This is a genomic window from Paracoccus sp. (in: a-proteobacteria) (assembly GCF_030538495.1).
In the GTDB taxonomy this organism is placed as follows: Bacteria; Pseudomonadota; Alphaproteobacteria; order Rhodobacterales; family Rhodobacteraceae; genus Paracoccus.
The window spans coordinates 1-47,296 of record NZ_JAUNTW010000014.1 but is presented as its reverse complement, the minus strand read 5'-3'; the positions used below and the strand labels follow the sequence as shown (position 1 = coordinate 47,296).

The window sequence follows — 47,296 nt, the reverse complement described above, 5'->3', positions numbered from 1 at the left end:
CATCGGCCAAGATCAGCGGCAGGGCGCTGACCAATGCGGCCAGTGTGGTGATGACCCCCTGAATCGAACTGGACGCGATCCGCGACCCCTTGGCGGCCAGATCGGTGATGCTGGCCGTCGCGCGATCCGGGCTGACCGCGCGCACCGCGCCTACGGCGACCGCCGCCGCCAGATGCGCCCAAGTCACGGCCCCGGCAATGCCGTCGATGGTCAGGCTGTGGTCGCGCTGAAACGCGCGCACGGCGTCATCGGTGCGCGGGCCGAACGCCCCATCCACCTCGCCCGTGAAATAATGCACCGCGTTCAGCGCGGTTTGCAGGGCGCGGACACCGTCACCGCGCGCGCGCAGGCGCAGGGTCATCTGGTCCAGCGTGGTGCCGAACATTTCCCGCGCGGCGGCGCGCGTCAGGGCCTTGCGGTGATCCAGCCCGTTCAGCCCGCCATTGATGCGCCGGGTGACGATTTCGACGTCATTGGTATCGGCCAGCGGCGACATCGTGCGGCTGTTCCAGTAATAAATCGCGCTGCGCACGGCCAGTTCGGGATCCAGCAGACGGGCCGGATTGGCGATCAGATCGACGTTCAGCGCCTCGCCGGTCTCATGGTAATTATGCCGCCCCGTGGTCTGGAAAATCCCGCGCCCCTTGAAGCGGCGACCATCGCCCGGCTGACTGTTGCCCAGATTGGCGCGGCCTTCATAGGCTTCGCCGCTGGCATATTCTTCCAGCGTGGTGAAATTGTCGGTTTCATGGGCGGCTTGGGCCAGAAAATGCACCAGACGGAACGGGCCGACGATGCTCGCCATGGGCAACAGGCGCGACAGATGGGGGGCGATGGCGTCGGTGATGCGGCGCTGACGCGCGGCCTTGGCGGATGTTGCAGGCACCGGCGCGATGCGGCGCAGCAATTCGGGGGTGATCGTCATGGGGGCCTCGGGCAAAGTTGTTCCCGAATGGTGTCCCCGATCATGGCCCGTGGGTGACGGGCGGAACGTTCCGGCAACAGATCAGCCGAACAAATCCCCCTGATCGTCTTCGCCCGCGCGCCGGATTACCTCGCGCACCCAGCGTTGGGTCTGGCTCATTTTTCGCGCAATCGCGGCGGTTGACAATCCCTGTTCGTGCAGCGCCAGAATGCGCGCGCGGCGTTTCGCCGGGCTGCGATTGGGAATGGTGACGGTTTCGCCGGCCATATAATGACAGACCGCCGGGCCGTCTTCGGGGCCGAGCGCCTGCAAGATCGGGTGATCGGGCCGGGGATTGTGCGGGAAATAGAGGTCGATCCCCTCGAAATGCGCAAGCAGCGCCAGCGCGGCGCGGGTGCCGCAGGCTTCGGCCACATCCTCAAGCGATGATGGAATATCGGTCATGATGCCTCTGAAAACAGGTCGGTTTGATTGCCCCAGACGTCGCGACCGGGCCACGGCTCACGGGCAAATAATTCGCAGCCCCAGACATCGGGGAACAGATCGTCGATCATGGCGCGCATTTCCGGTGGCTTGCGGCTGTGTTCGCGCCGCACCCCTTCGATCAGGTCCGGGATCGGGGCGTTGATCAGGCCCCGCACGGACCGGGACCGGGCGCGGGGCGCACCGATCTTGCCCAGCAAAAACGGCTCCGTCGCGGATCGCAGCACATAGCCGGTCCCCATTGCGACATTCCAAGCCTTGGTGCGCTTGGTCCATGATCCGCCGGTGACATAGGTGAACCCCCATGCGGTCATCAGCGCCATCGCCTGCGGCAGATGCGGCCATGTGGACCACAGAAACAACATGCAGTCCGGCCCGGCCAGATGCCCGACCGGCAAAGCGCACAGATCATCGTGCGACATGGTGGCATAATGCGCTTCGGGGGATTTGTCGTGACCGTTTACGCTGCGCATCTGATACGACCATGGCGGGTCGGCCAGAATGACGCCGTATTTCATCGGGGTCAGATGGGCAAAGGGCCAGCCGCTCATGACCGGCCCCCTGCGATGGTGGCGCTAGAGGTCGGCGCGGACGCGGGACAATTCGCGGATGATGCTGTCCAGCAGGCTGTAAAAATCATCCGGGTTGGGGTCGATGTCGCGCGGGGTTGCGACCAGATCGCGGACGGCGCGCAGACATGCAGTGGCGTTTTCCAGCCGGTCGATGGGGCGATCACACATGGGCGAACATCTCCACCTGACGGGTGTCGCGGCGCGGGCCGTGGCCGGTCAGCGCCTGCGGCGTGATCAGGCCCAGATTGCGCATGGCGCGAATATCGCGGGTCAGCGTGGCCGAACTGATGCGCAGCGCGCCCGCGATTTCCGCGCGGGTCAGGCCCAGCCCGATGATCTGCCGCAGCCGGTCCCAACGCCGGTTCTGGCGCAGCAATTCCGCGCGCAGGGCGTTGATTTCCGCCTGCGCGGCCAGCAATTCGGCGGCGGGGCTGACGGGACGGCTGGCCCCTTCGATCAGATCCAGCACCCATGCCCGGAACTCGGCTGCGCGGGCCGTGCGGGCATGCATCGCGAGCAGGCGCGCGCCCCGCAGGCTGAAGATGCGGGTTTCCTGCATCCCGCCCGCTGTCGGCAGGTTGACCAGCGCGGTCATTTCCGGGGTGAACTCGGCGCGGTGCCGGTTGTAAAGGTCGCGGATGCGAACCTCTGGGCTGGCGTAACCCAAGGCCGTCGCAATTTGCGACCCCCTTAACCAAGCCTGCCCATACAGGTCGGTAATCGCCAGCGTTGTGTCGTGAAATTGCAGTTCGGTCATTGCTACAGTCCTTCAATGTGAAGCCCTGACACCAGCTGTCAATCTGGTGGCCGGGCAGACGCAGGTTGACAGACCGCGCTGTAGCCGACGCGGCAGACCTTTCGGTCTCCCACGCTGCCCGACCATAGGAAAAGGCGCTGGCAAAATGCCATGCGCCCTTCGTCAGGGCTACATCGAACAGGCTGTCAAACCCGATCCGGCCTTGTCTGCCGGACAGGTTTAAAATGCCCATTTGCCGCCCCGATGTCAAATCCCCTTGTCGAATCGCCCAATGCGCGCGACGGTTGCAGCTCAACCAACAGGGGAAAATGATATGTTTAGAATGACCTGCGCCGTTCTGGCGCTGATCTCCGCGCCGCTCGTCGCCGCAGGCTACGTCCCCTTCACCCCCCAGTCCGAAATGCTCGAAGATTACCAGCGTATGATGGGCAACATTCTTGAAGGCAGAGAAACTTGGGAACGGCGTCCGTCCACAACAGCACCAGCTAGTGTCGCAGGGGCGACCGGCGATGACTACGAATACTGGAAATTGGCGTTCTCTTCCCGTCGGCACGGCGAAACAGCGGCACGGATTATTCAGAACGGGCTGCCCTGCCGTGATATCATGACGCAAGTGCGCGCGACTGAAATGGGCTGGTCGTCTCCGGTTATCCAAACGGAACTGGCCAGCGGCGCGCTGTATCTTGCCGGGGCGATCAGCACTGCGAAACTGGACAACCCCGACTTTGACGAGCTGATGCCCGCCTTCATCGCGTTTTGCGATGTGGACGACAGCCGCAGCCTTCACGACTTCATGGACAGTCTGACCGACGCCGCCCATTAACTGCGCCCTGCCTTTGCTTTTCCGCGCGCTTCCATTTTTTTCAGCGCCTCGATGACGGGCTGGGCTTGGGCATAGGTCATCAGGTCGGGATCGGTGGCGATATTGGCCTGTCCCGGCTGGGTCATATTCCGGCAAAACGCACGCAGGGCGGCGCGCGATCCGTCCTGGACGATGTCCAGCTGGTAACACGACCGCCACAGCGCGTGGATTTTGCGGGCATATGCTTTGGTGGATGCAGGCAGGGTTTTGCCCTTGGCCTGCACCCGGAATCCCCGGCGTTTCAGTTCATCAATGACCGCGCGTTTTTCGCGGTCATTCATGGCGCGCAGGCTGTCTTTGCCCGTCACGCGCGCCAGCAGCGCGCGATAGGTGGCCTCATCCAGTCCCATCTGCGATTTTGCGATGTTGATGATGGCGTTGGCGTTCATGGCTTATCCTTTCGCACAGCGCGCGCAGGTGTCGGGATTGGACAAAGACGGGGTGAATTCGCGGTCGCACAGGGTGCAGTTGACCGTGCCGGATGCCGCGACGTCTTTCTGACGGCGCTGGCATTCACGCGACCATGACGCGCGCAGCGACCGCCAGTTCCAGCCCTTTTCAGCGGCGATGTCTTGGATTTTGTCCCCCGATTCGATGCGAGCAAAGGCCCATTGCAATTCGTCGTCGCTGGCTTGCACCGTGGTTTCGGGGGGCTGGCGGGGGCGGTCATCCTCCATTTCATCCCGTCTGGCCTGCCGATTGGGGGGGGTATCGGGTTTGTTCTGGGCCGCGTCCGGCGCGGGGGCCGGAATCGGCGCATGGGCCGTATCCGGGCGACCTCCTGCGTGGTCAAAAAAACGGGCATCGGGCTGGTAATCCGCTGTCAGCGCCGCGCAGAACAGGGCGGCATGGGCCGGATCGGTAAAGGTGGCGATCACCGTTTCGGTGATCTGGCGCACCTCAACGCCGCCATCCGGGCGGCTGTGGGTGGTGATGCGCGGGATCATGACCGCCCCCACAGCAAAGTAAGCAGCAGCAGCGCCCCAATCGCCGCGCTGGGCAGCAGATACCAGCCCGACGGCAGCGGGTCGCCGTCGCTGGCAATGGCACCACAGGCCACGCCGCCCATAAAGGACAGGATCAGCCCCGCGATTATCAATGGCAATAACATCATTCATCTCCTTTGGCTGCATCATCAGGACCGGGCCACCACGCCCGGCCGACCGGCCCCGCAGGGCCGGTTTCGCGTCAGGCTTTGCGCTGCGTGCTGGGCTTGAATTTCAGGACATCCTTGGCCGCGATCTGGACCGGCTCGCCGGTGGACGGATTGCGGCCCATGCGTTCGGGGCGGTGTTGCAGGCTGAATGCCCCCAGCCCGGTCAGGTTGACCTTGGCCCCGGCCTGCACATGGCCCAGAATGGCGTCGATCAGGGCATCGACACTGGCGCGGACATTGTCCTGCGTCTGGCCGTGGGCCTGTGCGATCTGGCGGATGATGTCGGACTTACTGACGGTGTTCATGGTTTTTTCCTTTCGGGTTCAGGTTTTGGTGTGGTTGGGCAGGGCCAGTTGGCCGATGCTGGCCAGATCATTGGCCTCGTTCAGCCACAGCTGGCGCGCGAAACGCCAATCATGGCCGGTGTCCAGATCGCGGATCAGAGTGATGGCGCGGTCCAGATCGTCGTGGTCTTCGGGTCGGATGGCGACATCACCCCCGAAAAATACAAACATTTCAGCGGCGCAGGTGATGCGGTCGATGCGCTTGACCTCGTTCATGACCGGCGCGAGGGTGTCAGGCTGCCAATGTCGCGTGATCTGGATGTCCAGGTGGCCCTTGGCGTCGCGCAGATTCCCGATGTCACCGAACGCCTCCAGATAGTCTTGCGCCGGGGTGGTCAGATCGCCCAGAAACACCTCATGCGCATCATGCAACAGCCCCCACGCGGCAGCGCGCGGATTGACCAGCCGTGACACGATCACCGAATGGACGGCGACCGACCACGGCTGCGGGGTGCGCCCGTTGAACCGGTTGATTTTGGACAGGCTGTCGGCAATCACCGGCGCTTCGACATCGCGCGCGGTCAGGCGGGTAAGGTCAATCAGGCCATAGGTGGTCATACATTCGATCATGGATATTTCACCGCATCTGTGGCGGTCAGGCCGCGTTCTTTGGCACGATCCAGCTGGTCGGCGCGACGGCGCAGCAGCGTGATCATTTCATCAAGGCTGGCCCCACCGCGCGCGGCAGAGCGCAGTGATTTGTTCAGCTCATGCCATGCCATGCTGATGGCGTTTGACAGTTCCGCCATCACGCCGCCCCCTTCAGGTCGATTTCATAAGGCTCGACAATAAAATCCTCGCCGTCCGATCCGATGGTGACGCCCGCAATGCCGCTGGCCTGCGCGACATTGGCTTTTTCCAGCATCGCGTCTTTGTTGATTTCCTCCTTCACACGCAGGAATTTCTTGGCCAGACCGGCGGCTTTGATGGCGGCGATCACCTCATCCACCTTGCGCAGGCTGACTTTGGCGGGGCGGTGCCGCCACGAAATCTTGCCGGTAACAAACTCGGCGAACTTCACCTTGCCGTCGCGGGTCAGCCGCACGCGATTGACATCGGCATACATTTGCAGCCCGTCCGTCAGCGCCTCGACACGCGCGCGCAGGGGGGCGACTTTTTCGCCATATTCTTCCTGCACGGCGGCGATCTGATCGTTCATTTCGGCTTGCAGCCGGATGATGTCGCGGTTGGCATCGCCGATGGCGCGGATCGTTTCGCGCGCCTCACTGTCATCGGCAGGAATGGGCAGATTTGCCGCCGCTTTTTTCACTTTTTTTGCCATCAGGCGGTCCTTTCGGTTTGGGTGGTCCCGGTGACGACCGGGCAGGTTTTGCAGGCGATCCAATGCTTCAGATCGGCGGCGGAATTGGTGGGCAGGGGGCGCGTCCGAAAATCGGCGCAGTGCGCGCGGCTGATCGGTGCGCCCAGATGCGGGCAGGTGACAGGCCGGTCAAAAACCGCCATCACCCGCGCGGCCAGACGCGCGCCGGTGCCGCCATAACGGCCATGCACGGCCAGCGACACAGATGTGCGGGCATAGCCCAGCTGGCGGGCGACCTGGGCAATCGGGCGCGCTTTGCATTCCCGGCGCAGGATCACCAGCCATTCGGGGGCAGCATCAGCCATCACAGCGCACCTCCTGACCCAGATTGTGGTCGTAAAATGCGGACGACTCGGGCCGGAAGCTGGGCGCGACGGGGCCGGTATGGCGGCGCACGCGGTAGCGGATAAAGCCATTTGACGACAGCCGCGCACCGGGCGCGCGCGTGGTCAGCCGGTCCAGATACCCCGCCTGTGCCAGCCGCGCGCAGAACCGTTGCAGATTGTCGCTGGCCCGGCGCTCGGCCCCGTTGCAGACCACGGTGACCAGATCAGGGACCGTGAATACCGGGGTCATCGCCATGACATTCCACGCCCGTTGACGCAGCGATCCGCGCCCTTTCGGGGCCTTGGCCCGCCCGATCTTGCTGCGGATCGACCGCTTGCCGTCCAGCACCTCGCGGCCCGCATCGGTCAGGGCGAAACAGCCGATCTCTTGTCGGGCGATCAGATCGCGCAGGATCAGTTTGCGGCAGGCGGTATAGACCTGCTGTGGAATGAACCCCGTGGCGGCGATGATCTGACCCGTGGTCAGGCATCCCGCGCCGATCTGGCCCAGAATGGCGGTCTGAACGGCACTCATTTCGCGGCCCCTTTGATAAGGGGGGCATGCGCTGCTTTGATCTCCTCAAGTTGTTTGAGGGTGTAGCCGATTTCATATGCGTCGCGGACCTCGACGGTCATGGTCACAACCAGCCGACCCTTTTCGAAAACAGCCTTGAAGTCGCGCAATATCGCATCACGATGCGTCGAACCGTCATCTATTTTATCGGACAGAATAAACGCATTCATGCCCGGCCCGCCTGTTCCGGGGCGATTTCAAATGACAGATTATTATCGCCCGGACACACCGCCTGACCATGAAAGAGCGTCACAGCCCGCCGGGGATTAGGCGCATTGGCGACCATCAGTCGAAATACATTGCTGAACACGATCCCGGCCAGCCCCGCGAAATCGTCATAGGATCGCCCGTCATTCTGGATTTGGATCATCTTCAAAGCCACCGGGACATAGGCCGCCAACGTCAGCTCTTTCTGATCCGTCAAAAACTGGCGCATATCATCGCTCTGTGCCGCTGCGATTTGTTGGTCGAAACTGGCGATAATCTCGGCGCGCAGCTCTTTTTCGGCGCGCGTCAGGTCAAAATGCACATGCTGGGTCATCTTATTTTCCTCCGGGAACGGTGATGGGATTGCCGGTTTTGCGGTCATTCAGAAGCAGCTGACCGGCCATGTCGCGCATGGTCAGCCCGTCATCGCCGGATGGCGGATGACGCAGCCCGAACCGCTCGATATTCTTGATCGCCTCAACGATTTCGCGGTTATAGCCGCCCGAGGCACTGGCCACGAAAGCCGCCAGACAGGGGGCCACCTTGACCTCGCATTTCGCGGCTAGAAACGCGGTCACGCCCGCGACATCTTCGGGTTCAAACCGCACATATTGGCTGACGCGGCTGGCGGTCTGCGGGAACCGCACCAGATTGTCACGGATGCGGCCCATGCCGACCAAAACGAAACAAACCCCCGACACATCGGCCAGATCGCGGACCAGATTCATCAGTTTCGGCTTGGCCGAAATATAATCCGCCTCGTCCAGCACCACGATAAACTGATTGCCGACCATTTCGGCGGTGCGCTGACGTTCGGCCAACAGTTGTAGGCAGCTGTTGAACCGCGCGGCATGGCCGTGGGGCGCGGACATCCGGCCCACCTCCAGCAGCTCTTGCATCAGCCAATAGGTGGTCCAGTCATCCTTGGCGCGCAGGTAAAAACAACTGCCCAGCGCCGCCCAGCGTTGCAGGATCGTGGTTTTCCCCAAGCCCGGCGCGCCGTCCACGACGATCAACCGGCATTCTTCGGCCCCGCGCCCCTCCAGATGGTCCAGCGCGCCACGAAAGGCCCGGTAATTTTTTGTTTCAACAAAGCTCGGTCTCATGTAAGTTCCTCTTGTTTGTTGGGTCAGGCGGCGGACCTGATCAGGTCTTCCAAATCCATCAGGTCCACGCCTGCCTCTCTCAAAATGTCCCGCCCGGTGGGGCGACGCATTTTATCCTCCAGCAGCCGCGCCCAGCCGGGCGTCAGCAGACTGGGGTCTTCCAGAACCCGCAGCGCGAAATCAGCGTCTTCATCCCAATGGCGGGCTGTCTCATGCGGCGCGCCGGGGGCTGCGGGGGAAAGGGTCGCGACCGGTTCGGCAATCGGTGTCGCGTCGATAAAGGGGGCGGGCTGTTCCACCCGACCCTCGATGTAATAGGGGGCGCGGGTTTCGGCCTCGATTTCGTCGCGCTTGGCGTCAACGCGGCGCAACCGGCCTTTGCTACGGTTTTCCTTGGCTTTTTCCGTGACCGATTGCGGGTAATACCGCTGCGCATTACCGTAAAACTCGGCCACACAGATCAGCGCCCCCGGCACGATCTTGCCTTCGTCGATTTCCAGCCGCCGCACCCAGACTTTGCTGGCGTCGTGAATATCGACGCCGACAATGACTTCCATGCGGTCAAATGCCTGCAAATCGGCGTGGAAATACTTGTTGTTGTTCCACGAAATTTCCCCGCGCGCGCAGGTCCGCTTGAAATACGGCCGGAACAGATCGTCAGCCTCATGCGCCCCCAGCGGGATCGCCTCGAATCCGGCCTGAACAAACCCGGCCCAGCATTCATTCGGGCTGGCCTTGCGCATCCGGCCCGTCGCACCGTCGCGCACACGCAGGCCGGAATGGGGCCGGTCATTATAGGCCGCCACCGCCGCCTCAACCGCCGCCACGAAGTCATCCCATGACGGCAGGGCGTTGCTGTGGCCGAATTCTTTGATCTCGCGACCGATGGCCTTGTGCTGGCGCTGAAACACCTCGCGATCCATGTCATCGCCGCAATAGGTCGGAAAGGTTTTTGCCAAGGGCGTCCAAATCGTCTGATGCGACCGTTCGATAATCCCGCGCGATTGCGACAGATAAGGCAGTGAATGCTGGGTCGTGATCGCCAGCCGCGCGCAGATGCCCAGACTGGCATCGTCCATCATTTTGTTGCGGAAACCCGGCCCCCGGTCGGTGTAGAAAATCGCCGGAATCCCGTTACTGGCGCAGGCCGTGCGCAACGCATCCGCCGTTCCCCGGCTGTTTTCGGCCAGATCGACCGACCAGCCCACGCATTTGCGTGTGGCCACATCTAGAATTGACGTGACTTCGGGCCGAAACGGGCGGCCATGAATGGGATGCGCAACATAGGCTTCGAACGTCTTACCGTCCGCCGTATAGATTTCGGTGGGTTCCACCCCGTCCAGCGTCCGGCGCACAAAGGCCAGCCGCGCTTTCAGCGCCAACGGCCCTTCGCGGCCCTTATGGGCGTCGATCCAGCGAACCGTGCCTTGCATACCCTTCAACGCGCGCCGCGCTTGGTCATAGGATGGCACGAATTCATCCGGTCGCGCCGCAGCCATGGCTTTCAACGCATCCGCCAGCGTCAGCTTTTGCGGGCGACAATAAAACCGCAGCATTTCGGCAAGCCAGACGGGATGATCTTGTTTGACCTCCTGCGCGCGCGTATCGGGCAGCAGGGCTTTGACCCCGCCATCCTGATACAACCGCCGCCATTCAAACAACCGCGACCGGCTGGGCAGCGCGCGGCGCTTTTTGTCCGTGGCCAGATCCAATTGTTTCATCATCAGATCCGACAGCACCCCGTTTTCGGCATCCGCCAGCAGGCTGGCAATCGCCTTGGATGTGGATTTCAGCGTGAATTCCCGGCGCTGAATGTCGATCACCAAAGCCGCGCGCGACTCCATGATCTGACGGCGGCGGGCCGTAATGGTTTCGGGGGCGGTTTCGACCGCGCGCGCGGCCTGCGCCTGATGATGCTGGGCCACGGCCTGCGCCTCTGCGGCGCGCTGCCGCCGCGACCAATCCGCCTGCGCCGTCTCTGGCAGGCAGGACACATGATACTCCCAGCCGCCCCCGCGCCCCTTGCGCTTGCGGGCTTTGCCGTGGCCGAGGGCATTCCAATCCTCACGAGCCGCCAATTTAAGAGCGGCTGTGCGATTTGCAGGCATCCCGGCCAAGCCAGCAGCGGCCCATTCCGCCGCGCTTTTCCACGCATCATCAGAGGACAGGGCGGCGCTCGTCATTCCGGAGTCTCGATAAGCTCAATGAAATCCGCGGGGCTGTTAAGTGAACAAATCATCCACAACAGATCGAAAAAGCCGTCGCTGTCCTTGAAAGCATCCGTGATAACAGAAATCAGGACCGCCTTCATTTCGGCGGGCTTGACCTTCAAGTCGGAATAACGCTCGCCCAGTGCGTTCAGCCCCTGCGCGCCGGGCAGGCGCGCCGCGTGGCGCAAAACATCTGCGATCAGCACCGTGACCTCGTGACGCCGCCGGGGGTCGGAAGGTGCAGCGCACTGGACGCAGCCCTGAAGGCGACGAACTTCGTTTTCAAGCATGGCAACACGCGCCGCCAGCGGGTTTTCGGGGCGATCAAACCGGGGGCTCATTTCTGCACCTCGGTGATCAGGCCCATATCAGCCAGCCCTGCGCCAAACCCGACCCACAGGCCCAGAATCAGCAAGCCCCAGATCGCAATTGCGCCCAGAATGTCGTCCAGATCAGCCGCGCGCAGGGCGCTCATGAACGATTTAACGAACAAGATGGTCATTTATCATGCCCCTTTCGCGTATTTTGTGGCTTTTACCGTCAACTTGTTGGCGATAAGTTGGGCGCGGGTGCGGGCATGACGCGGCATTCCATCGGCATCATAGCGGCTCGGCCAAATCGTATAGGCCGGAACCTTCAAGAACTTGGCCAATGCCTGTTCTCCGACATAGCAGGGGACGCGCAGGGCCTTGGAAATACAGGTGTGGTCGATGCCCGCTTCGCGGGCGATCCGGCTGAAGTTTCCGCCGCGCAAAACAACCTCAGCGCGAATGCGCGCAGGGTGCCAGCCGATTGGAATACCGTTCATCTCTGCCTCCTCCCCCGTTCCAACGGGATTTGTGTTGTTATGTGTCAACATTGGGGCGATAATGATCGAAAGTTCGATCAAGCGCAAGGTCTTTGAGCGGATAATTTCGTTCAACTTGATATGCGACAGTTTCAGTGTGGCCACGGTATGCAGTATTTTGCTATAAGGATCTGATAATATTATGCTTTGCAGCATCTGTCGCCGCTCTAACATCTGTCGCAAGGGGTGCGACAGATGAGTTCTGAAACTGTCGCAGACCGCATTCGCACTTTAATGAACCAAAGTTCGTGCGATTCAGAACGGGACTTCGCGCAGACAATCGGAGTTCCTTATAGCACCCTGAAGGGCGTTCTTGATGGATCACGGCCATCGGTCGATAAAGTTGTCCGAATTGCCGACGCGATGCGCATATCTATTGAATGGCTCGCAACCGGCAGAGAGGCAACGCCACCCGCGCAGTCACATACACCGCCACTTGCGGCACCTCCAGCACGCGACCTGATCGACGTGCCGCGCTTTGACGTATCCCTGTCCGCAGGCTATGGCAGCTTTGTGGACCGCGCGGAACGCCTTGATTCTATTCCCTTTCCCACGGATTTTTTTACCCGCAGACTGGGCCGGAAACCGGACGGAATGATCATCGTCGACGCGCAGGGTGACAGCATGTTACCCACCGTGGCCGACCGCGATCTGGTCATGATCGACACCGCAGACCAGCGCATGACCGGCGCGGTCTGGGCCTTCACTTATGAGGATGGCGTGTTCGTCAAACGCATCAACGTGCTGCCCGACGCCCTCGAAGTCCGCTCTGACAACGCCAAGGACTATCCATCTTTCATTATCGACGGTCCGCGCCTTGAACGGATGCACCTGATCGGTCGCGTCGTATGGGTGGGCCGCACCCTCTAACAAAAGACGGCGCTCATTCAGCGCCGATTTCATCCCATTCGGCCCGCCGATTTGGGTAAAATCGTCTCAAACCGTCCAGAATGCACACCCTGCAAAAAACGTCGTTTTCTTCAACGATTCCGGCGCTTTCTGGGTGCTGATCACCTATGCCGTTTCATCCCGTCTGGTTCACCCCCCTACATTTATGTATACATATATCATTATTTAGGAATGCACCTTATGAACATGCAATAACATATCATTTTTTCCGTAAGTGTTTATGGGGAAGTCCGTGTATCCAGACGCCCAAACCTTGCGACATTTGCGACATTCGACGTAAGTTATTGATGTTAAACGAAACAACTGTCGCGCGACCTCTGCAACATTTTGCGACACAGGCGCGGCGCGACAGGATAAGTTATTGTTCTTCATGGGCTTTACCGTGTCGCGGCGTGTTGCACGGCGTTTGCGACACCGCACGTCAGGGCCGCCGAATTGGCGTCAGCAGCGACGATGTTTGATGTTTATGTGTTTGCTAAAAACGCGCGGCGCGGGCGGGTTCGATGCCGTGTAAAGATGCCGCCAAATCTGGATGCATCCTTCACGCGCGGCCCTGCACCACATAGGCACAGCCGATCAGAACCCCCTCTGGTTCTTTTATGCTTTGCGAAAGTTTGCCTTCCCCACCGGTCCCATTGCAACACGGTGCTGCACTTCTGACCTGCCCCCCCTGCGGGCATGATGCTGTATGTGGTTCGCCATCCGGAATAATCATCGCTCACTTGCGACATAGCAAGTGACAGCCGCGCAGTTTCCGAGCGTCGTGGATTTCGTCACGGCGTAGGTTCAGATCGGCGGCGGTGGCGGGCATGTTGCCACCGCCAACATACCCCTGCGATCCGGGGTTGTTCTGACGCCCTGCCACCTCTCCACGTTCCTGCGCGGCGTCGTATTCCTCGGCTAACTGGGGATTTCCCCAGTGAAAGGCGTGGGCATGATGCCAACACCTTTGCGGTCCACCCCCCATTGGGGGATGAACCCGACGCCTATCTGGGGAATTCCCAAGATAGAACCAGCCCAGATTTTGGGGTGGTCAGATTTGGACAGACCCCGCACGCACGCCGGGGGAACCGCTTCACGCCCAAACCCCGAATTCTGGGTTTGGCCGCAACCCACATTGCCCGCCACTAAAAACGCACCGCCACCCAATCGGACGCTCAATTAAAACCCGGTCAATTCATTTGCGCGCCAACCACTCCGGGTGATTTGTCTTCAATTGCCCCGAATGCGCAGCAGGGCCTTCCAACGCCCAAAGTCCTCGCAAGGCCGCCAGATTCGCCACCACGGGCGGGAAGCGCCATTGACCGCCCGACTGCGCGCTGACATTCCACCGCCCTGCGCCGCTCTCTGTGCTCGTGCGGCAGCCACCTGCCTGATTCCCATTCCGGATTTTTCCTGTGAGAGAGAACGGAACACTCCACTCGCGTGGGTCCGCCCCCCACAACATACGAGCATTTGCACCCGATGCAGCGTCAGAATCCGTTATGTCATCCGACATTGGGTGGCGGCGTTCTTGATTTCCTCTTGATTAACGCGGCGTTTCAAGACGCCGACAAAAGCCATCATGCCACAGCCGCCGCGACCATATCAGGATACTGCCCGATGATCCGGATACAGGACACGACAAAATCCGGCGCTGTTGCTCGGGCCTGTTCCCAATCGCGCAGGGTGCCGACCGGCACATGAAAACGAGAGGCGCTTTCAGCCTGTGACAGGCCAAGCCGCGTCCGGGTTCGTCAGGTTCAGGCGGTGAACAATGCGGCGGGCGATGTGTTTTTACGTGTCACATATCCGGGGCTGGGGCGGCGGTTGATTTGACAAGCGACATTGGCGTTTTCCCGGCCGTTTTCAGGGAAACATATACAAGCGCGCCAAGATTTGATAAATCATTCCATTATCCACACTTATTCTCGGATAGAAGCTAAGGTCATCACATGAACATTCTCGCAGCCCCCTCTCGTGACATTAATGATGTGTGCCCTGCGGTGGGTTGCCTTTCGGTGCCGACCTCTGATGTGCTTGGCGTTTCTCCTGCTTCGCGCCCGTGCCGTCTTATCGTTGTTTCTCATCATCTTGCGGCTGATTTCTTTTTGCGGGAAGCCGCGTCAGGCGAGACCGTTGCGGTTCTGCCGCAGGATAAAGACGGTCTGACGGCGCTGGCAGATGCGGTTGAGGCTGCGGGCAAAATCCGCGCGCTTCATCTCTTTGCTCACGGCGAATCAGGTGGACTGCATCTTGGCTGCGATTTGGTTGATCTGAGCCGTCCTCTGCGACCCGTTCAAATGGCGGCGCTGGCTCGGCTCCGCCACGCCCTTGCGATGGAGGGTGAGAACCGCGCCGACCTGCACCTTTATGCGTGCAATTTTGCACAAGGAGGGGCCGGGGCGCGCGCCGCGGAAGAGCTTGCCCGGATGCTGGACGTTAATCTGGCCGCAGCGACATATCCTGTGGGGGCGGCGGCTCTGGGCGGAACATGGGATCTGGACCACCAGATTGGTCATCTGTCCACCGAAAGCCTGAGCGTTCCGCAATATCACGGCCTGCTGGGCGTTGTGGCACCCGAGGACATGACCCGCTATTATGCGACTACGGTGGCTGGCAAACCCGACCCGACAACACTGGACACCAGCGGCGTTCGTGTGATGCGCGAGGTGTTTTATAATAACCGCGGTTTCAATCAGGACATCAGCGGGTGGGACACCAGCAATGTGACGAACATGTATGGCATGTTCCGTGAGGCACGCTTGTTCAATCAGGACATTGGCGGGTGGGACACCAGCAATGTGACGAACATGCATGGCATGTTCCATGAGGCACGCTTGTTCAATCAGGACATTGGCGGGTGGGACACCAGCAATGTCGTCAGCATGAGGGACATGTTCTTCGGTGCATCTGCGTTCAATCAGGACATTGGCGCGTGGGACACCAGCAATGTAACTGACATGGTTTCCATGTTCTACAGAGCATATTCGTTCAATCAGGACATTGGCGGGTGGGACACCGGCAATGTGACGAACATGACCAGTATGTTCAACACTGCATATTCGTTCAATCAGGACATTGGCGGGTGGGACACCAGCAATGTCGTCAGCATGAGGAACATGTTCTTCGATGCATCTGCATTCGATCAGGACATTGGCGCGTGGGACACCAGCAATGTAACTGACATGGGTTCCATGTTCTACAGAGCATATTCGTTCAATCAGGACATTGGCGGGTGGGACACCAGCAATGTGACGAACATGACCAGTATGTTCAACACTGCATCTGCGTTCAATCAGGACATTGGCGGGTGGGACACCAGCAATGTGACGAACATGTATGGCATGTTCCGCGATGCATCTGCATTCGATCAGGACATTGGCGGGTGGGACACCAGCAATGTGACGTACATGGATAACATGTTCACCGGTGCATCTGCGTTCAATCAGGACATTGGCGGGTGGGACACCAGCAATGTCGTCAGCATGAGGAACATGTTCTTCGATGCATCTGCATTCGATCAGGACATTGGCGCGTGGGACACCAGCAATGTAACTGACATGGGTTCCATGTTCACCGGTGCATATTCGTTCAATCAGGACATTGGCGGGTGGGACACCAGCAATGTGACGGATATGACCTACGTGTTCGCCAATGCATATTCGTTCAATCAGGACATTGGCGGGTGGGACACCAGCAATGTGACGAACATGTATGGCATGTTCCGCAATATCCGCAATGCATCTGCATTCGATCAGGACATTGGCGGGTGGGACACCAGCAATGTAACTGACATGGGTTCCATGTTCTTCAGAGCATATTCGTTCAATCAGGACATTGGCGGGTGGGACACCAGCAATGTGACGCGCATGGGTTCCATGTTCGCCGCTGCATCTGCGTTCGATCAGGATATTGGCGGCTGGGATATTTCCAGTGTGCTAGATATGCGTGCCATGCTTGATCGTTCTGGCATGTCGGTGGACAATTACGACGCGACATTGATGGGCTGGGCCGATCAGGTCGAAACGCGAGGTGGACCAAGGGACATTACGCTGGGCGCCCAAGATTTGAAATACAGTCTCGTCGGTGAGGCCGCCCGAACCCGGCTTGAAGCGATGGGTTGGCGCTTTGACGGAGACAGTCTTTATGTTGATCCTATTGATTTTGACCCATGCTTTGCCAACGGCACATTGATCGCGACCCCGCACGGCCCGGTTCGCATCGACGATCTGGTCGTCGGTGATCTGGTCGTTACGCTGGATGCCGGGCCACAGCGGGTTTTGTGGATCGGAGAACGGGCGATTCCAACCGAAGCGCAGCGCGCAAATCCCAAAAGATGCCCGATCCGCATTCCCGCCGGAGCTTTCGGTCCCGGCCAGCCAGAACGCGACCTGATCGTCTCGCGCCAGCATCGCATTCTGATCAACACCGATCTGGTGCAGCAGCTTACGGGGGTAGAAGACATTCTGATTGCGGCGCATAAACTGGTTGGTCTGAACGGCATCGAACAGCTTGGTCCGCAAAGCGACCTGTCCTATCATCATATTCTGCTGGAACAGCACCATATCCTGATGGCCAATGGCCTGCCGGCGGAAAGCCTTCTTTTAGGAGCGCAGGCGATCAAAAGCATGCCCGAGGCCGATCTTGAGGAATTGCGCGCGATCTTCCCTGACGTGCTGCATAAAGACTTTAAATACGCCTCCGCCCGCATGACCAATCTGACGGGGCGCACACTCAAGCTTTTGTTGGAGCCGCTGAGGACCCCGTCCGCAGCAGCCTGAGGTCTCTGGCTGTGGCAGATCGCACATATGCATCATTCTTAGGTGCATGTGTGCGGCTCTGTGCGCCTGTGCGGCCGCCACCTGCCTGATTCCCTCTCCGGATTTTTCCGTGAGAGAAAACAGCCCCCGCGTGGGTCAGCCGCCCAAAAGCAGCCGACCATTGGCACCAGATGCAGCGTAACAATCCGCACCATCAGCCGGCGGTGGGTTGCCGCGTTCTTGATTTCCTCTTGATTGTTTTTCAAGGCAACCAGCCGCGCATCTGGGCTGGTTATGCCAGTATTTGCGCCAGCACATCCTTATCGCGCTTTTGGATCAGTGTTGACGCATTGAGATGCGCCAGAACGGCAGACTTGTGGTGCCGATCAATGCGACCGGCGCAGCCTTTGCGGGCGGCTTCATTAACTTCGTATTCGTCCAGCTCTAAAAGGCTGCATTCAAGATAACTGTCGTGCTTTAGAAAGGGCTGATGTTCCAGCGTGCGGCGAGTTCGATCTGGCTGCGGTGTCTGACGGCCATTCCATTTCCTTTCGCATGAGGGGGGCGGACAGTGACCGGACGAAGGCGTGACGACTTGACATAGGCAAGGCTAAAGGTCGTCGCGCATCAGCGCACCGATGGGCAGCCTTGCGCAGGGGTGTCGACATGCCGTGGAAATACCGCCTCTCAACAGCTTCAGCTTCCCGCGTAAAAAAACAGAGACAGGCGGCCCGCAGAATAGCCACTACTTTCTCGTCAACCAACCCAGTGATAGCCTTGACAGCCGAGAACCTCATGCCAACCAGATCATCCAGACATGCTGCTTGGAGTTGTTTTTCATGATCACCATGGAATATAGCTATCGAAATAGCTATCTGCCTCCGGCGGGACTTCACAATGGCACGTGCAAATGTTGACCAAGGTAAGATGTGAGTTTCGGAAATGTCTGAGAGTCTCGAAAAGCTGCGCGAGCGCTCGATTGCCAAACTGGATGATGATGCCGCGCTCGACCATATAGGTGCGTTGATCGACATTTCGCATAACGCAGGGTTTTCGCGTGGCGTGGATCGGGCAATATACCTTCTAGATGAAATCGAGAAGCGTAACTTGGAATCAAAACATAGGGCGATTGTCGAATATTACCGAGCCAATGCTTGGGGAGTGAAAGAGAAACTTATCGGCAGTCACCGCTCTTGGTCTTGGGAGAACCCCGAAAGGGAGCAGCAGATCCTTGCCCTGTCGCGCGCTGTCGCTCATTCTGGCTTCTTTGAGTTGGAGGCAGTGCGCCGCTGCCAGATCCTGACCAATCGAGCGACCCAGCTCAATGTGATGGGGCGATTCATTGATGCGATTGAAGGATGGGACATGGCTCTACGCATCATCCCCAATTTCGCAATGGCGCTAGCCAACAGAGGCCGTGGCCTCAAGTGCTATGCCGGACTTCTGGATAATAATCGTGATCGTGCAATCCTGTTGCTGCATGCCCACGATGGGTTGATTGCCGCTACTGCTGCCGATGCACTATACGACTCTATATATTCGGATTCACTTGTGCAGCAGTTCGCTGAAGAGGCCCGAGCATATGCTGCGGCGGGTGATCTGGATAGAATACGAGAATTGCAGGATTTTGACATGCCCACGCTTGGGCACAGTAAGGCAGAACGAAAGTATCGGAAGTGGTGTCTCGATCACCGATTATTCCTGAATCCGCTTAACGACCTCGGACCACACGCGAGAGCGGCATGTGACGATCTCATGCTGCCGTGCATTAGCGAAAGATTCGATGAAAGACCAAGCGTCGTGACGCCGCCCTCAGCCATCGGTTTTTTCAACCAGATGAAACAGGAATATGTCTCGGCCCGCTTCATGCTATACGAGGGTTTTTCCGACACCAAACTGCACTATTCTGATCGTGGAGTTCTGCTGTTTGATACGCTAGACTATCCGATGCATTCTCTGGCCACCGAGCGGGTGCGTACGGCCTACCGCATTACCTATTCCTTGCTCGACAAGATATCGTTCCTTGTCAACCACTATTGGAAGCTAGAAAAAGTTGCGGATCGGATTAGTTTCAAGAATGTCTGGATGGTCGAAGGAAAAACACGAATACTCGACCGTTTCAAGGATTGTCAGAACTGGCCGTTGCGCGGACTTTTTTGGCTTTCCAAAGAGTTGTTCGATGATCAATTGAAGAGCACGACCGGACCCGATGCGCGAGAACTACATGACATCCGCAATGCGCTCGAACACAAATTCCTCCAGGTCCACGAAGGCTGGGCACAGCCGTTTATGTTGTCCTCACCAAGTAGTAAAGGCTTGGGGGTTTCTATCGATAGTGACCTTCTTGAGGCCAAGGCTCTTCGGGTGATGAAGATCGCGCGTTCTGCAATGATCCAGCTGGCGTTGGCAATCGGCGTCGAAGAACGAGCACGGAAGCGATCTGACACATTTGTCGGATCTATGCCTCTTTTGGGGTTGGATGATCGCCGCAAACGGCGCAACCCGATATAGTTGGCCTTTGGGCGACATGCCGATGGTGTCATCGCCACCCTTGATGTGTGGTTCATTTTGGTTATACCGAATACGTTGCGACAGCGAGGAGCGCGCTATGTCCCGCACCATGACGGTCCGCCTAAGCGGTGCGCTCAACGATTTTGTCGCGGCCAATGTCGGTGAAAACGGCTCCTACGAGAACATCAGCGAATACGTGCGCGACCTGATCCGGCGCGACAAGGAGCGGGCCGGGCAGGGGGCTTTCGACCGGCTGAAGGCCGAACTGACCCGCGCCCGAGCACAGCTACACCACACTGACCGCGGTCGAGGTTATTGCCCGGAACAGGACCTTACCGGATGGCCGTCCGCATCCAAGAGGTGGCGTCACACCGCCTCGACGACTCTACCGCTACACGCGCGAACGCTGGGGCACGCCACGGACCGACCGCTACCTCACCGCATGTTCGAGGCGTTCGAGCGGATCGAAGGTTCATGGCGTTGCCTCGCACCGCATCCCGGCTGAGTTCGGCGTCGAAGGGTTCTTCTTCCGATACGAGAAGCATTTCGTCTATTGGAGGCGGCTGTCGAACGGCGATATCGGTATCGTCACCATCCTTCACGAGCGCATGCACCAGATCGAACGGTTCCGGGACGATTTCCAAGGTCAGCTGATCTACGGAGCCCTCATCTCCGGCGGCTGCTCTGATCGAGGGGACACTGCTGAAAGTGGAGAAGGTTTGAGGCCGGGCCCATCCCCTCCGCCACTTGCTGCCGCAAAAGCGTTCTCAGGCATCGGCAGCGGCTGGTGTTTTTCGTTGTTTCGGGTTTTTGCGGGATGCCGTGCGACGCATTTCGCGAACTTATTCTTTAAAATTCAATCTAAAAGAGGCTTGTCAGACCAATATGCCGAACCCATAGTGCGAGGCACGGATAGGACATGGACAATTATCTTGAGTTTTCGCTTTATCCACACGGCTGATCTGCATCTTGATGCGCCGCTGACCACGATTGCGCTGCGTGATCGGGAACTGGCCGATGCGGTCGGGGCGGCGTCGCGGACCGCGTTCAGCCGGATTGTGGATTTGTGCATTGATGAAGACGCGGCCTTTCTGCTGATCGCGGGGGATTTGTGGGATGGCGAACATAGCTCGACCAAGACGCCCCGGTTTCTGAAACAGGAATTGCTGCGGCTGAACGATGCCGGTATCCGCTGTTTCATCATTCGCGGCAATCACGATGCATTGGCGCGTCAGACCGGCGAACTGGACCCGCCCGAAAACACGGTGCTGTTTGGCGGCAGGCCCTCGACCATTGGGCTTGATCTTGATGGGCAGCGCGTCGCCATTCACGGGCTGAGCTTTCGCGACGCGCACGCAGCCGACAGTCTGCTGCCGCGCTATCCTGCGCCAAGCCCCGGCGCGTTTAACATCGGCATGATGCATACCAGCCTGAACGGCAGCCCCGGGCATGACCCTTACGCCCCGTGCAGCGTCAGCGATCTTGAGGCGCATGGCTATGATTATTGGGCCTTGGGCCATATTCACCGCCGCGCCGAATATCTGGGGCGCGCGACCATCGTTATGCCCGGTATCCCGCAGGGCCGCGATATTGGCGAAGCCGGTCCCTGTTCCGTCACGCTGGTGCATGTCGCGGATGACAACGCCGTCACGCTGGAACGGCGCTCGGTCGCCAGCCTTCGCTTTGAGCGGGTTGATCTGAATTGCGACGGCGTCGATGATTGGGCTGCGCTGCTGGCCGCACTGGAACGCGACATAAAGCAGGCCCGTCAAGCCATCCCCGAGGTTGAGCATCTGGTCATCCGCCCGGTCCTGCGCGGCGTCACGCCGCTGGCATGGCGTATCGCGCGCGATCAGGACCGCCTGACCGAAGAAGCACGCGCCTTCGCGGCGGCTGCAGGCATATGGATCGACAAGCTGGAATTGCGGATGTCCAGCGGCTCGGGGGCCGCAGGCGTGGCGGGCGCTCATCTGCCGGACGAACTGGTCCGCACGGTGCTGGACGACCTGCCCGGCGATCCCGGGCTGGCGGTTGCGATGACCAAAGCCGTGGATGACTTGCTACGCGATCTTCCGGCGGAACTGCGCGATATTCTGGGTCAGGACGAAACCGAACTGGCCGCGCGGTGTCAGGAATTGCTGGCGCATGGCACGCCCGGCATTCTGGCAAGGTTAACCCCGGATGAGGCCGCCTGATGCGTCTGGACCGGTTGGATTTGACGCGATATGGCCGTTTTACGGATCGCAGCCTGGCCTTTGCGCCGCCTGACGCGGGTGGCCCCGATCTGCACATTATCTTTGGCCCGAACGAAGCCGGGAAATCGACGCTGTTTTCGGCTTGGCTTGATCTGTTGTTCGGGATTCCGACGCGCAGCCGGTATGATTTCCTGCATCCCGGCCCGACCATGCAAATCGGCGCGCAGCTGAGCCATGCTGGCACGGATCTGGAACTCAAGCGGCTGAAGCGCAACAATGCCAGCCTGCTGGACCGGCACGATGCCCCGGTTCCTGAAACGATGCTGCAGTTCGTTTTGGGCGGGCTGTCGCGCGACGGTTACAGGGCGATGTTTTCGCTGGATGATGACACGCTGGAGGAAGGCGGCGACAGCATTCTGGCCAGCCGTGGCGATCTGGGCGAAATGCTGTTTTCGGCCAGTGCGGGCCTCTCGGGTTTGGCCCCGCAATTGGACCGCATTCGCGCGGATCTGGACGGGTTCCACCGGACCGGTAAACGCAGCGGCTGGCTGTATGACGCCAAAAAGCACCTGACCGAACTGGATCAGCAGCGCCGCAGGGTCGAGATTTCCGCCAATGCCCTGCAACGGCTGACGCGTGACGCGGCCGCCGCTGAAAGCGCGTGGCGCGAGGCCCGGACGCGCGAAGAAACCACGCAGGACGAATTAAACCGGCTTCAGGAACTGGCGGGCGCTTTGCCGCTGCAAATCAGGCTTGCCGGGCTGCAAGCGCGCCTTGCGCCGGTGCAGGACCTGCCCGACGCTGACTCTGAAATGCAGGCGCGTTTCGATCAAACCGAACGCGACCGAACCGGACTGAACAGCCGGATCAAGGATCGCGCCAGTCGGAGCGAAGGTTTGACGCAGCAACTGGCGGCGCTAACCCCCGACCCGGTCGCACTGGCGCAGGCCGAACGGATCGACGCCGCCGAGGCCCTGCGCCCGGAACATGACACCGCCGTGAAAGACCTGCCCCGGCGTCAGGCCGATGCGGACACCGCCACGGCACAGATGAACGCGCTGCTGGCCGAGCTGGGCCAGCATGACGCCCAACCGGCGGATCTGGTTATACCGGCGGCGCAGCTCTCGCGGATGCGGGTGTTGCTGGCGCAGCGTTCGGGGCTGCGGACGGCACGGGATACCGCCGCAGCCGAAACCCGCAGGGCCGACGCGCTGCTTGCCCGCGAACGCGACCGGCTGGGCGATCCCGGCCCCGCCGATGATGAAGCCGCGCTTGAGTCTTTGCTGACCGGCCTGCGGATGCAAGACCCGGCGGGCGTCCGGGCGCGGGCGATGCGCGATGTCGATCAGGCGCAGGGGCGGCTTGACACCGCACTGGCGGCGCTTGCCCCGTGGCGCGGCGATGCCGATATGCTGGCGGCGCTTGCGGTGCCGTCAGACGCGCACATCGCGGAATGGGAATCCGCGCAGGAATCCGCGCGGCAACAGCAGGTCGATGCCACCCGCGAAGCCGCCGATCTGCGCCAACAGGCCGATCAGATGCAAGCCGATGCGGACGGACGCCAGCACGCACAGGCCGCCACCGGGATCACCCTTGCCGATGCCGCCGCCGCGCGCAGCCAACGCGAAGCTCTGTGGGCCGCCCATCTGCGCGATCTGTCGGCTGCAAGCGCGCATGCCTTTGAACAGGCATTGCGCGAAGATGACCGGATTTCATCGCTGCTGGCCGAAGCTATGGCCGAGGCGCGGCGCGACGCCCTGCACGATGCGGCGCTTGAAACGGTTTTGGCGCGGCAGGCCGGGGCCGAGGCTCGGGCGGACGCGGCGCTGAATGCGCAAACATCCATTGCGGCGGCGGTTGCGGCGGCGTGCGAACGGCTTGGCCTGCCGAAGGGCCGTCTGGCCGAGCTGAAAGATTGGTTGGACCTGCGGCGTCAGGCTGTGACTGAACGCGACGGCCTGCGTGATGCGCAAGCCAGCCTGCAGCGCAGCGATGACGCCCTTGGCGCGGCAGCACGGGCCTTGGCTGCGGCCCTTGATCCTGCGCCGACCGATGACATGGCGCCGTTTGACCTGCTGCTTGCGCGCGCCACCGCGCGGCTTGAGGCGTCCGAACGTCGGCGCGATGCGCGCGCGCATCTGGCGGCGCTTGCTTCGGACCTGCGCGATCGCGAACAGGCCGAAAAAACCGCCCAAGACGCGCTGAGCCGCTGGCGGGATAACTGGCGCGACGCGACCCGTGACAGCTTGCTGGCGACTCTGGCGGATGATGATGCGGGGCTTGGGGCGACGCTTGATCTGCTGGACCGGCTGGGTCAGGAACACCGCGCCGCTGCCGTGCTGACCGACCGCATCGACAAAATGACGGCAAATCGTGACCGCTTTGTGGCCGCTAAAATGGGGGTGCTGCGGGCGCTTGAACTGGCCGACGCCACGCCTTGGGCCGATGTGCTGGCCCGCCTGCGCCGCGCGCAGGACAACGCCCGTGACCGCCAGACCCTGACCCAACAGATCGAAACGGAACATCAGCAGGACGCGGACGACGCCCGGATGCTTGCGGCCAAAGACCGCGACATCGCAGCCCTTTGCGCGGCGCTTGCGTGGAACGCTGATGACGGCACGCTTGCCGACCATCTGGCGCGTTGCCGCGAGGCCACCGATCTGCGGCGCGAGATTGCCTTATTGACCGATGATCTGCGCGACCGCCCCACACCGGCCGAAGGTGACGATGCCGAAACGATCCGCCAGCAGATCACAACCCTGAAAGCCGATCAGCAGCTGTTGCGCGATGAGGCCGAAGCCCGCCATTCCGCCTATCTTGAGGCAAGGCGCCAGATCGAGGCTGTGGGCGGGGATGACGCCTTGGCCCGTATCGCGGCTGACCGGGCGAACCTGCTTTTGGAAACCCGCGAACGGGCCACGGCCCATCTGGCCGCGCGGTTTGGCCTGCTGGCGGTCGAAGCGGGTCTGCGGCGTTATCGCGACCAGCATCGCAGCGCCATGCTGGCCCGCGCATCCGATGCGTTCCGTCAGCTGAGCCGGGGCGCGTATTCGGGTCTTGCCGCGCAGCCCGATGGCGCGCAAGAGGTTCTGGTCGCTCTGCCCGCAAAGGGCGGCGCGAAACGTGCCGCTGATCTGTCAAAGGGAACGCGGTTTCAGCTGTATCTGGCGCTGCGGGTCGCGGGCTATCACGAACTGGCCCAAAGCCGCCCGACCGTGCCGTTCATCGCCGATGACATCATGGAAACCTTTGACGATGGGCGATCGGCGGCGGCATTTGCGCTGTTGGGGGATATGTCCCATGTCGGGCAGGTGATTTACCTGACCCATCATCGCCATTTGTGCGACATTGCCCTGACCGCCTGCCCGGGCGCCAATATTATCGAACTGTGACCACCGACAAGGAGCCCATAATGCCGGATGATGCCCCGCTTGCAGACCCCGAGGCCACCGCTGAGGGTAAACCCGCGCTGATCCTGCATCCGACGCTGGCCGCCAAGGTGAACTTTGCGTCGGCGCAAAACGGTGTCGCGGTGATCAAGCGGTTGGCCGTCGAAAACAGCGGCGACGTCGCCGCCGAGGGGGTCCGCCTGACGCTGTCGTCACGCCCCGCGATTTTCCGTGAAAAGACCTGGGTCATTGACCGCATCGCGGCGGGCGTGACGCAGCCCTTGGGCGATGTGGACACCGTGCTGGACACCGCGCTTTTGGGTGGGCTGGATGAGGCCGAAATCGGGCAAATCCAATTCCGGCTGTCGGTCAGCGGCGCCGAGGATGTCACTTCGACCCATCCCATCGAATTGCTGGCCCGCGATGAATGGGGCGGGCTGGCGGAAATGGAAAACATCCTTGCCGCTTTTGTGTCGCCCAATCAGCCCTTTGTTGCCCGCATCCTGAAGGACGCGGCGCGCCTGCTTGAGGCGGCGGGGCAGTCGGGCGCGCTTGACGCCTATCAATCGGGCGATCCGCAGCGGGTCTGGATGCTGGCCGGCGCGATCTGGTCGGCGGCGACGGGCCTTGGCCTGACCTATGCCGTGCCGCCCGCATCCTTTGAACGGATCGGCCAGAAAATCCGTGACCCCGAACGCATCGCCGCCGAGGGGCTGGCCACCTGCCTTGACAGCACATTGCTGCTGGCCGCGGCCTATGAGGCGGCAGGGCTGAACACCGCCGTTCTGTTTTCGCATGGTCACGCATGGGTCGGCGTCTGGCTGGTCAAAAAGGACTTTGGCCGCCTGGTCGAACCCGATGTGGTCGAGGTCCGCAAAGCCCTTGTCGCGCGCGAATTCGTCGCTCTGGAAACCACTCTTTTGACGCAACGCCCCGCCATTGGCTTTGAACATGCGGTGCAGGCGGGCGGCGACCGTCTATCCGAAGCGCGCGAGGCCGAATTTATTCAGGCCGTCGATATCAACCGCGCCCGCGCGGCCCGCATCCGCCCCTTGGCCAGCCACCGCATTCAGGACGCGGCCCCCGCCTGCGACATCGCAGCCGCCCCCGCCGCACTGCCCCGCCCTCTGGATTTGGGCCTGTTGCCCGGTGAGCTGGTCGATGAAACCCCCACAACCGCCATGGGGCGCATCGAACGCTGGCAGCGGAGGCTGCTGGATTTGTCGCTGCGCAACCGGTTGCTGAACTTTCGCGAAACGCGCGGCGGGTTGGCTATGATCTGTCCCGATATTTCGGGAACCGAAGACCGGCTGGCCGATGGCGAAACCTTTCGCCTGTTGGCGCTCAAGGATGAAAACGCGGTGTCCGGGCGCGACCTGTCCGCAGACGAAGCGCGCCGGATCGAAATGGATCTGGCGCGTGACGCCCTGACGCGGGGCCAGATCGCCGTGCCTCTGACGCAACGCGAGATGACCAACCGCCTGACCGATCTTTACCGCAAAGCGCGCAGCGACATGGCCGAAGGCGGCACGAATACGCTGTTTCTGGCCGTTGGTTTTCTGCGCTGGAAACGCAGCGAAGGGGACAGCCGTTCCTATCGCGCGCCCTTGCTGCTGTTGCCGGTCAAGCTGGAACGACGCTCGGCCCAATCCGAATTCCGCCTGACCCAGCTTGAGGACGAGGTGCGCATCAACGCCACCCTGCTGGAACTGCTGAAACGCGATTTCGAACTGCGGATTCCCGAACTGGAAGGTGAATTGCCGCGTGACCATAGCGGGCTGGACATCCCCCGCATCATGGAGATCCTGCGCCTGCGCGTCCGCGATGTGGCAGGGTTCGAGATTGTCGAAGACTGCGCGCTGTCGACCTTTTCTTTTGCCAAATATCTGATGTGGAAAGATCTTGTTGATCGCACCGACAGTTTGCGCGAAAGCAATCTGGTCGCCCATCTGGTCGATAACCCGACCGAAGCGTTCGAGGGCGCGAAAACGCCCATGCCGCGCCCGTCAGACATCGACCGCAAACATGGGCCGGGCGATATTCTGGCACCGCTGCCCGCCGACAGTTCGCAACTGGCCGCCGTGCTGGCCGCCGCCGAAGGCCGCGATTTCGTGCTGATCGGCCCGCCCGGCACCGGGAAAAGCCAGACCATCACCAATATCATCGCCGACCAGCTGGGCCGTGGCCGGACCGTGCTGTTCGTGGCTGAAAAATCCGCCGCTCTGGATGTGGTGCATCGCAGGCTGGAACGGCACGGCCTTGGCGACGCGGTGCTGGAACTGCATTCCAGCAAGTCCGACCGCAAAAGCGTGCTGGCGCAGCTTGGCCGCGCATGGGAACGCGCCAGCGGCGCCGATGCGCAGGACTGGGTGCGTGTGGCCGACGATCTGCGCCTGACCCGCGATCAGCTGAACGACTATGTCGATGCGCTGCACCGTCCCGGTAGCCAAGGGTTCAGCGTGTATCAGGCCATCGGGCGCGTGGCGGGCGGGATGCCCGGTTTTGACCTGCGCTTTGACAACAAAGATTGCCACGACGCGGCCGGATACCAGCGGCTGCGCAACCTTGCCGATGAATTGGGGCAACGCCACCGGATCATTTCTGACCTTGACCCGCAAGGCCCGCTGTCGCTGCTGGATCAGGGCGAATGGTCCTTTGGCTGGCAGGACGACTATATCGCAAGCGCTCAGGCCCTGCGTCAGGCGCAGACCCGTGCCGCTGATGCGCGTCAGGAATTGGCGCGTGACCTTGGCCTGTCGCAGGAACAGGTTGACAGCCCGGATATTGCCGCCGCGCTGACATGGCTTGCCACGCAGCGGCTGGATCACCCCGCGATTGCCCCCGCCGCCTTGCGCGATCCCGACCGGGGGCAGGCGCAGCTTGACACGCTGTCGGGTGTGCTGACCGCGGCGCGGCAGGCACGGGGCGCGCTTGCCGCCAGTTACCCCGACGAGGGGCTGGCCGATATGCCGCTGGATACGCTGGAACTTCAATGGCGCGACGCGCAAGGCAAATCATGGCCCTTTGCCGGGATGGCGCAACGGAAACTGCGCCGGTTGCTGCAAACCTATACCATGTCGGGGCAGGCCGATCCGGCGCGCGATTTGCCTGCGCTGCGCCAATTGCTGCGGGCGCGGCAGGACATTGCCGCGTCGGACTTGCACGACCTGCCCGGATTCGCGGGCGAGTCGTCCGACATCACGCGCATCAGCGCCGAATTGGACGCCGCCAAGGCGTTTCTGGAACTGGAACGCCACCTGCGCGCCGCAGGTCTGCCCGCATCAAGGACCGAGGAACACCGGGCGGAACTGTCCCGGCTGTCGGGCGGCAGCTTCGCGCCGGCGCTTCGTCAGGTCGCCCAGACAAGCCACGCCGAACAGGCCGCCGCAAGCGCCTTTACGGCCCTTGGCGGTGCCTTGCCCCCGGATAGCGCCCCCCTGCTGGCCGGGCTGGAAAGCCTGCAACATCGCTTTTCCGATTGGCTGAAATGGCGCGCCAGCCGGGCCGAGGCGGTCCATGCAGGGCTGGAACCTCTGGTCGCCGCGCTTGAAGAAAAGGCCGATATCGACGACGCAGCCCGCGCGTTCGAACGCGCCTATATGGCGTGGTGGTTGCGTCTGGCAATGGATGCCGAACCCTGCCTGCGCGGCTTTGCGCATTGGCAACATGACGCGCTGATCCAGCGTTTCCGCGAATTGGACGCCGCTTTGGCCGATCTGGCCTCGACCGAGGTCATGCGCCGTCTGGGCAATGATTTGCCGATGCGGGACGCGGTGCCGCGCAACTCGGAACTGGGCGGGCTGCGTCACCAGCTGGGCTTGCAGCGCCCGACCAAGGCAATCCGCAATCTGATCGGCGATATGCCGACCAGCTTTGCCAAACTGGCGCCCTGCGTGTTGATGTCGCCCCTTTCGGTCGCGCAATATCTGCCGGCGGGGCAGGCGCAGTTTGATCTGGTGATCTTTGACGAAGCCTCGCAGATATCGACCTGGGACGCGATCGGCGCGATTGCGCGCGGGCGTCAGGCCATCATTGTGGGCGACCCCAAGCAATTGCCGCCAACCAATTTCTTTGGCCGCAGCGATGACGGCACGGATGACAGCACCGAGATCGCCGAATTTGAAAAGGATATGCCGTCGATCCTTGACGAGGTGTCGGCCGCGGGCATCCCCACGCATCGGCTGAACTGGCATTACCGCAGCCGCGATGAGGCGTTGATCGCGTTTTCGAACCATTTCTATTACGATGGCGGGCTGATCACCTTTCCGTCGCCCGATGCCTCGGGGCAGGCGGTGCGGCTGCACAAAATCAAGGGCGTATATCAGCGCGGCACCAGCAAGACGAACCCTGACGAGGCCCGCGCCATTGCCGCCTTTATCCGCAAGCGCCTGACCCAATGGCTGAAACGGCCCGAAGCTGACCGCCCCACGCTGGGCGTCATCACCTTCAACGCGCAGCAACAGGGCTTGATCCTTGATCTGCTGGATGCGGCGCGTAAGGAAAATCCGGATTTCGAATGGTTCTTTTCGGATGAACGCGAGGAACCGCTGATCGTCAAAAACCTTGAAAACATTCAGGGCGATGAACGCGATGTGATGCTGTTTTCGATCACTTTTGGCACCGATCAGGCGGGCAAGTTCACGATGAACTTTGGCGCGATGAACAAAGACGGGGGCGAAAAGCGGCTGAATGTCGCGGTCACGCGCGCCCGTGCAGAACTGCATGTGTTTGCGTCAATCACCGCCGATCAGATTGACATGACCCGCACGCGGGCGCGCGGCGTTGCAGACCTTAAGGCGTTTCTTGATTACGCTGATCGCGGCGCGGTTGCGCTTGCCGCGCAGGACAGCGGCTCGCTGGGGCCGGTGGAATCGCCCTTCGAAGAGGCGGTTCGCGATGCCTTGGCCGCGCGGGGCTGGGATGTGCGCACTCAGATCGGCGTGTCCGGTTTCCGCATCGACCTTGGCGTGCGCCATCCCGATCATGCCGGGGCCTGGCTGGCGGGCGTTGAATGCGACGGCGCGCGCTATCATTCATCCGCCACGGCACGGGATCGCGACCGGATACGTCAGGCCGTGCTGGAAGGGTTGGGCTGGTCCATCCTGCGCATCTGGTCAACGGATTGGTTCCGCGCCCCGTCGGAAACGCTGGCACGCATCGACACCGCGCTGCGTGATATCCTCGACGCCGACCGGGTCCGGCGGGCTGAAACCGCGACTGAGGTTGATCCGAGCCCGCAAGACGACACCCCCGTGCCGTCCGAACCAGAACAGGCGGCGCCCCCCGCCGCCATTCAGGACAGCCCCACGCCCGAGGTTGCCGCACCGCCGCAATTCGCGCAGGCGGCCGGTCTGCACGCCCCGCAAACGGGCATCCCGCAGGCTGACGCCGCGCCGGATCCCGACCGGTTCTTTGACGCCAGCTATACCCCGCAGCTTATGGCGCTGATGCAGCAGATCGTTGCCGCGCAGGGTCCAATGCCCGCCGCCACGCTGGCGCGCCACATATCGCAGCGCCATGGCTGGCAGCGCACCGGGGCGCGGATTCAGGCGCGTATTGCGGCCTTGGAAGACATGTTCGACGTCACGACCGAAGACGGCACCCGCTTTCTTTGGATCAAAGGCGGCGTTCGGGACCGGGTGCCATTTCGAGGCATGGACGGGCGTTCCCTGCGCGACATTTCACGCACCGAGATTGCCGAACTGATCGACCGCAACGCGATGCGTGTTGCCGAGGCCGAAGACCCAGAACTCGAAATCGCCCGCCTCGCCGGAATCGCACGGCTGAGCAAGGACGCAAGGGATTATCTGAGCATCTGCCGCAACTGGCGAGAGCGTTCCCAGACCGGCGACTAAACCGCAGCCCCTCTCGGGCGCCCGGATGTGGCACAGGACGATAACCCCGCCACGTTCGGCAGGCGTCGGTGGCGGGGTACGGCACGGCGTGAACGTGGCGACGACGGCTGTAAGGTTATCTTGATATTCGCGATAAGGTGAAAATGCGGACGATGTCCTTATCACCTGAAAGCGAATTGGGGCTAAACGAAAAGTCTTTGGGAAAGTCCGGGTTGTCGTAAGGATTTGTCCGATGGTTCACTTCGGGTTGGCGTTATTATTCGCTATCGCCTTTGTAATTTGGGGATATAGCGAAATTCAGTTTGTGCGTATAGTGGCGTTTGTTCTGATGTTTTTTAATCACCTGCCTGCGCTTATAATCGGTTAGCCGATGTCGGCGTAGCCACATGCGCAGCGTTCTGTTTCGGCACATTTCTTGCAGCTCTGTTCCCTTTGGTTTTAGCAGATTTAGAAAATTGTCTTCAATTGCAAACTGAAATCGTCGAGACCTATGGTGGTTATTTTTCATATAACGCAAGCGGCGGGTGTCAATCTGTGCGTGGGTAAGTTTTAGGCTCACCACTGATCTTCTTTTCCGGAATCTTCGCTTTTGCGTTGCGTATTATGCGCGCGTGCCAGTATGCAGTGGTGATTTCATTTATAATCGCGCTATCGGTGCTTTCAGCGTGGCGATCAGGGCGAATCGCTTTTGGCGGGCGCGGTTCTTGGTTCAGTTGGGGCGGCGTGGAGCGTGTGTTTCCGGGTTCGATGACAGTTGCCAGTGTGTTTGTCTGGCTCGAGGCGGGGCGCGTCGGGTTTGCGGTCTTTCTCGCTTTCCTTAGCCGGGAAAGGATGGCCCGAGCCATGCCCTTTAACGCATTCGTTGTGGCGAAACGCCACAGGCATTGATCTGACAGCGCGTTTTGGCCGGAACGAACCAGCAGATCGTTGCGGAGGGTAACCAACCAACCACATGACCCGAAAAGCGGCGCGAAAGCAGGACATGTGACGCCCCTGATGATGCCCAGGCGCGCGCCGGTGGGAACGATCGGCACCGCTCGTTGTAGGGGCTGCTTCCTGAAAAAGGTCGTCAAAATCGAATGGATGGGCGCAGATCAGGATTGCGGCAACCGGAATATCCGCACACATACCGCCAAAAAACCAATAGAAACCAGCGCCATATAAAAAACACGCAAAACCGATCTGGACAGATGGCGAATCACGCGGCAGGATAAATACAGTAAACCCGTCGTGATTTAGGTGATTCATATGACCCGACCGCAATTCGTGGCTTTTTCCGGCTCATTCAGCCGTCCATCCAAGACGCGCGCCCTGGTGGCCGAGGCCGCGCGGCGTGCCGTTCAGACCTATGGCGGCGCGGCCCATGTGTTTGATGTGGGCGATCTGGGCGATGATTTCGCCGCCCCGCAGGGGCCGGGTGCCGCCGCGCAGCACCATATTCAGGCGGTGCTGGCCGCTGACGCGCTGATCGTGGCCAGCCCGGTTTACAAGGGCAGCTATACCGGGCTGTTCAAACATTTCTTTGACCTGATCGACCCGCTGGCTTTGGCGGGGAAGCCGGTCTTGCTGGCCGCGACGGGGGGCGGTGATCGCCACGCGTTGATGATTGAACATCAGATGCGCCCGCTGTTTGGGTTCTTTGAATCGCGCGCCTTGGCGACGGGGGTTTACCTGTCCGCCGCCGATTTCGACGGCGAACAGATCGCGTCACCCGCCGCATCCGAACGGCTGGACCGGGCCTTAACGCAATTTGCGGCCTATCTGCCGGGCCGGGCGGCGGCCCCGCTGCGCGCCGTTATCTGAAAGGACAGCATCATGACACAAAAACGCATCATCCTGAACGCCTTTGATATGTCCTGTGCGGGGCATCAGGCGGCGGGGACATGGCGGCATCCCGCCAGTCAGGCCAGCCGGTATAACGATCTGGATTATTGGACCCACCTTGCGCGGGAATTGGAACGCGGGTGCTTTGACACGCTGTTCATCGCCGATGTGGTGGGCGTTTATGATGTTTATCGTGGCTCGGCCGAGGCCGCGCTGCGTGATGGCGCGCAGGTGCCGGTGAATGATCCCTTTGCCGCGGTGTCGGCCATGGCGGCGGTGACGCAGCATCTGGGCTTTGGGGTGACGGCGGCGGTGACGTTTGAACATCCCTATCTGCTGGCGCGGCGGTTATCGACGCTGGATCACCTGACCAAAGGCCGCGTGGCGTGGAATGTGGTGTCGTCCTATCTGGACAGCGCGGCGCGCAATATCGGCATGGACCGTCAGATGTCGCATGACGCGCGCTATGATCTGGCCGAAGAATATATGACCGTCACCTATAAGCTGTGGGAAGGCAGCTGGCAGGACGGCGCGGTGCTGCGCGACCGGGAACGCGGCGTGTTCACCGACGCGTCCAAGGTGCATCCGATTGCCCATGACGGCGACTATTTCAAAGTGCCGGGGTTTCATTTGTGCGAACCCTCACCGCAGCGCACGCCGATGATTTTTCAGGCTGGCGCGTCGTCGCGGGGCCGCGAATTCGCCGCCCGCCACGCCGAGGCGATGTTTGTTCTGGCCACAAACCCCGACACGGCTCGCAGCCTGACCGACAAAATCCGGGCCGAGATCGCCGCCGCAGGCCGTGACCCGCAATCGGTCAAGATTTTCGCGCTGTTGACGGTCATCACCGGCCCTTCGGATGCAGCCGCGCAGGCGAAATATGCGGAATATCTGGACTATGCCAGCGTGGAAGGCGCGCTTGCGCTCTATGGCGGCTGGACCGGGCTTGATTTTTCGACGCTGGACCCGGACGCGCCCCTGACGGCGGTTGAAAATGACAGCCTGCGCACGGTGCTGGAATCGCTGGCGGCGGACGGGCAGGACTGGACGATCCGCGATGTGATCCGCAAGCGGTCGATCGGCGGTTTGGGTCCGGTGCTGGTCGGAGGTCCCGACACCATCGCCACCCAGCTGGAACAATGGGTGGATCACGGCGGCATTGACGGGTTCAATCTGGCCTATGCCATCACCCCCGCATCGACGACGGATTTCATTGATTTCGTTGTGCCGGAACTGCGCCGCCGGGGCCGGGTGCAGACCGACTATATCCCCGGCACTCTGCGCGAAAAGCTGACCGGCCAGCCCCGCATCGCCGACAGCCACCCCGCGGCGGAATGGCGCAGCCATTACATCGGTCGCCCCAGTGTGGCCGACGCCACCCGCCCATCCGGTTTTGACACCACCCCCAGCATGGAGGCCGCCGAATGACCGCCCCTGATATTTTCTGGTTCCTGCCCACATCGGGCGATACGCGCTATCTGGGAACATCCGATACGGGCCGCGCGCCAACGGCGGATTACCTGCAACAGATCGGCGTTGCGGTCGATCGTCTGGGCTTTGACGGGATGCTGATTCCGACCGGAGCCAGTTGTCTGGATCCGTGGGTTGCCGCCGCGTTGTTGGCGCCGGTCACGCATCGGCTGAAATTGCTGGTCGCGCTGCGCACATCCATTCAGGGACCGACCGTATCGGCGCGTCAGGCCGCGACGCTGGATCAGGCGCTGAAGGGGCGGTTGCTGCTGAATGTGGTGCCGGGCGGCGATCCGCGCGAATTGGCCGCCGATGGCGTGTTTTTCAGCCATGATGGCCGTTACACCAATGCGGACGAATTTCTGACCGTCTGGAAACGCATTATGGCGGGCGAAACCGTTGATTTCACCGGCGATCATATTCGCGTTGAGGGCGCGCGCAATTTCCATCCCGGCCCGCAGCAGCCCTATCCGCCGCTGTATTTCGGCGGCTCCAGCCCCGCCGCGCATGAACTGGCGGGCAAACATGTTGATGCTTATCTGACATGGGGCGAACCCCCGGCGGCGGTTGCGGCGAAAATCGACGATGTGCGCGAAAAGGCCGCCCGCCATGGCCGCAGCGTCCGGTTCGGCATCCGCCTGCACGCGATTGTGCGCGAAACCACGTCCGAGGCCTGGGCCGAGGCCGACCGCCTGATTTCCCGCCTGTCCGATGATGACATCGCCCGCGCGCAGGCCAATTACGCGCAGATGGATTCGGTCGGTCAGGCGCGGATGAACGCGCTGCATGGCGGCGACCGCAACCGGCTGGAAATCGCACCCAATCTGTGGGCCGGGGTCGGTCTGGTGCGCGGCGGGGCCGGCACCGCCTTGGTGGGCGATGCCGCGACGGTGGCCGAACGCATGGCGGAATATCAGGCCTTGGGCGTCGATACCTTTGTCATGTCAGGCTATCCCCATCTGGAAGAAGCCTATCGCTTCGCCGAACTGATGTTCCCGCTCTTGGGCAAGGACGCGGTGACGTTGCAGGGATCGAACCAAACCGGCGGCGCGTTCGATGTGCGCGCCCGTGCCGCCAGCTAAGGAGCCCGCAATGCGACCCATCATCGACATGCGATGCCGCCCGGCCTTTTTGCACGATTTTTTCGGCAAAACCCCCGGCACCCCGGAATATGAGACCGTTCGCTGGCTGAACCGCCGGGTTGGCACGCGGGGGCCGGATGATCATTTCGCCCGGTCCGGCACGCCCGAAGGCTTTCTGGCCGAAATCACCGATGCCGGGCTGACCCGCGCGGTCGTGGTGGGCCGCCAGACGCCCGCGCAGCATCTGCCCAATGACGACATCGCCGCGATTGTGGCGCATGACCCCACCCGCCTGATCGGCATTGGCGCGGTTGATCCCGCGACCCATGGCGCGGCCGCATTGGATCACGCCGAACGCGCCATTCGCGATCTGAACCTGCGCGGCATCAACATCGAACCGGGTTTTGGTGCGCCCGCCCGTCATGCCGATGACCGGGTGTTTTTCCCGATCTATGACCTGCTGCAATCGCTGAATGTGCCGGTCTTTATCATGAGCGGCCCAACCACCCCCGATCCGCGTTTCAACGACCCGGCATCGGTGGCCGTGGTGGCGGCGGCGTTCCCCCGGCTGCGCATCGGGCTGTATCACGGGTTCTGGCCGAATGTTCAGGCGGTGCTGGGCGTCGCGTTCCGGCATGAAAACGTGCATCTGATCCCCGATATGTATTTGTTCCAGACCGGCGGCGATGCCTATGTCCACGCCGCGAATACATGGGCGGGGGATCAGCTGCTGTTCGGGTCATCCTATCCGTTCCGCCCCATCGGCCAAAGCATCACAGACGCCGCCGCTTTGGGTTTGCGTGACGATGTGCTGGACCGTTTTTTTCACGACAACGCCGCGCGGCTTCTGGCGTGACCCGCGCTTATTCATGATTGACCACCGGATGAAGGAAAGACAGGCTATGACCATGATCGCCCCTATTCTGCCCAATCCTGCACCTGTTGTCGCCATTATCGGCGGCGGGTTTTCGGGCGCTGTGCTGGCATGGCATCTGGCGCGCGCGGATGATGCGGTTCAGATCGTCGTGGTCGAACCGCGCGCGGCTTTGGGCGCGGGGCTGGCCTATTCGACGCGCGACCCAAGCCACCGCATCAATGTTCCGGCCAGCCGCATGACGATGGACAGCCGCGACCTGAGCCATTTCACCGACTGGATCGCCCGCACCGGCCCGGAACTGTCGCCCGGAACGCGGGCCGCCGATGGCGCGCTGTATCCGCAACGTGGAGTGTTTGGCGATTACGTCGCCGACCATCTGCGCCCGCTGCTGGCCTCGGGTCGGGTGCGCCATATCCGGGCGCGCGCGATGTCGGTAACGGGGCGCGCGCCCTTTGACATTGCGCTGTCGGATGGGGACCGGCTGCGGGCCGATCATCTGGTCATCGCGACCAGCCATCCCGAACCGGGCGTGCCAGTGGGCTTTGCCGCGCTGACCGGGGACGCGCGCGTTCTGACCGACCCGTCGGACGCCGAACGCATCCGCGCGGTTGCCGCATCGGCGCAGGACGTGCTGATCGTCGGCACCGGGTTGACCTCGGCCGATGTGATCGCCAGCCTTGACCGGCAGGGCTTTGCGGGCCGGATCACGGCGCTGTCGCGGCGGGGGCTGAGGTCGCGCGGCCATGCCAGCGGTTACGGCGATAGCCCCGCCGATTTCGCCGCTAACCCCGCGACCACGGCGGTTGGCGTGCTGCGCCGGGTGCGTGCTGCCGTGCGCGACGACGCCGCACAGGGGCTGCCGTGGCAGGCGGCCCTGGACAATGTGCGCCGCGACGGTGCCGCGATCTGGGCCGCGCTGCCGGAATCTGAACGCGCGCGTCTGGTTCGCCGTTTGCGCGTCTGGTGGGATGTCCACCGGTTTCGCATCGCGCCGCAGGTGGAAACCGTGCTGGACGATCTGATCGCCGCCGGACGGCTGACGATCCGCGCGGGCCATCTGCGATCGGCCGATGCAACGGCGGGCGGGATTGCGGTCAGTTGGACTCCGCGCAAGGGCGCCCGTCGCCGCGACCTGTTCGACGCGGTGATCCTGACCACCGGCCCCGCGCATGGCGGGATCATCGGATCGAACCCGGTCATCGCGTCGCTCGCCGATGCAGGGTTACTGCGTGGGGACGCCTTGGGGTTGGGGTTGCAGGTCACCGACCACTGCCGCGCGGTTGGTTCCGACGGCGAACCCGTCCCCGGCCTGTGGGTCACCGGCCCCCTTGCCCGCGGCCATATCGGCGAACTCATGGGCATCCCCGAAGTCACCCGCCACGCTGAGGCCACCGCCCAACGTCTGGCGCAAGTCGTGGCGGTTGCGGGGTAAGGGGGATTTTTTGGAACGGAAGGGGGGGCGACACCCTGTGACGCGAAACGCGGGACGGCTTAGGACGCCAACCGGATGATATCTGGGCTGAAATGCTGCGATTGTGGTGGTGTGATGGCCGCAACGGAAAAAGCCGTGAATGTCGCGTTGCGCATAGACCGCGCTGACAAAGAGGGGGCGTCCCAATTTGTCCGCGTGTCCGAACCGATCATTCGCGGTCAGCCGGGGGCACCCCAACCTTGCCGGTGAAAAAGCCGAACAGGGCGTCGCATGGTTTGGCTCGGCCGCGCCATACTGGGCGATTTGCGTGCGGATGGCCGTTGCGGACCTTGTCACGGACACCCCTGAATGTTGCAGCTAGCCAGAAAGCCAGACAGGATCAGGCCATGTGGAACCTGCAAGACGCCAAAAATCGCTTTAGCGCCGTGGTCGATGCGGCCCTTGCCGGTCAGCCGCAACAGGTATCGCGGCGCGGCAAACCCGCGGTCGTTGTCGTGGCGGCGGATGACTATGCCCGCATGGTGGCCGCGGCCCGCGATCGTCGTGGCTGTTTCGCCGACCATTTGCTGGGTTTTGCCGGCGCTGAACTGCCACGTGCGCAGGCCGCGCCGCGGGATGTGCAATTCTGATGTATGTGATTGATACTAATGTGATTTCGGCGGTGCGCCGGCCCGACCGCGCGCCGCAGGTCACGGCGTGGCTGCGTGCGCGTTACGACCGCGATTTTTTCCTGTCGGCCATTACGATTGGCGACATTGAGCGCGACATCTGCCAACAGCGCGGCCGCGATCCGAGCTTTGCCGCTGATCTGCAAGGCTGGCTCAGCCATCAGCTCGGCCATCCCGGCGCCGACCTGATGATCGCCGCCACGGCCCTGCATCACGGCACAACGGTAGTCACCGGCAACGTCGCCGATTTCGAGCCAACCGGCGTGACGGTCGAAAACCCGTTTTGATGGTTGTGGTCGGGATGTTTTCGGGGGTGATCGTGACCTTCACCGGCACGGGTCGCACAATCGGGCTAAGGCCGGTTAAATGTCCGAACGCTATCCTTGGGCCGGATCACGCGCCCGATGATGGGCGTCACAGCGTTTCACTCCGCCGACGCAGCCATCGCCCTGCGGCCCCGCGCAAGGCGGTTGACTTAGTGCGAATATATGCGTATTTTTTGCCATATACCTAAATAAAAATGCATATATGAACACTTACATTCCCGCCCTGACAACCGCCCATGACCTGCAAACCGTGATCCGCGACAATGCGCGGGCGCGGCGGGTTGCGTTGGGATTGCGGCAGCAGGATCTGGCCGAGCGGGCGGGGGTGTCTCTGGGCAGTGTGCGCCGCTTTGAACAGACGGGCGAGATCAGCCTGTCGGCGCTGCTGGCCCTGGCCGAGGTGCTGGACGCGCTGCCGCCCTTTCTGGACCTGTTCCCGGCGCCCGTCGCGCAGTCGCTGGATGATCTGACGCCGCCGGATGCGCCTTTGCGTCCGCGCGTGCGGCGGGGGGCGTGATGCGGCTGCGGGCGGGATTGGATTTTGACACGACGGTTGCGGTGGCCGTGCTGGGCTGGGACGCGGGCGCGCGGCAGGCGGCGGCACAATGGGACGATGGGTTTCGCGCCAACCCTCTGCCGGTCAGCCCGTTGCTGCTGCGCCCTGACGCACCGCTGACGGGGCTGTTGCGGCCACGCGGGCGGGGCTTTGGCGATCTGCCGGGGCTGTTTGGCGACAGCCTGCCCGATGGTTGGGGGCGGCTGCTGATTGACCGCGATCTGGCCGCGCGGGGGCGGGCGCGTCACGACATCACCGATCTGGACCGGCTGGCGATGATCGGACGCGACGGGATGGGCGCGCTGAGCTATGCCCCCGAAACGCCGGGCAAGGACGGAGACATCAGTCTGGACTGGTTCGACCGGCTGGTGCCGGAAATCGGCGGTGACACGGCGGCGGATGATCTGGAACGCCTGCGCCGAATGGCGGGCGGGTCACAGGGCGCGCGGCCGAAATTCGTCGCGCAACTGTCAGACGACAACGGCCATCTGCGCGGGCATCGTCTGGCGCACGCCCCCGGCTGGCGTCACGTTCTGGTCAAACGCCGGGCGCTGTCGGACCCTGTGGGCGCGATTGAAGCCGAACTGGCCTTTGCCGTCATGGCCCGCGCGGCGGGAATCGACATGCCGGATACCGCGATCCTGCGCGCCAGTTCGGCCGAGCCGTTTCTGGTCAGCACCCGGTTCGACCGCCAGGGCCCTGCGCGCCGGCATATGCAGACCGTCGCGGCCCTGCTGGATGTGGATTTCCGCAGCGCGACATTGGATTATGACCAATTGCTGCGGATCACGAAATTGCTGACGCGTGATCAGCGCGCGGTTGAACAGATGGCGCTGCGGATGGTGTTCAACGCGCGTGCGCACAACCGCGATGACCATTTGAAAAACCACGCCTTTTTGATGGAGCCGCGCGGGGAATGGCGGCTGTCTCCGGCGTATGATCTCAGCTTCAGCAGCGGGCCGGGGGGCGAACACACCCTGACCATCGCGGGCGAGGGGCGCCGACCCGGCGCGGCTGATTTCGTGCGGGCGGCGCAATCGGCGGGCATCCGCCCCGCCCGCATGCGCCAGATGACCGCAGCCGTGGATGACGCATTGGCCGACTGGCCCCGGCAGGCCGACCGCGCCGGCGTCCCCGCCCCGCTGCGCCACGAGATCGGTCAGGCGATACAGACCGCGCGGGGGTGGTAGCGGGCGTTGACCGTCCGGCCTTGGTCCGGTTCGCGCCGCCCGTCGCGCCTCAGAAATTCCTGCATCGTGGTGACGCTCATCAGGCTGTCAACGCCGTGATTGCAGGTGTTTTCGCGTTCCGCAATCGCCCGGTCACAGGTCGCCGCCGTCGCAACAAGAGGCCTCCAGAAAATATCCCCGTCCGGTTCCCGATGCGCGACATAATCGGCGCAGCGGGGCCGTGTCGGTGTTCATGGCGCATCGCCTTTTCAGCGATGACACAGGAAACGGCGGATTTTGCCTTTATCTTGCGTTGATGGCGAATCCCCCGCAACGTAAAGCGCAAGATAGCGCGACCGCTTGTTCGTCGCTGGCTGGTGTTCAAGGAGCAGGGGATAATGTGGGCACATTCGGGGCGACAGCCCGACCGGTCGGATTGGGAACCGCTGCCCGATCATCTGCACGCGACCGCCGATCTGGCGGCAGAACTGGCCGGTCCGCTGGGGCTGGCGCGCACGGCGCATCTGGCCGGGATGGTGCATGATCTGGGCAAGTTTCACCCCGATTTTGTCAAACGGCTGATGGGGTTGCCGGTGCGGATCGACCATTCGACCGCTGGCGGCGCGGTGCTGATGGCGGGCGCGACAGGCCCGGACAGGATCGCGGCCGAACTGATTGCCTATGCGGTGTTGGGTCGCTCTTGATTGGGGGCAGGAATCTCCGGCGACTCGCGCCCTGTCCTCGGCCCATTCCGGCAATCGGATCTCGGGCGAGAGGTCGTTCTGTGGTAAGCGTGGACGGAAGATGACTCGGTCATCTGCGGTCAGCTTCATGCGATAGAACGGCGTGTGATCGTCCTCGATGATCTGGCGGATGTTCAGCCGGAGCTTCTTCAAAGGGACGTTGGGAACAATTGTCATTTGACCCGGCCTGTATGCCGCCCGCGGTCACATACAGGGTCTGTTCAATAACATGTTGAATGAGTGGCAGAGATAGTGGCACACAGGCATCTGAAACACCCTGTTTCTGATATCAGATCAGCGTCTTAGACGTCATGACTTAGTGACAGAGGACCAAGGCACGAAGGCCCCCGCAATCGTTGCCCTCACCCGTATCGAACCCGCCCGCATCGAAGAAATTGACGAAGAGATTGCGGCACTGGTCAATGACCTTGTCATCAGGGCGCATGATCTGGGCAAGGGCCTTCAGCCGGGAACCATGGATCAGGTGGCGTCTATGGTGCGGGTGATGAATTCCTGTGACTCGAACCGGAGTGAGGGCAACAACACACGGCCCCGTGACATCGAACGCGCCCTGCAAGGTCTCTATGACGCCGATCCTGCGACGCGCGCCCGGCAGCACGAAAGCGCTGCGTATGTCCGAAACAACGCATTGCCTGATCCATCGACCGAAGACTTTATCACATTCGCCCATGGGGAATTTTACGCCGGGGCGGCGGATGATGCGCTTATTATTCGGCACGGCGCGAAGGAAACGCGCATGATACCGGGCGAATGGTGCGATGATGACGTCGAGGTCGGCAAACATGCGCCCCCGCCGCATGAAAACGTCCCGGATTTTATGGCGTATTATCACCGTTGATTCATGCAGGACTGGTTGCATGGCCAACCCGCAACGGTGCTGGCCTTTGCAACGGGGCATCATCGTCTGGCCTATATTCACCCTTTTTTCGACGGCAATGAGCGGGTGAGCCGTTTGGTTTCGCAGGCAATGGCGTATCATGCCGGGATTGTGGCCCGGGGGGGTGGTCCGTGTCGCGCGAGGTCGTGAACAGGGCTTGCCCGGACGTGACGAATATCGCGCCATGATCACGCTTGCCGATCGCGCGCGGCAAGGCGACCCGGGCGGGCGGGGCAATGTGTCCTTCGCAGCGCTCAAGAGTGACACTCGGTGGTTTCTGCGGGTCGGTATCGACCAGGTGACATTCATGGATGGTATGCAGGACGTTCGTTCGATGGCTGAACGATTTGATCGTTATACGGCCCATGCGGCGCTGTTGCGGTCGTGATCCGGGGCGATGTGTCCGCGATGACTGGCCTTGCGCCGCGAACGGGTCGCGCCTTGGTGGCGGCGCTGACACAGGACGGCATGATCGGGTCCGAAACGCCGCGCGGGCCGCTTTCTCTGCGGTTTCCGTCGACGACACATGAAACCCTGTTCCCGCGATTGTTCGAAGGGTAAAGCTGGCGCGACCGAACAACGCCCCGATGCGCGACGGCGTTCACACAAGCATGTCGGGGCTGCGGAACCGAAAAGAAATTGCGGCATATCCGGCGACAGGCTGTTGCAGTTCTTGGCGGATTATCTTTGCTTGCCCTATCCGCATCTCATTGCGCCACATTTTGCGTAACACCGCAGCCTGCCGTCCCATGGGAAACCCACATAACCCACGCCGGACAAAATCGGGCCGATGGTAAAATGCGGGCGAAACAAACCGGTTTCGGCGCGCATAGTCGTGCTGCCATGTGTGGCGGCGGGTCTGATCGGCGCAGCCGTCGCGACGCATTCAATGCACCGGCAATCGCGGGGGCTGACCTGCCGCAATGGCGCGACATCCCGTAACGCAGTTGCGACGCACGCGGCCGGGCATGACGCTTGATCCGGCGTCGCGGCGGGGGGGCAGAACGCCCCGCCCGTGGGGTGATGTGGGCCGCGCCAGCCCCCCAAGGCCCGAGACTGTGGCCGCGACGTCACGCCTGTGCGCGCAGGGGCGAAAATCACCATCCGGGACATTTTTTCATTAGGCAGATCGGGGCGCGGGCGTTAACGATCCTCTCAGATTCGTGAACACGGCTGCGGCCCGGTGGATGAGGGGGTTTTATGACGAAGTTTCAGATTGAACGTGTGTCGGTCAGCAGTTCGGGGGTGCAGGGGGGTAGGGGGAGTTATTACCCGTCCATCTCCGCCGATGGGCGGTTCGTGACGTTCTACTCCGAAGCCGGCAACCTCGTGCCGGGCGATACGAATTGGCGTCATGATATCTTTGTTCATGACCGTCAGACCGGTGTGACCGAACGCGTATCCGTCAGCAGTTCGGGGGAACAGGGGGATTGGTCGAGTTTTATGCCGTCCATCTCCGCCGATGGGCGGTTCGTGACGTTTTGGTCCGACGCCACCAATCTCGTGCCGGGCGATACGAATTGGCGTCATGATATCTTTGTTCATGACCGTCAGACCGGTGTGACCGAACGCGTATCCGTCAGCAGTTCGGGTGAGCAGGGGAATAGGCATAGTTATAACCCGTCCATCTCCGCCGATGGGCGGTTTGTGACGTTCCGCTCCTACGCCACCAACCTCGTGCCGGGCGATACGAATGAGCGTGATGATGTTTTTGTTCATGACCGTCAGACGGGTGTGACCGAACGCGTATCCGTTAGCAGTTCGGGGGAACAGGGGGGTGAGTGGAGTAGTACTCCGTCCATCTCCGCCGATGGGCGGTTCGTGACGTTCTACTCCGACGCCACCAACCTCGTGCCGGGCGATACGAATGGGCGTCATGATATCTTTGTTCACGACCGTCAGACCGGTGTGACCGAACGCGTATCCGTCAGCAGTTCGGGGGAGCAGGGGGATGGGTATAGTTATTACCCGTCCATCTCCGCCGATGGGCGGTTTGTGGCGTTCAAGTCCGACGCCACCAACCTCGTGCCGGGCGATACGAATGGGCGTGGTGATATCTTTGTTCATGACCGCCAAACGGGTCAAACCGAACGCGTATCTGTCAGCAGTTCGGGTGAGCAGGGGAATTATGAAAGCTCTGCGCCGTCCATCTCCGCCGATGGGCGGTTTGTGACGTTCCGCTCCTCCGCCACCAACCTCGTGCCGGGCGATACGAATCGGTCCGGGGATATCTTTGTTCATGACCGGCAAACGGGTCAAACCGAACGCGTATCCGTCAGCAGTTCGGGTGAACAGGGGGGTGGGTATTATGGTTACCCGTCCATCTCCGCCGATGGGCGGTTCGTGACGTTCTACTCCTCCACCAGCAACCTCGTGCCGGGCGATACGAATGGGGCGATGGACATCTTCGTCGCCACCAACCCCCTGCACCCTGACTTTGGCCTGCCCACTGCGCGCGCGCCGTGGGATTTCAGCTATGACCGGCCGGCGGATATGCAGACATTCGCGCATCTGGCGCTGGACGCCTATAACGGCGATATGTTCGGCACCGACCCCAGCACCGCCCTGCGCCCCGCAATCGGCTGGACCCCGATCGCCAGCACCTATGACGGCAAAGGTGGCCGCCCCGTTGATGCCGATGGGAACCCGGTCCAGAAACTCTTTTCCACCGTGGACGATGACGGGCTGCAAGCGACCGCCTATCGCGAAGACGACACCGGCCGCGTCGTTATCGCCTATCGCGGGACCGACGAATTCATAGCGTACAACGAATTGTTCCGCATTTCCGTCCCCTTGGGCGGCGGATTGGCCGGTGCTGATGGCCATGCGATGAGGCATTTGAACGGCGCGATCAATTTTTATCGCTATGTCGTCAAGGAACTGGGCGTTGACCCGTCGCTGATCAGTTTCGCCGGACATTCTTTGGGCGGCATGTTGGCGGGCTTTGTCGCCGCCCTGACCAAAAGCCAGGCCATGATTTTCGCATCAGGCCCGCACACAAATATGCAAAAAGATCTGGCCCCGATGCTGTCCAAAGACATCTGGGGCAAAGACGGCATCGTCGCCAGCCCGGATCATCTGGATTTTTCCGATGTTACCCATGCCCGGATTGCGGGTGAATTTTTGGGCGTGATAGTTTCGGGCGTAAAAGGAGGCATTAAAGTACTTGATGTTGTCAACAACTATATCGTCAATGGCCCAGTCTCGGCGGTTGTTGTCAATGTCGTCGGGACTGTGTCTCCGGTTAAGAAATTTGCCATCGATGCCGCTAAAAAGGCGTTTGATGGTGCTGTAAAAATATTAGACGAAAAATGGGGGGATGTCGCCGTCTTGGGGACGCAGATGGCTAATCTGCCAGGATGGGACAATGGATTGTTAGGAAAAGTCCTTGATGTCAAGGCATTACATTCAATGTTCCTGCACAATATTTTCCTGTATGGGGATAAAACGCTAAAGATAGATGGTTCATATAAAGATCGTTTGCGTGAGGCCCTTTCCATTGAAAAGGGCGGCGATATTTTGAGGCGATTGGGATCGTCAATTTTGGATCAGGGCGCCGAGCACACAACAGATCTGCTGAATGCATACACTCTGCTTGGATCGATGAAAGGTGCCAATTATTCCCTAAAAGCAACGATCAAAGTAAATACAAACGCCTACAAAGGGTATCAGGAAGCGCTGTCCCAGATTCTTGCTGAAAATGCGTATGAGGCAATACTGGGGAACTCTGCCCCAAAGCAGTCCGCATTTGATGCTGTGCGTCATGATGGGTATTGGTGGAAAATTGATGCAAACATGAAGGGGTCCGAAGGGCTGAAAAACCTTGCGGACTATGTGGAAAGCCTGATTCCCGGGGATGACCCCACCCTGAAAGCGGTTATCGGGGGTGTTGATCGCGTTGTGATCGCCAATCCAAATTCTGAAAATAAATATCAGACTTACAATTCAGCAAACGTCAACGGCAAGTCAACCATATCCGAACTGGTTGTTTCGGGTTACAAAGTCGGAAACAAACGCGACGCCATGCTTTTGGGCGGTCTCGGAGATTCAGTCCTGATCGGCGGCGCGGGTAATGATACGCTGGTTGGGGGCCTGGGCAAGGGCAAATCATACTACCTGATCGGAGGAGATGGCAACGACAGCCTGAAAGGTAACGCGGGCAATGACCGGCTGTTTGGCGGGGATGGTCACGACAGCCTGTATGGCGGCGCGGGCAATGACCTGCTGGACGGTGGTGCGGGTGATGACCTGATCGACGGTGGTGCGGGCAACGATACCGTGCGCTTTACCGGATCGAAGGCGATCAAGGTGTCGCTGGAGGTCACAACGGCGCAGTACACCGGGCAGGGGAAGGACACCATCGTTAATATCGAGAACGTCGAAACCGGTTCCGGCAATGACACCGTGAAGGGCAATGCAGGCGCGAATATCCTGCGCGGCAATGGCGGCCATGACGAACTCTATGGCGAGGCGGGCGACGATCGGCTGTTTGGCGGGGATGGTCGCGACAGCCTCTATGGCGGTGCGGGCAATGACCGGTTGTTCGGCGGGGCTGGTCATGACAGGCTGGAGGGCGGCGCGGGCAATGACAGCCTGTCAGGTGGGTCCGGAAACGACAGTCTCTATGGCGGTGCCGGTAATGACACGCTGGATGGCGGGCTGGGCAATGACCTGATCGACGGTGGGACGGGCAATGATACTGTGCGCTTTACCGGGGCGCAGGCGATCACCGTGTCGCTGGCCGTCACCACAGCGCAGAACACCGGACAGGGTAAGGACACGATCCGCAACATCAACAATGTGCAAACCGGTTCCGGCAATGACAGCGTGACCGGCGATGCCGGTGCGAATATCCTGAGCGGCAATGACGGCCATGACAGCCTCTATGGCGGCGCGGGGAATGACAGCCTCTATGGGGGCAAGGGGAATGACCGTCTGGATGGCGGCATGGGCAACGATC

At 61.4% G+C, this 47,296-nt stretch carries 41 protein-coding genes, 1 other RNA gene, 3 pseudogenes and 1 CRISPR repeat array; of the genes and pseudogenes, 23 read left to right on the top strand and 22 right to left on the bottom strand.

All coding sequences use genetic code 11. From position 1 onward, the window contains the following. From Q4G20_RS12460 to Q4G20_RS12440, 5 genes are all read right to left on the bottom strand, one after another. Positions 1 to 925, bottom strand: a 925-nt coding sequence (locus tag Q4G20_RS12460; protein ID WP_303343782.1) for a peptidoglycan-binding protein, incomplete at its 3' end; no start/stop codon positions are given. Positions 926 to 1,006: 81 nt separating this feature from the next. After that, a complete protein-coding gene (locus tag Q4G20_RS12455; protein WP_303343781.1) occupies positions 1,007 to 1,369 on the bottom strand; it encodes a hypothetical protein in 363 nt (120 codons plus the stop codon). After that, positions 1,366 to 1,959, bottom strand: a complete 594-nt coding sequence (locus Q4G20_RS12450; RefSeq protein ID WP_303343780.1) for an MT-A70 family methyltransferase — start codon at positions 1,957 to 1,959, stop codon at positions 1,366 to 1,368. Before Q4G20_RS12450 ends, Q4G20_RS12455 begins: the two co-directional genes overlap by 4 nt. A gap of 24 nt (positions 1,960 to 1,983) precedes the next feature. Next, positions 1,984 to 2,148 (bottom strand): hypothetical protein, encoded by a 165-nt coding sequence (locus Q4G20_RS12445; RefSeq protein WP_303343779.1) that lies wholly within the window; start codon positions 2,146 to 2,148, stop codon positions 1,984 to 1,986. Further along, positions 2,141 to 2,737 (bottom strand): BRO family protein, encoded by a 597-nt coding sequence (locus tag Q4G20_RS12440; protein WP_303343778.1) that lies wholly within the window; start codon positions 2,735 to 2,737, stop codon positions 2,141 to 2,143. Before Q4G20_RS12440 ends, Q4G20_RS12445 begins: the two co-directional genes overlap by 8 nt. Positions 2,738 to 3,059: 322 nt before the next feature. Between Q4G20_RS12440 and Q4G20_RS12435 the strand changes: the two genes are divergently transcribed. Continuing rightward, positions 3,060 to 3,560 (top strand): hypothetical protein, encoded by a 501-nt coding sequence (locus tag Q4G20_RS12435; protein ID WP_303343777.1) that lies wholly within the window; start codon positions 3,060 to 3,062, stop codon positions 3,558 to 3,560. Here the strand turns inward: Q4G20_RS12435 and Q4G20_RS12430 are convergent. The 17 genes from Q4G20_RS12430 to Q4G20_RS12350 form a co-directional block, all read right to left on the bottom strand. Next, complete coding sequence (locus Q4G20_RS12430; RefSeq protein ID WP_303343776.1) at positions 3,557 to 3,988, bottom strand: gp16 family protein; 432 nt, start codon at positions 3,986 to 3,988, stop codon at positions 3,557 to 3,559. The two genes, Q4G20_RS12435 and Q4G20_RS12430, sit on opposite strands and share 4 nt — an antisense overlap. 3 nt (positions 3,989 to 3,991) lie before the next feature. Further along, positions 3,992 to 4,546 (bottom strand): hypothetical protein, encoded by a 555-nt coding sequence (locus tag Q4G20_RS12425; RefSeq protein ID WP_303343775.1) that lies wholly within the window; start codon positions 4,544 to 4,546, stop codon positions 3,992 to 3,994. After that, positions 4,543 to 4,713: a hypothetical protein gene (locus tag Q4G20_RS12420; RefSeq protein ID WP_303343774.1), complete on the bottom strand. Its 171-nt coding sequence runs from the start codon at positions 4,711 to 4,713 to the stop codon at positions 4,543 to 4,545. Before Q4G20_RS12420 ends, Q4G20_RS12425 begins: the two co-directional genes overlap by 4 nt. A 7-nt stretch (positions 4,714 to 4,720) precedes the next feature. Beyond that, positions 4,721 to 4,788: hammerhead ribozyme type II (locus Q4G20_RS12415), an RNA gene on the bottom strand. Continuing rightward, complete coding sequence (locus tag Q4G20_RS12410; RefSeq protein WP_303343773.1) at positions 4,788 to 5,060, bottom strand: HU family DNA-binding protein; 273 nt, start codon at positions 5,058 to 5,060, stop codon at positions 4,788 to 4,790. Before Q4G20_RS12410 ends, Q4G20_RS12415 begins: the two co-directional genes overlap by 1 nt. Before the next feature lie 18 nt (positions 5,061 to 5,078). Further along, a complete protein-coding gene (locus Q4G20_RS12405; protein WP_303343772.1) occupies positions 5,079 to 5,669 on the bottom strand; it encodes a hypothetical protein in 591 nt (196 codons plus the stop codon). Further along, entirely contained in the window at positions 5,666 to 5,848 is a 183-nt protein-coding gene (locus Q4G20_RS12400) for a hypothetical protein (protein WP_303343771.1), read from the bottom strand. The genes Q4G20_RS12405 and Q4G20_RS12400 overlap by 4 nt, the downstream gene beginning before the upstream one ends. Continuing rightward, complete coding sequence (locus tag Q4G20_RS12395) at positions 5,848 to 6,381, bottom strand: host-nuclease inhibitor Gam family protein (protein ID WP_303343770.1); 534 nt, start codon at positions 6,379 to 6,381, stop codon at positions 5,848 to 5,850. Before Q4G20_RS12395 ends, Q4G20_RS12400 begins: the two co-directional genes overlap by 1 nt. Next, positions 6,381 to 6,725 (bottom strand): hypothetical protein, encoded by a 345-nt coding sequence (locus Q4G20_RS12390; protein ID WP_303343769.1) that lies wholly within the window; start codon positions 6,723 to 6,725, stop codon positions 6,381 to 6,383. The genes Q4G20_RS12395 and Q4G20_RS12390 overlap by 1 nt, the downstream gene beginning before the upstream one ends. Further along, complete coding sequence (locus Q4G20_RS12385; protein WP_303343768.1) at positions 6,718 to 7,281, bottom strand: hypothetical protein; 564 nt, start codon at positions 7,279 to 7,281, stop codon at positions 6,718 to 6,720. The genes Q4G20_RS12390 and Q4G20_RS12385 overlap by 8 nt, the downstream gene beginning before the upstream one ends. Further along, positions 7,278 to 7,490 carry a hypothetical protein gene (locus Q4G20_RS12380; RefSeq protein WP_303343767.1) on the bottom strand — a complete coding sequence of 71 codons (213 nt, stop codon included), beginning with the start codon at positions 7,488 to 7,490 and terminating at the stop codon, positions 7,278 to 7,280. Before Q4G20_RS12380 ends, Q4G20_RS12385 begins: the two co-directional genes overlap by 4 nt. Continuing rightward, the gene (locus tag Q4G20_RS12375; protein ID WP_303343766.1) at positions 7,487 to 7,861 is read right to left on the bottom strand and encodes a hypothetical protein; all 375 of its coding nucleotides are present in this window, start codon (positions 7,859 to 7,861) and stop codon (positions 7,487 to 7,489) included. The genes Q4G20_RS12380 and Q4G20_RS12375 overlap by 4 nt, the downstream gene beginning before the upstream one ends. Before the next feature lies 1 nt (position 7,862). Then, positions 7,863 to 8,633 (bottom strand): AAA family ATPase, encoded by a 771-nt coding sequence (locus Q4G20_RS12370; protein ID WP_303343765.1) that lies wholly within the window; start codon positions 8,631 to 8,633, stop codon positions 7,863 to 7,865. A 23-nt stretch (positions 8,634 to 8,656) separates the two neighbouring features. Then, positions 8,657 to 10,816 (bottom strand): transposase, encoded by a 2,160-nt coding sequence (locus Q4G20_RS12365; protein WP_303343764.1) that lies wholly within the window; start codon positions 10,814 to 10,816, stop codon positions 8,657 to 8,659. Beyond that, positions 10,813 to 11,184 carry a hypothetical protein gene (locus Q4G20_RS12360; RefSeq protein WP_303343763.1) on the bottom strand — a complete coding sequence of 124 codons (372 nt, stop codon included), beginning with the start codon at positions 11,182 to 11,184 and terminating at the stop codon, positions 10,813 to 10,815. Before Q4G20_RS12360 ends, Q4G20_RS12365 begins: the two co-directional genes overlap by 4 nt. Continuing rightward, a complete protein-coding gene (locus tag Q4G20_RS12355; protein WP_303343762.1) occupies positions 11,181 to 11,345 on the bottom strand; it encodes a hypothetical protein in 165 nt (54 codons plus the stop codon). The genes Q4G20_RS12360 and Q4G20_RS12355 overlap by 4 nt, the downstream gene beginning before the upstream one ends. A gap of 3 nt (positions 11,346 to 11,348) precedes the next feature. Continuing rightward, positions 11,349 to 11,846 (bottom strand): helix-turn-helix domain-containing protein, encoded by a 498-nt coding sequence (locus Q4G20_RS12350; RefSeq protein ID WP_303343761.1) that lies wholly within the window; start codon positions 11,844 to 11,846, stop codon positions 11,349 to 11,351. 39 nt (positions 11,847 to 11,885) lie between these two features. Between Q4G20_RS12350 and Q4G20_RS12345 the strand changes: the two genes are divergently transcribed. The 22 genes and pseudogenes from Q4G20_RS12345 to Q4G20_RS12240 form a co-directional block, all read left to right on the top strand. Beyond that, positions 11,886 to 12,560, top strand: coding sequence for a S24 family peptidase (locus Q4G20_RS12345; RefSeq protein WP_303343760.1), 675 nt, complete (start codon positions 11,886 to 11,888; stop codon positions 12,558 to 12,560). Between the two features lie 1,973 nt (positions 12,561 to 14,533). Continuing rightward, a pseudogene (locus Q4G20_RS13650) lies at positions 14,534 to 15,055 on the top strand (DUF4347 domain-containing protein); the annotation flags it as partial. A gap of 220 nt (positions 15,056 to 15,275) precedes the next feature. Further along, positions 15,276 to 16,518: a CRISPR direct-repeat array (repeat unit 34 nt; unit sequence ATCAGGACATTGGCGGGTGGGACACCAGCAATGT). Between the two features lie 7 nt (positions 16,519 to 16,525). Beyond that, positions 16,526 to 17,362 carry a Hint domain-containing protein gene (locus Q4G20_RS12335; RefSeq protein ID WP_303343758.1) on the top strand — a complete coding sequence of 279 codons (837 nt, stop codon included), beginning with the start codon at positions 16,526 to 16,528 and terminating at the stop codon, positions 17,360 to 17,362. A gap of 921 nt (positions 17,363 to 18,283) precedes the next feature. Then, positions 18,284 to 19,852 (top strand): LA2681 family HEPN domain-containing protein, encoded by a 1,569-nt coding sequence (locus Q4G20_RS12330; protein ID WP_303343757.1) that lies wholly within the window; start codon positions 18,284 to 18,286, stop codon positions 19,850 to 19,852. 97 nt (positions 19,853 to 19,949) lie between these two features. Continuing rightward, positions 19,950 to 20,184 (top strand): annotated as a pseudogene (locus Q4G20_RS12325) (type II toxin-antitoxin system ParD family antitoxin); the annotation flags it as partial. A gap of 600 nt (positions 20,185 to 20,784) precedes the next feature. Beyond that, the gene (locus Q4G20_RS12315) at positions 20,785 to 22,047 is read left to right on the top strand and encodes a DNA repair exonuclease (protein ID WP_303343783.1); all 1,263 of its coding nucleotides are present in this window, start codon (positions 20,785 to 20,787) and stop codon (positions 22,045 to 22,047) included. Continuing rightward, on the top strand, positions 22,047 to 25,439 hold the full coding sequence (locus tag Q4G20_RS12310) for a YhaN family protein (protein WP_303343756.1): 3,393 nt from the start codon (positions 22,047 to 22,049) through the stop codon (positions 25,437 to 25,439). Before Q4G20_RS12315 ends, Q4G20_RS12310 begins: the two co-directional genes overlap by 1 nt. A gap of 20 nt (positions 25,440 to 25,459) precedes the next feature. After that, complete coding sequence (locus tag Q4G20_RS12305; protein ID WP_303343755.1) at positions 25,460 to 31,291, top strand: DUF3320 domain-containing protein; 5,832 nt, start codon at positions 25,460 to 25,462, stop codon at positions 31,289 to 31,291. A 1,248-nt stretch (positions 31,292 to 32,539) separates the two neighbouring features. Continuing rightward, on the top strand, positions 32,540 to 33,094 hold the full coding sequence (locus Q4G20_RS12300) for an NAD(P)H-dependent oxidoreductase (protein ID WP_303343754.1): 555 nt from the start codon (positions 32,540 to 32,542) through the stop codon (positions 33,092 to 33,094). A gap of 12 nt (positions 33,095 to 33,106) precedes the next feature. Next, entirely contained in the window at positions 33,107 to 34,543 is a 1,437-nt protein-coding gene (locus Q4G20_RS12295; RefSeq protein WP_303343753.1) for an LLM class flavin-dependent oxidoreductase, read from the top strand. Then, positions 34,540 to 35,667 carry an FMNH2-dependent alkanesulfonate monooxygenase gene (ssuD, locus tag Q4G20_RS12290; RefSeq protein ID WP_303343752.1) on the top strand — a complete coding sequence of 376 codons (1,128 nt, stop codon included), beginning with the start codon at positions 34,540 to 34,542 and terminating at the stop codon, positions 35,665 to 35,667. The genes Q4G20_RS12295 and ssuD overlap by 4 nt, the downstream gene beginning before the upstream one ends. Before the next feature lie 10 nt (positions 35,668 to 35,677). Continuing rightward, on the top strand, positions 35,678 to 36,523 hold the full coding sequence (locus Q4G20_RS12285) for an amidohydrolase family protein (RefSeq protein ID WP_303343751.1): 846 nt from the start codon (positions 35,678 to 35,680) through the stop codon (positions 36,521 to 36,523). A 46-nt stretch (positions 36,524 to 36,569) separates the two neighbouring features. After that, positions 36,570 to 37,976 (top strand): FAD/NAD(P)-binding protein, encoded by a 1,407-nt coding sequence (locus Q4G20_RS12280; RefSeq protein WP_303343750.1) that lies wholly within the window; start codon positions 36,570 to 36,572, stop codon positions 37,974 to 37,976. A gap of 386 nt (positions 37,977 to 38,362) precedes the next feature. Next, positions 38,363 to 38,605, top strand: a complete 243-nt coding sequence (locus Q4G20_RS12275) for a type II toxin-antitoxin system Phd/YefM family antitoxin (RefSeq protein WP_303343749.1) — start codon at positions 38,363 to 38,365, stop codon at positions 38,603 to 38,605. Continuing rightward, a complete protein-coding gene (locus Q4G20_RS12270) occupies positions 38,605 to 38,931 on the top strand; it encodes a type II toxin-antitoxin system VapC family toxin (RefSeq protein WP_303343748.1) in 327 nt (108 codons plus the stop codon). The genes Q4G20_RS12275 and Q4G20_RS12270 overlap by 1 nt, the downstream gene beginning before the upstream one ends. 241 nt (positions 38,932 to 39,172) lie before the next feature. After that, a complete protein-coding gene (locus Q4G20_RS12265; protein ID WP_303343747.1) occupies positions 39,173 to 39,487 on the top strand; it encodes a helix-turn-helix domain-containing protein in 315 nt (104 codons plus the stop codon). Further along, a complete protein-coding gene (locus Q4G20_RS12260) occupies positions 39,487 to 40,716 on the top strand; it encodes a type II toxin-antitoxin system HipA family toxin (RefSeq protein ID WP_303343746.1) in 1,230 nt (409 codons plus the stop codon). Before Q4G20_RS12265 ends, Q4G20_RS12260 begins: the two co-directional genes overlap by 1 nt. A gap of 377 nt (positions 40,717 to 41,093) precedes the next feature. Next, a complete protein-coding gene (locus Q4G20_RS12255) occupies positions 41,094 to 41,399 on the top strand; it encodes a CRISPR-associated endonuclease Cas3'' (protein ID WP_303343745.1) in 306 nt (101 codons plus the stop codon). A gap of 358 nt (positions 41,400 to 41,757) precedes the next feature. Continuing rightward, positions 41,758 to 42,297 carry a hypothetical protein gene (locus Q4G20_RS12250; RefSeq protein WP_303343744.1) on the top strand — a complete coding sequence of 180 codons (540 nt, stop codon included), beginning with the start codon at positions 41,758 to 41,760 and terminating at the stop codon, positions 42,295 to 42,297. Between the two features lie 3 nt (positions 42,298 to 42,300). After that, positions 42,301 to 42,486, top strand: a complete 186-nt coding sequence (locus Q4G20_RS13645) for a Fic family protein (RefSeq protein ID WP_368660802.1) — start codon at positions 42,301 to 42,303, stop codon at positions 42,484 to 42,486. A gap of 34 nt (positions 42,487 to 42,520) precedes the next feature. Further along, on the top strand, positions 42,521 to 42,724 hold the full coding sequence (locus Q4G20_RS12245; RefSeq protein ID WP_303343743.1) for a hypothetical protein: 204 nt from the start codon (positions 42,521 to 42,523) through the stop codon (positions 42,722 to 42,724). Positions 42,725 to 43,536: 812 nt separating this feature from the next. Next, positions 43,537 to 47,296: pseudogene (locus Q4G20_RS12240) on the top strand (hypothetical protein); the annotation flags it as partial.

Coding starts and splice junctions, on each gene's coding strand:
- Q4G20_RS12455 (WP_303343781.1), bottom strand. CDS start 1,369: ATGACCGATATTCCATCATCGCTTGAGGATGTGGCCGAAGCCTGCGGC.
- Q4G20_RS12450 (WP_303343780.1), bottom strand. CDS start 1,959: ATGAGCGGCTGGCCCTTTGCCCATCTGACCCCGATGAAATACGGCGTC.
- Q4G20_RS12445 (WP_303343779.1), bottom strand. CDS start 2,148: ATGTGTGATCGCCCCATCGACCGGCTGGAAAACGCCACTGCATGTCTG.
- Q4G20_RS12440 (WP_303343778.1), bottom strand. CDS start 2,737: ATGACCGAACTGCAATTTCACGACACAACGCTGGCGATTACCGACCTG.
- Q4G20_RS12435 (WP_303343777.1), top strand. CDS start 3,060: ATGACCTGCGCCGTTCTGGCGCTGATCTCCGCGCCGCTCGTCGCCGCA.
- Q4G20_RS12430 (WP_303343776.1), bottom strand. CDS start 3,988: ATGAACGCCAACGCCATCATCAACATCGCAAAATCGCAGATGGGACTG.
- Q4G20_RS12425 (WP_303343775.1), bottom strand. CDS start 4,546: ATGATCCCGCGCATCACCACCCACAGCCGCCCGGATGGCGGCGTTGAG.
- Q4G20_RS12420 (WP_303343774.1), bottom strand. CDS start 4,713: ATGATGTTATTGCCATTGATAATCGCGGGGCTGATCCTGTCCTTTATG.
- Q4G20_RS12410 (WP_303343773.1), bottom strand. CDS start 5,060: ATGAACACCGTCAGTAAGTCCGACATCATCCGCCAGATCGCACAGGCC.
- Q4G20_RS12405 (WP_303343772.1), bottom strand. CDS start 5,669: ATGATCGAATGTATGACCACCTATGGCCTGATTGACCTTACCCGCCTG.
- Q4G20_RS12400 (WP_303343771.1), bottom strand. CDS start 5,848: ATGGCGGAACTGTCAAACGCCATCAGCATGGCATGGCATGAGCTGAAC.
- Q4G20_RS12395 (WP_303343770.1), bottom strand. CDS start 6,381: ATGGCAAAAAAAGTGAAAAAAGCGGCGGCAAATCTGCCCATTCCTGCC.
- Q4G20_RS12390 (WP_303343769.1), bottom strand. CDS start 6,725: ATGGCTGATGCTGCCCCCGAATGGCTGGTGATCCTGCGCCGGGAATGC.
- Q4G20_RS12385 (WP_303343768.1), bottom strand. CDS start 7,281: ATGAGTGCCGTTCAGACCGCCATTCTGGGCCAGATCGGCGCGGGATGC.
- Q4G20_RS12380 (WP_303343767.1), bottom strand. CDS start 7,490: ATGAATGCGTTTATTCTGTCCGATAAAATAGATGACGGTTCGACGCAT.
- Q4G20_RS12375 (WP_303343766.1), bottom strand. CDS start 7,861: ATGACCCAGCATGTGCATTTTGACCTGACGCGCGCCGAAAAAGAGCTG.
- Q4G20_RS12370 (WP_303343765.1), bottom strand. CDS start 8,633: ATGAGACCGAGCTTTGTTGAAACAAAAAATTACCGGGCCTTTCGTGGC.
- Q4G20_RS12365 (WP_303343764.1), bottom strand. CDS start 10,816: ATGACGAGCGCCGCCCTGTCCTCTGATGATGCGTGGAAAAGCGCGGCG.
- Q4G20_RS12360 (WP_303343763.1), bottom strand. CDS start 11,184: ATGAGCCCCCGGTTTGATCGCCCCGAAAACCCGCTGGCGGCGCGTGTT.
- Q4G20_RS12355 (WP_303343762.1), bottom strand. CDS start 11,345: ATGACCATCTTGTTCGTTAAATCGTTCATGAGCGCCCTGCGCGCGGCT.
- Q4G20_RS12350 (WP_303343761.1), bottom strand. CDS start 11,846: ATGCTGCAAAGCATAATATTATCAGATCCTTATAGCAAAATACTGCAT.
- Q4G20_RS12345 (WP_303343760.1), top strand. CDS start 11,886: ATGAGTTCTGAAACTGTCGCAGACCGCATTCGCACTTTAATGAACCAA.
- Q4G20_RS12335 (WP_303343758.1), top strand. CDS start 16,526: ATGCGTGCCATGCTTGATCGTTCTGGCATGTCGGTGGACAATTACGAC.
- Q4G20_RS12330 (WP_303343757.1), top strand. CDS start 18,284: ATGTCTGAGAGTCTCGAAAAGCTGCGCGAGCGCTCGATTGCCAAACTG.
- Q4G20_RS12310 (WP_303343756.1), top strand. CDS start 22,047: ATGCGTCTGGACCGGTTGGATTTGACGCGATATGGCCGTTTTACGGAT.
- Q4G20_RS12305 (WP_303343755.1), top strand. CDS start 25,460: ATGCCGGATGATGCCCCGCTTGCAGACCCCGAGGCCACCGCTGAGGGT.
- Q4G20_RS12300 (WP_303343754.1), top strand. CDS start 32,540: ATGACCCGACCGCAATTCGTGGCTTTTTCCGGCTCATTCAGCCGTCCA.
- Q4G20_RS12295 (WP_303343753.1), top strand. CDS start 33,107: ATGACACAAAAACGCATCATCCTGAACGCCTTTGATATGTCCTGTGCG.
- ssuD (WP_303343752.1), top strand. CDS start 34,540: ATGACCGCCCCTGATATTTTCTGGTTCCTGCCCACATCGGGCGATACG.
- Q4G20_RS12285 (WP_303343751.1), top strand. CDS start 35,678: ATGCGACCCATCATCGACATGCGATGCCGCCCGGCCTTTTTGCACGAT.
- Q4G20_RS12280 (WP_303343750.1), top strand. CDS start 36,570: ATGACCATGATCGCCCCTATTCTGCCCAATCCTGCACCTGTTGTCGCC.
- Q4G20_RS12275 (WP_303343749.1), top strand. CDS start 38,363: ATGTGGAACCTGCAAGACGCCAAAAATCGCTTTAGCGCCGTGGTCGAT.
- Q4G20_RS12270 (WP_303343748.1), top strand. CDS start 38,605: ATGTATGTGATTGATACTAATGTGATTTCGGCGGTGCGCCGGCCCGAC.
- Q4G20_RS12265 (WP_303343747.1), top strand. CDS start 39,173: ATGAACACTTACATTCCCGCCCTGACAACCGCCCATGACCTGCAAACC.
- Q4G20_RS12260 (WP_303343746.1), top strand. CDS start 39,487: ATGCGGCTGCGGGCGGGATTGGATTTTGACACGACGGTTGCGGTGGCC.
- Q4G20_RS12255 (WP_303343745.1), top strand. CDS start 41,094: ATGTGGGCACATTCGGGGCGACAGCCCGACCGGTCGGATTGGGAACCG.
- Q4G20_RS13645 (WP_368660802.1), top strand. CDS start 42,301: ATGCAGGACTGGTTGCATGGCCAACCCGCAACGGTGCTGGCCTTTGCA.
- Q4G20_RS12245 (WP_303343743.1), top strand. CDS start 42,521: ATGATCACGCTTGCCGATCGCGCGCGGCAAGGCGACCCGGGCGGGCGG.